At 64.8% G+C, this 49,723-nt stretch carries 46 protein-coding genes and 1 pseudogene (1 of these 47 cut by a window edge); 19 read left to right on the plus strand and 28 right to left on the minus strand.

The genetic code is table 11. The annotated features are described in order from the left end of the window. The 4 genes from ACIP21_RS07305 to ACIP21_RS07320 all read right to left on the minus strand — a co-directional run. Positions 1-365, minus strand: the 5' portion of a protein-coding gene (locus ACIP21_RS07305) for a PA5502 family lipoprotein (RefSeq protein ID WP_400685742.1). The gene continues 343 nt to the left of window position 1, outside the view; 365 of the gene's 708 nt are visible here — the first part of the coding sequence; the start codon lies at positions 363-365; its stop codon lies off the left edge, out of view. 129 nt (positions 366-494) lie between these two features. Beyond that, on the minus strand, positions 495-1,277 hold the full coding sequence (gene znuB / locus ACIP21_RS07310; protein ID WP_400685744.1) for a zinc ABC transporter permease subunit ZnuB: 783 nt from the start codon (positions 1,275-1,277) through the stop codon (positions 495-497). After that, complete coding sequence (znuC, locus tag ACIP21_RS07315) at positions 1,270-2,043, minus strand: zinc ABC transporter ATP-binding protein ZnuC (RefSeq protein ID WP_400685746.1); 774 nt, start codon at positions 2,041-2,043, stop codon at positions 1,270-1,272. The genes znuB and znuC overlap by 8 nt, the downstream gene beginning before the upstream one ends. Then, positions 2,040-2,525, minus strand: coding sequence for a Fur family transcriptional regulator (locus tag ACIP21_RS07320; protein ID WP_400685747.1), 486 nt, complete (start codon positions 2,523-2,525; stop codon positions 2,040-2,042). Before ACIP21_RS07320 ends, znuC begins: the two co-directional genes overlap by 4 nt. A gap of 67 nt (positions 2,526-2,592) precedes the next feature. On the opposite strand from ACIP21_RS07320, the gene ACIP21_RS07325 reads away from it, so the two are divergent. Then, positions 2,593-3,501 carry a zinc ABC transporter substrate-binding protein gene (locus tag ACIP21_RS07325; protein WP_400685749.1) on the plus strand — a complete coding sequence of 303 codons (909 nt, stop codon included), beginning with the start codon at positions 2,593-2,595 and terminating at the stop codon, positions 3,499-3,501. A gap of 112 nt (positions 3,502-3,613) precedes the next feature. Here ACIP21_RS07325 and ACIP21_RS07330 read toward each other — a convergent pair whose 3' ends face one another. Both ACIP21_RS07330 and ACIP21_RS07335 read right to left on the minus strand, forming a co-directional pair. After that, entirely contained in the window at positions 3,614-4,564 is a 951-nt protein-coding gene (locus tag ACIP21_RS07330) for a homoserine kinase (protein WP_400685752.1), read from the minus strand. 71 nt (positions 4,565-4,635) lie between these two features. Then, positions 4,636-4,923, minus strand: coding sequence for a DUF2782 domain-containing protein (locus ACIP21_RS07335; protein WP_013970316.1), 288 nt, complete (start codon positions 4,921-4,923; stop codon positions 4,636-4,638). Between the two features lie 74 nt (positions 4,924-4,997). Here ACIP21_RS07335 and polA point away from each other — a divergent pair, with 74 nt between their 5' ends. Next, positions 4,998-7,745, plus strand: coding sequence for a DNA polymerase I (gene polA / locus ACIP21_RS07340; RefSeq protein WP_400685755.1), 2,748 nt, complete (start codon positions 4,998-5,000; stop codon positions 7,743-7,745). 427 nt (positions 7,746-8,172) lie between these two features. Here polA and yihA read toward each other — a convergent pair whose 3' ends face one another. Next, positions 8,173-8,805, minus strand: coding sequence for a ribosome biogenesis GTP-binding protein YihA/YsxC (yihA, locus tag ACIP21_RS07345; RefSeq protein WP_400685757.1), 633 nt, complete (start codon positions 8,803-8,805; stop codon positions 8,173-8,175). 193 nt (positions 8,806-8,998) lie between these two features. Here yihA and ACIP21_RS07350 point away from each other — a divergent pair, with 193 nt between their 5' ends. The 8 genes and pseudogenes from ACIP21_RS07350 (at position 8,999) to ACIP21_RS07385 (ending at position 16,769) form a co-directional block, all read left to right on the plus strand. Further along, the gene (locus ACIP21_RS07350; RefSeq protein ID WP_400685759.1) at positions 8,999-9,301 is read left to right on the plus strand and encodes a c-type cytochrome; all 303 of its coding nucleotides are present in this window, start codon (positions 8,999-9,001) and stop codon (positions 9,299-9,301) included. Positions 9,302-9,332: 31 nt separating this feature from the next. Beyond that, complete coding sequence (locus ACIP21_RS07355; protein ID WP_400685761.1) at positions 9,333-9,950, plus strand: c-type cytochrome; 618 nt, start codon at positions 9,333-9,335, stop codon at positions 9,948-9,950. Positions 9,951-10,103: 153 nt separating this feature from the next. Beyond that, on the plus strand, positions 10,104-10,739 hold the full coding sequence (gene dsbA / locus ACIP21_RS07360) for a thiol:disulfide interchange protein DsbA (RefSeq protein WP_400685763.1): 636 nt from the start codon (positions 10,104-10,106) through the stop codon (positions 10,737-10,739). A 34-nt stretch (positions 10,740-10,773) separates the two neighbouring features. After that, a pseudogene (locus ACIP21_RS07365) lies at positions 10,774-11,606 on the plus strand (endonuclease/exonuclease/phosphatase family protein). 96 nt (positions 11,607-11,702) lie between these two features. Then, positions 11,703-13,712 carry a diguanylate cyclase gene (locus ACIP21_RS07370; protein ID WP_400685765.1) on the plus strand — a complete coding sequence of 670 codons (2,010 nt, stop codon included), beginning with the start codon at positions 11,703-11,705 and terminating at the stop codon, positions 13,710-13,712. 96 nt (positions 13,713-13,808) lie between these two features. Then, positions 13,809-14,204 (plus strand): hypothetical protein, encoded by a 396-nt coding sequence (locus tag ACIP21_RS07375; RefSeq protein WP_400685768.1) that lies wholly within the window; start codon positions 13,809-13,811, stop codon positions 14,202-14,204. Between the two features lie 87 nt (positions 14,205-14,291). After that, positions 14,292-15,068, plus strand: coding sequence for an N-acetylmuramoyl-L-alanine amidase (locus ACIP21_RS07380; protein WP_400685771.1), 777 nt, complete (start codon positions 14,292-14,294; stop codon positions 15,066-15,068). Positions 15,069-15,149: 81 nt separating this feature from the next. Next, a complete protein-coding gene (locus ACIP21_RS07385) occupies positions 15,150-16,769 on the plus strand; it encodes an EAL domain-containing protein (protein WP_400685773.1) in 1,620 nt (539 codons plus the stop codon). A 120-nt stretch (positions 16,770-16,889) separates the two neighbouring features. Here ACIP21_RS07385 and ACIP21_RS07390 read toward each other — a convergent pair whose 3' ends face one another. Together ACIP21_RS07390 and algB are read right to left on the minus strand one after the other, a co-directional pair. After that, a complete protein-coding gene (locus tag ACIP21_RS07390; RefSeq protein WP_400685775.1) occupies positions 16,890-18,668 on the minus strand; it encodes a KinB sensor domain-containing domain in 1,779 nt (592 codons plus the stop codon). Next, positions 18,665-20,011, minus strand: coding sequence for a sigma-54-dependent response regulator transcription factor AlgB (gene algB / locus ACIP21_RS07395; protein ID WP_400685777.1), 1,347 nt, complete (start codon positions 20,009-20,011; stop codon positions 18,665-18,667). The genes ACIP21_RS07390 and algB overlap by 4 nt, the downstream gene beginning before the upstream one ends. Before the next feature lie 210 nt (positions 20,012-20,221). Between algB and ACIP21_RS07400 the strand changes: the two genes are divergently transcribed. The 6 genes from ACIP21_RS07400 to ACIP21_RS07425 all read left to right on the plus strand — a co-directional run bounded on the left by ACIP21_RS07400 (position 20,222) and on the right by ACIP21_RS07425 (position 25,803). Then, complete coding sequence (locus ACIP21_RS07400) at positions 20,222-21,043, plus strand: BON domain-containing protein (RefSeq protein WP_400685780.1); 822 nt, start codon at positions 20,222-20,224, stop codon at positions 21,041-21,043. Positions 21,044-21,219: 176 nt separating this feature from the next. Next, the gene (locus ACIP21_RS07405) at positions 21,220-21,516 is read left to right on the plus strand and encodes a hypothetical protein (RefSeq protein WP_400685782.1); all 297 of its coding nucleotides are present in this window, start codon (positions 21,220-21,222) and stop codon (positions 21,514-21,516) included. Between the two features lie 46 nt (positions 21,517-21,562). Continuing rightward, on the plus strand, positions 21,563-21,724 hold the full coding sequence (locus ACIP21_RS07410; RefSeq protein WP_003252966.1) for a DUF1328 domain-containing protein: 162 nt from the start codon (positions 21,563-21,565) through the stop codon (positions 21,722-21,724). A 2-nt stretch (positions 21,725-21,726) separates the two neighbouring features. Further along, positions 21,727-22,197, plus strand: a complete 471-nt coding sequence (locus tag ACIP21_RS07415) for an inhibitor of vertebrate lysozyme family protein (protein WP_400685785.1) — start codon at positions 21,727-21,729, stop codon at positions 22,195-22,197. A gap of 729 nt (positions 22,198-22,926) precedes the next feature. Then, positions 22,927-24,255 carry a glutamate/aspartate:proton symporter GltP gene (gene gltP, locus ACIP21_RS07420; protein ID WP_400685788.1) on the plus strand — a complete coding sequence of 443 codons (1,329 nt, stop codon included), beginning with the start codon at positions 22,927-22,929 and terminating at the stop codon, positions 24,253-24,255. Between the two features lie 318 nt (positions 24,256-24,573). Further along, entirely contained in the window at positions 24,574-25,803 is a 1,230-nt protein-coding gene (locus ACIP21_RS07425) for a nucleoside recognition domain-containing protein (protein WP_400685791.1), read from the plus strand. Here ACIP21_RS07425 and ACIP21_RS07430 read toward each other — a convergent pair. The 9 genes from ACIP21_RS07430 to ACIP21_RS07470 form a co-directional block, all read right to left on the minus strand. After that, positions 25,785-26,426, minus strand: coding sequence for an ABC-type transport auxiliary lipoprotein family protein (locus ACIP21_RS07430; protein WP_400685794.1), 642 nt, complete (start codon positions 26,424-26,426; stop codon positions 25,785-25,787). The genes ACIP21_RS07425 and ACIP21_RS07430 overlap by 19 nt on opposite strands. After that, positions 26,423-27,361, minus strand: a complete 939-nt coding sequence (locus ACIP21_RS07435; RefSeq protein WP_400685797.1) for an MlaD family protein — start codon at positions 27,359-27,361, stop codon at positions 26,423-26,425. The genes ACIP21_RS07430 and ACIP21_RS07435 overlap by 4 nt, the downstream gene beginning before the upstream one ends. A 3-nt stretch (positions 27,362-27,364) precedes the next feature. Beyond that, positions 27,365-28,156: an ABC transporter ATP-binding protein gene (locus ACIP21_RS07440; RefSeq protein ID WP_400685799.1), complete on the minus strand. Its 792-nt coding sequence runs from the start codon at positions 28,154-28,156 to the stop codon at positions 27,365-27,367. Further along, on the minus strand, positions 28,153-29,286 hold the full coding sequence (locus ACIP21_RS07445) for an ABC transporter permease (protein ID WP_400685802.1): 1,134 nt from the start codon (positions 29,284-29,286) through the stop codon (positions 28,153-28,155). The genes ACIP21_RS07440 and ACIP21_RS07445 overlap by 4 nt, the downstream gene beginning before the upstream one ends. 198 nt (positions 29,287-29,484) lie before the next feature. Next, positions 29,485-30,507 (minus strand): DUF5924 family protein, encoded by a 1,023-nt coding sequence (locus ACIP21_RS07450; RefSeq protein WP_400685805.1) that lies wholly within the window; start codon positions 30,505-30,507, stop codon positions 29,485-29,487. Between the two features lie 153 nt (positions 30,508-30,660). Then, positions 30,661-32,067 (minus strand): M16 family metallopeptidase, encoded by a 1,407-nt coding sequence (locus ACIP21_RS07455; protein ID WP_400685808.1) that lies wholly within the window; start codon positions 32,065-32,067, stop codon positions 30,661-30,663. 30 nt (positions 32,068-32,097) lie between these two features. After that, entirely contained in the window at positions 32,098-33,756 is a 1,659-nt protein-coding gene (locus tag ACIP21_RS07460; RefSeq protein ID WP_400685811.1) for a Na/Pi cotransporter family protein, read from the minus strand. Between the two features lie 257 nt (positions 33,757-34,013). After that, on the minus strand, positions 34,014-34,784 hold the full coding sequence (locus tag ACIP21_RS07465) for a TerC family protein (protein ID WP_400685814.1): 771 nt from the start codon (positions 34,782-34,784) through the stop codon (positions 34,014-34,016). Between the two features lie 70 nt (positions 34,785-34,854). After that, positions 34,855-36,162, minus strand: a complete 1,308-nt coding sequence (locus ACIP21_RS07470) for a CitMHS family transporter (RefSeq protein ID WP_400685817.1) — start codon at positions 36,160-36,162, stop codon at positions 34,855-34,857. A gap of 268 nt (positions 36,163-36,430) precedes the next feature. On the opposite strand from ACIP21_RS07470, the gene ACIP21_RS07475 reads away from it, so the two are divergent. Next, a complete protein-coding gene (locus ACIP21_RS07475) occupies positions 36,431-36,832 on the plus strand; it encodes a GFA family protein (protein ID WP_400685892.1) in 402 nt (133 codons plus the stop codon). A gap of 105 nt (positions 36,833-36,937) precedes the next feature. On the opposite strand, the gene ACIP21_RS07480 is transcribed toward ACIP21_RS07475, so the two are convergent. The 10 genes from ACIP21_RS07480 to ACIP21_RS07525 all read right to left on the minus strand — a co-directional run bounded on the left by ACIP21_RS07480 (position 36,938) and on the right by ACIP21_RS07525 (position 46,808). Next, a complete protein-coding gene (locus ACIP21_RS07480; RefSeq protein ID WP_400685820.1) occupies positions 36,938-38,896 on the minus strand; it encodes a DUF4105 domain-containing protein in 1,959 nt (652 codons plus the stop codon). Next, on the minus strand, positions 38,893-39,213 hold the full coding sequence (locus ACIP21_RS07485) for a DUF2388 domain-containing protein (RefSeq protein WP_400685823.1): 321 nt from the start codon (positions 39,211-39,213) through the stop codon (positions 38,893-38,895). The genes ACIP21_RS07480 and ACIP21_RS07485 overlap by 4 nt, the downstream gene beginning before the upstream one ends. Before the next feature lie 36 nt (positions 39,214-39,249). Further along, positions 39,250-39,543, minus strand: a complete 294-nt coding sequence (locus ACIP21_RS07490; RefSeq protein ID WP_400685826.1) for a DUF2388 domain-containing protein — start codon at positions 39,541-39,543, stop codon at positions 39,250-39,252. 84 nt (positions 39,544-39,627) lie between these two features. Further along, positions 39,628-39,945: a DUF2388 domain-containing protein gene (locus ACIP21_RS07495; RefSeq protein ID WP_400685829.1), complete on the minus strand. Its 318-nt coding sequence runs from the start codon at positions 39,943-39,945 to the stop codon at positions 39,628-39,630. 308 nt (positions 39,946-40,253) lie between these two features. Continuing rightward, positions 40,254-40,406, minus strand: coding sequence for a DUF1127 domain-containing protein (locus ACIP21_RS07500; protein WP_371260231.1), 153 nt, complete (start codon positions 40,404-40,406; stop codon positions 40,254-40,256). A gap of 495 nt (positions 40,407-40,901) precedes the next feature. Continuing rightward, the gene (locus ACIP21_RS07505; RefSeq protein ID WP_400685832.1) at positions 40,902-42,395 is read right to left on the minus strand and encodes an acetyl-CoA hydrolase/transferase family protein; all 1,494 of its coding nucleotides are present in this window, start codon (positions 42,393-42,395) and stop codon (positions 40,902-40,904) included. A 189-nt stretch (positions 42,396-42,584) separates the two neighbouring features. Beyond that, a complete protein-coding gene (locus ACIP21_RS07510) occupies positions 42,585-44,021 on the minus strand; it encodes an NAD(P)(+) transhydrogenase (Re/Si-specific) subunit beta (protein ID WP_400685835.1) in 1,437 nt (478 codons plus the stop codon). 2 nt (positions 44,022-44,023) lie between these two features. Continuing rightward, the gene (locus ACIP21_RS07515) at positions 44,024-44,338 is read right to left on the minus strand and encodes an NAD(P) transhydrogenase subunit alpha (RefSeq protein WP_003256966.1); all 315 of its coding nucleotides are present in this window, start codon (positions 44,336-44,338) and stop codon (positions 44,024-44,026) included. An 11-nt stretch (positions 44,339-44,349) separates the two neighbouring features. Next, positions 44,350-45,471 carry a Re/Si-specific NAD(P)(+) transhydrogenase subunit alpha gene (locus ACIP21_RS07520; RefSeq protein ID WP_400685838.1) on the minus strand — a complete coding sequence of 374 codons (1,122 nt, stop codon included), beginning with the start codon at positions 45,469-45,471 and terminating at the stop codon, positions 44,350-44,352. Between the two features lie 410 nt (positions 45,472-45,881). After that, positions 45,882-46,808: a LysR family transcriptional regulator gene (locus ACIP21_RS07525; protein WP_400685841.1), complete on the minus strand. Its 927-nt coding sequence runs from the start codon at positions 46,806-46,808 to the stop codon at positions 45,882-45,884. 162 nt (positions 46,809-46,970) lie between these two features. Here ACIP21_RS07525 and ACIP21_RS07530 point away from each other — a divergent pair, with 162 nt between their 5' ends. Together ACIP21_RS07530 and ACIP21_RS07535 are read left to right on the plus strand one after the other, a co-directional pair. Continuing rightward, positions 46,971-48,152, plus strand: a complete 1,182-nt coding sequence (locus ACIP21_RS07530; RefSeq protein WP_400685844.1) for an acyl-CoA dehydrogenase — start codon at positions 46,971-46,973, stop codon at positions 48,150-48,152. A gap of 14 nt (positions 48,153-48,166) precedes the next feature. Further along, positions 48,167-49,387: a CaiB/BaiF CoA transferase family protein gene (locus ACIP21_RS07535; RefSeq protein ID WP_400685847.1), complete on the plus strand. Its 1,221-nt coding sequence runs from the start codon at positions 48,167-48,169 to the stop codon at positions 49,385-49,387. Positions 49,388-49,723 lie beyond the last annotated feature (336 nt).

Here is a 49,723-nt window from a genome sequence, read left to right on the forward strand (position 1 = left end):
TGGGACACGGCATCGCCGCCGGTCACCGCCGGCGCCCGGGGCATCAACGCCCGGGCGCGGGCCAGCGCGGTGGCGGCCGCGTTCACATCGCCTTTCTGCAGGACGATCTGGCTGCGTTGCAGGTAGGCCTCGGCCAGCTGGCGCTGGTACTGCTCCAGGCGGGCGTCGTCGGGCGACTGCGCCTGCAGGGTGGACAGCTGGTCTTCGGCGGTGGCCAGCTCGTTGCTGGCGATACTCTGTTGCAGCTGCTGCCAGGCATCGGCTTGGGCAGAGGCATCGGCCTGTTCGACCGGCGCACTGGAACAGGCGGCCAGGAACAGGGAAAACGCGGCAACAAGCAGATAACGGGATGCGAACGGCTTCATTCCTGCGGCTCTCTAAATTTGCGCAAAAAGCGAGCAAGTCTACACCCAGGTGCGCACGCTCGAAAACAGGTCTTACAGACCCTTTACCCGTGAAAAGGTTGCAGGGTGTGCCTGCGCACACCCCGGTTTTCAGCGTTTTGGCAGGGCCAGGCTCAGCAAGAATAGCACCGCGGCACAGACCACGATCGATGGGCCGGCCGGGGTGTCCTTGAACCAGGACATGGCCAGGCCGCCGCACACCGAGCTGATGCCGATCAACGTGGCGGCCAGCGCCATCTGTTCCGGCGAGCGGGCGTGACGCTGTGCCGCAGCAGCCGGGATGATCAGCAGCGAGGTGATCAGCAGCACGCCGACGATCTTCATCGCCACGGCGATGACCACCGCAATCAGCAGCATCAGCGCCATGCGCAGGCCGGCCACCGGCAGCCCTTCGACCATGGCCAGCTCCTCGTGCACGGTGATTGCCAGCAGTGGTCGCCACAGCGTCGCCAGCAACAGCAGCACCAGGGCGCTGCCGCCGAGGATCCAGGCCAGGTCGGTGGTGCTGATGGCCAGCAGGTCACCGAACAGGTAGGCCATCAGGTCGATGCGCACGTCGTGCATGAAGCTCAGCACCACCAGGCCCAGCGACAGGGTACTGGGGGCGAGGATGCCGAGCAGGGTGTCGGAGGCCAGCGGCTGGCGCTGTTGCAGGGTCACCAGCAGGATCGCCAGCAGCAGGCAGCCGACGGTTACCGCCAGCGCCGGGCTGACATCCAGCACGAAGCCCATGGCCACGCCCAGCAGCGCGGCGTGCGACAGGGTATCGCCGAAATAGGCCATGCGCCGCCACACCACGAAGGAGCCGAGCGGGCCGGCGACCACTGCCAGGGACAAGCCCGCAAGCAAGGCGTAAAGAAGAAAATCAGCCATGCTTGCAGTGCTCTCCGTGAACATGGGTGCCAGGGGCGACCACCGAACCGTGCAGGTCGTGGCTGTGGTCGTGATGGTGGTGGTAGACCGCCAGGCTTGGCGCGTTCTGGCCGAACAGCTCGACGAACGCCGGGTCGTTGCTGACCTGCTCGGGGTGGCCGGAGCAGCACACGTGGCGGTTCAGGCAGACCACCTGGTCGGTGGCGCTCATCACCAGGTGCAGGTCGTGGGAGACCATCAGCACGCCGCAGCCATGGCGGTCGCGCAGACGGGTAATCAGGTTGTACAGCTCGGTCTGGCCGACCACGTCGACGCCTTGCACGGGCTCGTCGAGCACCAGCAGCTCAGGCTCGCGCAGCAGCGCCCGGGCCAGCAGCACGCGTTGCATCTCGCCGCCGGAGATTGTCTGGATCGGGCTGTCGATGACCTGCTCGGCGCCCACTTCCTGCAACGCCGACAAGGCTGCCGCGCGGTCTACCCCGGGCACCAGGCGCAGGAAACGCAGCACCGACAGTGGCAGCGTGGCATCCACCTGGATCTTCTGCGGCATGTAGCCGATGCGCAGCCTGGGCTTGCGCCAGACCTTGCCGCGGTGCGGCTTGAGCAGGCCGAGCACGGCGCGCACCAGGGTGGTCTTGCCGGCGCCGTTGGGGCCGATCAGGGTGACGATCTGGCCGGGCGCCACCGCCAGGTCGATGCTGTCGAGCACGGCTTCGCCGGCGAAGCTGACACCGACCTGCTCGAGGCGGATCAGGGCGTCGCTCATGCCGCGCTCCGGCAGTTGGCGCACAGGCCGACGATTTCCACGGTCTGGGTCTCGACGCTGAAGCCCACGCCCTTGGCGCTGGCGATGATGGCGTCGCTGATGCTGTCCTGCTCCAGCTCGATGGCCACGTGGCATTCACGGCAGATCAGGAACTGGCCCTGGTGTGCGTGCTCCGGGTGGCTGCAGCCGATGAAGGCGTTGAGCGAGGCGATGCGGTGCACCAGGCCGTTTTCCAGGAGGAAATCCAGGGCGCGGTACACGGTCGGCGGCGCAGCGCGGCGGCCGTCCTGCTCGCTGAGCACGGCGAGGATGTCGTAGGCACCCAGCGGCTTGTGGCTTTGCCAGACAAGCTCCAGCACACGCTTGCGCAGTGCGGTCAGGCGCAGGCCTTGGCGGGTGCAGAGCACCTCGGCTTCGGACAGGGCGCTATGTACGCAATGGGAATGATCGTGGGGACGGTGAGCCAGCGGCGTGATGGACATATGGCAGCGACGGTTCTGGACGGAGACGTTATTATGTTACCTGTTTCTGACGAGTCGAGTATTAACCGTGTCCCGATTCCTAGTGCTGTTTGTCGCTTTCATCGCCTGTTCGGCCCAGGCTGACGTGCGTGTGCTGACCAGTATCAAACCCCTGCAACAGATTGCCGCCGCCGTTCAGGACGGCGTCGGCAGCCCGGACGTGCTGCTGCCGCCGGGTGCTTCGCCGCACCACTACGCCCTGCGCCCCTCCGACGTGCGCAAGGTCGGCGATGCCGACCTGCTGTACTGGATCGGCCCGGACATGGAGAACTTCCTGCCGCGCGTGCTGGGCAGCCGCAGCAAGGCCACGGTGGCGGTACAGTCGCTGCCGGGCATGAAGCTGCGCCACTTCGGTGAGGACAGCCATTCCCATGAGGAAGCCGGCGAGGACGATCACGATCACGACCACCGTCCGGGGAGCCTGGATGCGCACCTGTGGTTGTCGTCGTTCAACGCGCGGGTGATTGCGGCGAAGATGGCGGCGGACCTGGCGGCGGCAGACCCGGCCAATGCGGCGCGCTACCAGAGCAACCTGAAGGCTTTCGGCGAGCGCATGGATGGCCTGGATGCGCGGATCAAGGCGCGGGTGACGGGCATCGCCGGCAAGCCGTACTTCGTGTTCCACGAAGCGTTCGACTACTTCGAGTCGAGCTATGGCCTGCAGCATACCGGGGTGTTCAGCGTGGCGTCGGAGGTGCAGCCGGGTGCGCAGCATGTGGCGGCGATGCGCAAGCGCCTGCAGGAAGTGGGCAAGACCTGTGTGTTCAGCGAGCCGCCATTGCGCCCTCGCCTGGCCGAGACGCTGACCGCCGGGTTGCCGGTGCGCCTGGCCGAGCTGGATGCCCTGGGTGGCACCGACCCGGTGGATGCCAAGGGTTATGAGCGGCTCCTGGAGAAACTGGGTGGCGACCTGGCAGGTTGCCTGGAGCAACTGTAAGCCTGTTCCGGCCCTTTCGCGGGTAAACCCGCTCCCACAGGGATAGCGTCAGCCTCCAGGCTTGTGCAATACCCTGTGGGAGCGGGTTTACCCGCGAAGAAGCAGACGCGGTCTAGAGGGCGAACGGCAGGTGCAAGGCCACCTGCTGGCGCTGCGCCAGGCGCACCTCGAACTCGCTCGGGTCGTGAATCATCACGTCCATCCCGGCAAAGGATTCCGCCGCAATCAGGCGCGACAGCCAGAAGCGCACGCAACCCACGCGCAACATCTCCGGCCACAGCTCGGCTTCCGCCGCCGTGAACGGCCGCAGCGCCGCATAGGCCGCCAGCAGCGCCTGGGCCCGTGGCACGTCGATCGCGCCCTTGGCGTCCAGGCACCAGTCGTTCACGGTGATGGCGATGTCATACAGCATCGGGCCCGAGCAGGCGTTGTAGAAGTCGATCACCCCGGTCAGGTGGGTGCCTTCGAACATCACGTTGTCGCGGAACAGGTCGGCATGCAGGTTGGCCCGTGGCAGGGCGAGGATCTGCGCCTTGTGCGCGGTGATCTCGGCCAGCGCCGGCTGCAGCAGCGCCGCCTGTTCGGCGCTCAGCCGCGGCAGCAGCTCGGCGCCGCACGCCAGCATCCAGTCCAGGCCACGGTCGGTGCGGCGCTCGATGATGTGCTCGCGGGTGGCCAGGTGGATGTGCGCCAGCAGCTCGCCAACCTGGGCGCAGTGCTGGGCGTTGGGCGCCTTGATGTGCTTGCCCGACAGCCGTGGCTGCAGCAGCGCCGGCTTGCCGCACAGTTCGCGCAGGGCGTTGCCGTCGCGGTCGCGCAGGGCGTAGGGCACCGGCATGTCGGCGCCGTGCAGCACGTCCAGCAGCTCGATGAAGAACGGCATGTCCTCGACCGGGCCGCGCTCGACCAGCGTCAGGACGAACTCACCCTTTTCCAGGCTGACGAAGAAGTTGCTGTTCTCGGTACCGGCGGCAATGCCCTGGAAGTCGAGCAGACGGCCCAGCTCGTACGGCGCCAGAAAGGTTTCCAGCTCAGGCCGGGTCACGGGGGTGAAGACTGACATGATGAAAAAAAGCCCATACGGGCACTTCCGCCGGGAAGTGCCGGGTTGATGTGAACGGTGCGCGCGTCAGCTTACCACTCGAAGATCTTCCAGGACGGAATCAGCATGTCCGGCTGGTCGGAACGAATGAAATTGCCATCGGAGCCATCGGCGCGTACCAGAAAATACGGCTTGCCGTTTTTCGGCGTGATCTTGATCGCATACAGGAAGCCGTTCTGCCGGTATTCCTGGATGGTTTTGTCGCCTTCCGTGCGAATGGTCACCTCGGGATCGGCCGAGGGGGCGTCGTCCGCCGCCAGGGTGACGACCGGCATGGTTGCCAGCAGGCCCAGCAGTAACAGGCGATTGAGTGTACGCATGATAACCTAGTCCCTTTGTCGTCATTGATCCGGCTATTCTAGCTCCGGACCCGCCGAAAAGGTTGATTCTGCTCATGAGCCAAGCGCCTCTCGTCCTGGTGGACGGTTCCTCCTACCTCTACCGCGCCTTTCACGCGCTACCGCCGCTGACCACCTCCAAGGGCATGCCCACCGGCGCGGTCAAAGGGGTGTTGAACATGCTCAAGAGCCTGCGCCGGCAATACCCCGACAGCCTCTTCGCCGTCGTGTTCGACGCCAAGGGCGGGACCTTCCGCGATGCCATGTTCGCCGAGTACAAGGCCAACCGCCCGAGCATGCCCGACGACCTGCGGGTGCAGGTCGAGCCGCTGCACGCCAGCGTCAAGGCACTGGGCTACCCCCTGCTGTGCGTCGAAGGCGTCGAAGCCGATGACGTGATCGGTACCCTCGCGCGCAGCAGCGCGACCCAGGGCCGGCCGGTGATCATCTCGACCGGCGACAAGGACATGGCGCAGCTGGTGGATGGCCACGTGACCCTGGTCAACACCATGACCGGCAGCGTGCTGGACGTGGCTGGCGTGCATGAGAAGTTCGGCGTCGGCCCGGAGCACATCATCGACTTCCTGGCGCTGATGGGTGACAAGGTCGACAACATCCCCGGCGTGCCGGGCGTGGGCGAAAAGACCGCGGTCGGCCTGCTGACCGGTATCGGCGGTGGCCTCAGCGAGCTGTACGCCAACCTCGACAAGGTCCCGACCCTGGCCATCCGTGGCGCCAAGACCCTGCCGGCCAAGCTCGAGGAACACCGTGACTCGGCGTTCCTTTCCTATGAGCTGGCCACCATCAAGTGCGATGTGCCGCTGGACGTCGAGGTCGAGGCGCTGGTCTGCGGCGAACCTGACCACGAGGCGCTGCTGGCGTTGTACACCGAGATGGAGTTCAAGAGCTGGGTCGCGGACGTGCAGCGTGATGCGGCCAGGGCCGGCAGCGAGGTCGCGCCGCTGGAGGCCCCGGCCGCGAAGGTCGAGCCAAGCTACGAGATCATCTACGAGCAGGCCCGGTTCGAGGCCTGGCTGGAGAAGCTGCGCCAGGCGCCGTTGTTTGCCTTCGACACCGAAACCACCAGCCTGGACGCCCAGCAGGCGCAGCTGGTAGGCCTGTCGTTCGCGGTCGAGCCGCACAAGGCCGCCTACCTGCCGCTGGCCCACGACTACGAAGGCGCCCCGGCGCAGCTGGACCGCGAGGCGGTGCTGCTGGCGCTGAAGCCGCTGCTGGAAGACCCGGCCAAGGCCAAGGTCGGGCAGAACGCCAAGTACGACATCAACATCCTCGCCAACGGTTCGCCGGCCATCGACATGCGTGGGGTGGCCTACGACACCATGCTCGAGTCGTACGTGTACAACTCCACCGCCACCCGTCACGACATGGACAGCCTGGCGCAGAAGTACCTCGATCACGCCACCATCACCTTCGAGGAGATCGCCGGCAAGGGCGCCAAGCAGCTGACCTTCAACCAGATCCACCTGGACAAGGCCGGGCCTTACGCCGCCGAGGACGCCGACATCACCCTGCGCCTGCACCATGCCTTGCAGGCGCGCCTGGCGCAGACGCCGAGCGTGCAGCCGGTGCTGATGGATATCGAGATGCCGCTGGTGCCGGTGCTGGCGCGCATCGAGCGCCAGGGCGCGCTGGTCGACGCCGAGTTGCTGCAACTGCAGAGCGGCGAGCTGGGCACGAAGATGGCCGAACTGGAGCAACATGCCTATGAGCTGGCCGGCGAGGAGTTCAACCTCGGCTCGCCCAAGCAGCTGGGCGCGATCCTCTACGACAAGCTGGGCATGCCGGTGCTGAGCAAGACCACCAAGGGGCAGCCGTCCACCGCCGAAGCGGTGCTGGACGAACTGGCCGAGCAAGGCTACCCGCTGCCGAAGGTGCTGATGCAGTACCGCAGCCTGAGCAAGCTCAAGAGTACCTACACCGACAAGCTGCCGGGCCAGATCAACCCGCGCACCGGGCGCATCCACACCTCCTACCAGCAGGCCGTGGCGGCCACCGGGCGCCTGTCGTCCAGCGACCCGAACCTGCAGAACATCCCGATCCGCACCGCCGAGGGCCGGCGCATCCGCCAGGCCTTCATCGCCAGCCCGGGCTACAAGCTGCTGGCGGCGGACTACTCGCAGATCGAATTGCGCATCATGGCCCACCTGGCCAAGGACGAAGGCCTGCTGCACGCCTTCCGCAATGACCTCGACGTGCACCGCGCCACGGCTGCCGAAGTGTTCGGCGTGGCCCTGGAAAGCGTCACCACCGACCAGCGCCGCAGCGCCAAGGCGATCAACTTCGGCCTGATCTATGGCATGAGTGCGTTTGGCCTGGCCAAGCAGATCGGTGTCGACCGCAAGCAGTCGCAGGACTACATCGACCGCTACTTCGCCCGCTACCCGGGCGTGCTCGCCTACATGGAGCGCACCCGCGCCCAGGCTGCCGAGCAAGGCTTCGTCGAGACCCTGTTCGGCCGCCGCCTGTACCTGCCGGACATCAACGCCAAGAACCCGGCCCTGCGCAAGGGCGCCGAACGCACGGCGATCAACGCGCCGATGCAGGGCACCGCCGCCGATATCATCAAGCGTGCCATGGTCAACGTGGACAACTGGTTGAGCGCCAGCGGGCTGGACGCCCGGGTGATCCTGCAGGTGCACGACGAACTGGTGCTGGAAGTGCGCGAAGACCTGATCGAGCAGGTGAAAGATGAAATTCGCCTGCACATGAGCAACGCCGCACAACTGGACGTGCCGCTGCTGGTCGAAGTAGGTGTTGGCGCGAATTGGGACGAAGCTCACTGATTGAGCCGGGAAAGCTGTGTAGGATCTGCGGCGTGGTGATGCGGATCCTGGCATGGCTCCATGCCATTAGATCCGGAGTTTCATGAAACTATCGCAAATAGTTTCCAGGGCTCCGGAACTAAACCGGTGAAGCGGAACTCAGAGTAACTGAATGGCTGGTGAAGCCTTTCGATGCTCCTATGTTGTGTTAAGTGTTGGCAGATACCTGGACCCCGCCCTAGCGGTCCAGACTTGAACCCCGAACTTCCCCCTCCCCATACGAAGTCCGGGGTTTTTTTTGCCCAGAATTTGACCAGCGCCCTGCAAGCCCCGGCGGGAGAAGAACCTTGTGGGAGCGGGTTCACCCGCGAAGAAGGCGACGCGGTGCATGGCACCGGCTTCGCCGGTGTTCGCGGGTAAACCCGCTCCCACAGGATGTGTGTTGCCCTCAGGCGACAGGCTTGTCTTCCAGCTCCATCCAGTCCGCCAGTACCCGGTAGGCCTCTTCCAGGCCCTGGCGCTTGGGCGCCGAGAACAGCTGGATGGTCGCGGCATCGCCCCAACCCTTGCGGATCTCCGACTGCACCTTGAGCAGGGTGTTCTTGCCCGCGCCGTGGGTCAGCTTGTCGGCCTTGGTCAGCAGGATGTGCATCGGCATGCCGCTGGCCTTGGCCCAGTCGAGCATCATCTTGTCGAAGTCGGTCATCGGGTGGCGCACGTCCATCATCAGGATCACCCCGCGCAGGCACTCGCGGCCGCCCAGGTAGGCCTCCAGGTGCTTCTGCCAGTGCTGCTTGAGCGGAATCGGGACTTTTGCATATCCGTAGCCCGGCAGGTCGACCAAACGCCGTTCATCGTCCAGACTGAAGAAATTCAACAGCTGGGTGCGCCCCGGGGTCTTCGAGGTACGCGCCAGGCTGGCATGAGTCAGGGTGTTGAGGGCGCTGGACTTGCCGGCGTTGGAACGGCCGGCGAAAGCCACCTCGTAACCCTGGTCGTCCGGGCATTGTTCGACCTTGGCAGCGCTGAGGGCGAATGTGGCTTTCTGGCAGAGGCCGAGGATGGGGTTCTTGACTTGCATGGGATATCCGATGTGGGTGTTGCCAACGCCAAGGCCGGCAAGCAGTGTCGTTTCCGTTTGGTTGGCGGAAGTATATAATGCCCCAGTTTTTGTGTGCCCATTCTCCCAGCGAAGGGGAACGGGCATGGGGTGTCGAACAATAGCTCGCGCATCAGAACGCAGCGCGTCCCCCAACCCTGTCAGGTCGTTTCGCATGGCGAAATGGCTGCTAGCTGTCGGTATGTTCCTGCCGTTTTCCGGCGCACAGGCTACACAGGATCCCGAGGCGTTGTACAACCGCACGTGTGCGGCCTGTCACGCCGGGCAGTTGCCACAGGCGCCCCAACGGGGTGACCGGGGCGCATGGGAGCCAAGGCTGGCGCAAGGCATGGAGCAGCTGGTGGTGCATGTTACCCAGGGTTTCAAGGCTATGCCGCCGCGTGGATTGTGCATGGACTGCAGTGCCGAGGACTACCGTTTGGTCATCCTTTGGATGAGCGGCAGTCCCGATACATAACATTTCACCCTTAGCCGTGTTGGATTAGCTGATGAACAAACTAGTCGTGAGTCTGCTGTTGACCCTGGGTGTCGCAGGTGCGGCCACTGCTGCCGAACCCATCAAAGGCGATGCCGCCGCTGGCCAGGCCAAGACGGCCGTCTGTGGCGCCTGCCACAATCCCGACGGCAACAGCCTGGCGCCCAACTTCCCGAAACTGGCCGGCCAGGGCCAGCGCTACCTGGAAAAACAACTGCACGACATCAAGTCGGGCAAGCGCACCGTGCTGGAAATGACCGGCATGCTGACCAACTTCAATGACCAGGACCTGGCCGACATCGCCGCCTGGTTCTCCAGCCAGAAGGGCAGCGTCGGCGCCGCCGATCCCAAGCTGGTCGCCCATGGCGAGGCGCTGTACCGGGGCGGCGACATCGAGCGCAAGGTGCCGGCCTGCCTGGGCTGTCACTCACCCAACGGCGCCGGCATCGCCCTGGCCGGTTTCCCGCACCTGGGGGGCCAGCATTCGCAGTACATCACCAAGCAGCTCAACGACTTCGGCGAGGGCACCCGCACCAACGATGGCGATGCCATGCCCATGCGCACCATCGCCGGCCGGCTGAGCAAGCACGACGTCGAAGCCCTGGCCAGCTACATCCAGGGCCTGCATTAACATTCGGTTAATGCGGCGACGCTAAAGATGAAAGGGCGGCGCGGGCCGCCCTTTTTTCTGCCCGCAGCCGTTACACTACCGAACTCGGGCCCTTCGCCACCGGTCACAACACAGGTGGCGTCGAGGCGACCCATGAATGCTCAGGAGTAAAGCATGCGTAAACTGATTCTCAGCGCCGCGCTGGTCGCTGCCAGCGTTATCGGTATGACTGCCGTGCAGGCCGCAGAGCCTGCCACCGCCGGCAAGCAATACATCGAGCTGAGCAACCCTGTTCCGGTGTCCCAGCCAGGCAAGATCGAGGTGATCGAGCTGTTCTGGTACGGCTGCCCACACTGCTACCACTTCGAGCCGACCATCAACCCGTGGGTCGAAAAACTGCCGAAAGACGTCAACTTCAAGCGCGTGCCGGCCATGTTCGGCGGCCCTTGGGACGCCCACGGCCAGATGTTCCTGACCCTCGAAGCCATGGGCGTCGAGCACAAGGTTCACGCCGCGGTGTTCGATGCGATCCAGAACCAGCACAAGCGCCTGACCGACCCGAAAGACATGGCTGACTTCCTCGCCACCCAGGGCGTGGACAAGGACAAGTTCCTCGCCACCTTCAACTCGTTCGCCATCAAGGGCCAGGTCAACCAGGCCAAGGAACTGGCGAAGAAGTACGAAATCACCGGTGTGCCAAGCATGGTGGTCAACGGCAAGTACCGCTTCGACCTGGGCACCGCCGGCGGGCCGGATGGCGTGCTGAACGTCGCCGACCAGCTGATCGCCAAGGAGCGCGCCGCTAAGTAAGCGGCGAACCCCATGCGCCGCTTCAGAACCGCGCGTGGCATTGGCTTGCACCAGCCGCAGGTCAACGAGCATCACTTGCAGGCCCCTGGCCTGCCCGAGGATGGTCGCCTGCGGCTGCTCAGTTTCAATATCCAGGTCGGCATCAGCACCGAACGCTACCGCCACTACCTGACCCGCAGCTGGCAGCACCTGCTGCCGCACACCGGGCGGGCCGGCAACCTGCAGAAAATCGGCCAGCTGCTCAACGATTTCGACCTGGTGGCCTTGCAGGAGGCCGATGGCGGCAGCCTGCGTTCGGGCTACGTCAACCAGGTGGAGCATCTGGCCCAGCTGGGCGCCTTTCCCTACTGGTACCAGCAGCTCAACCGCAACCTCGGGCGCTTCGCCCAGCACAGCAACGGCGTGCTCAGCCGCCTCAAGCCGCAGTGCCTGGAAGACCATCCACTGCCCGGCCCCGCCGGCCGCGGTGCGATCCTGGTGCGTTTCGGCGAGGGCGAGGATGCGCTGATCGTGGTCATGATGCACCTGGCCCTCGGTGCCAAGACCCGCGCCCTGCAGCTGGCCTACATCCGCGAGCTGATCGGCGGCTACCGCCACCAGATCCTTATGGGCGACATGAACACCCACGCCACCGACCTGATCGAGCACTCGCCGCTGCGTGATCTGGGCCTGATCGCCCCGCAGGTCGAGGCCACCTTCCCCAGCTGGCGCCCGCAACGCTGCCTGGACCATATCCTGCTCAGCCCGAGCCTGACCCTGGAACGGGTCGAGGTGCTGGCGCAGCCGATTTCCGACCATCTTCCGGTTGCCGTGGAGATCCGATTGCCTGATGCGTTGACTGTGGCTACGCTGCCGGTCTTGAGTTAGATCAGCAAAACGGTGCGGCCCCCTCAAGTGTTGGCCAAATGCGCCGAAAGCGTGTAGTTAAAGCCCATAGTTGTGTCATTCGTCGCGGATCCAGGCATGACCGAAGAAGCCGAGCGCTGGAAAGAAAAGTACCTTAAAAGCATCGAACGGCAAGAAAAGCTCGAGCGCCGCTGGGAAGCGCGTCTCGACCTGCTGCGCCGTGGCCTGGTGCGCAGCACCCTGGCGGCCGAAGGCAGCGACAAGGTGGTGGACGAGTGCATGAAGGAAATGCGCGACGTCATCCGCAGCGACAACATGGACGCCGGCCTGGCCGGCTTGATCCCGCGCCTGGAAAAGGCCGTGCTCGATTCCGAGCAACGGCGCGAAACCCGCATGAACCAGGTCAGCGATGCGCTCAATGCGCTGGTGACCCAGCTTCAGGGCCTGCCGCTGCCGGGCGACGTGTCGCGGCCGCTGAAGAAACTGGCCAAGAAGCTCGACGGCGGGGTTGCCCAGTCGCGCGATCTGCCGCCGCTGCTGGGCGAACTCAGCGGGTTGCAAGGGCGCGCGCTGTCAGCCCTGGACAAACCGGAAGGCGAAGCTCGGCCAGGGTTGCTGCAACGCCTGTTCGGCAACCGCGAAAACGAGCCCCAGGCCGATGAGGCACCAGCCGAGCAGGCGCAGCCCGCAAGGCCCAAGGACGAAGAGCTGCCGCAACCCGATGGCCCGGTGCTGGTCGACCTGCCACCGCGCGACGCCGACGAGCTGCGCCCACTGACGACCGCCGAGCCGGTAGCCCAGGCGCAACCGGCAGCGGAGCCTGAGGCGCCTGTCTCGCCTGAGCTGCCGCAACCTGTCGCCGAGATCGTCAGCGAGCCCGCGGCCATGCCTGCGCCAGAGTCGTCCGCCATCGAGCCGGCAGCCGCAGCCCAGGCGGTCGAGCTGCAGGCGCCGCCTGGCGAGGCCGAAACCCAGGTCGAATCGCCCGCTGAAGCACTCGACGAAAACCCGGCAGCGCCAACGCTGGAAGCGGCCTTCGGCGAAGACGGCCCCTACTCGCTGCCTGACGCGGTCGAGCCGCCCTACAGCCAAGTCGCCGCGCACATCGAGCAGACCCTGATCGGCCTGCTCGACGACCTCAGCCTGCCGGAGCGGCACAAGGCCCAGGCCCTGGAGATGCGCGAGCGGGTGGCTCGCGGCCTGAACTGGTACGAACTGATCCCGGTGCTCGATGACCTGGCCGTGCTGATGCTGGCGATCACCGACAGCGGCCAGCACGAATTCGAGACTTACCTGCAGCAGCTCAACGAGCGCCTGGAAAGCTTCCAGAGCCACCTGCACGAAGCCAGCGCCGGGCATGCCGACAACAGCAGCGCCGCCCGCGAGCTGGACAGCCAGCTGCGCGAACAGGTCGACGGCTTGCAGAACAGCGTGCAAGGCGCCGCCGATGTGGTCAGCCTCAAGCACATCCTGGAAAACCGCCTGGAAGGTTTGCTGGGCACCATGGACGAGCACCAGCACGAGCGCGACCGCCGCGAGCAGGAACTGGCCGGGCGCCTGCAAGGCCTGGCCGAGCGGGTGGCGAGCATGGAGCAGGAGGCCCTCGGCTATCGCGAGCACCTGGAAGAACAGCGGCAGAAGGCGCTGATCGACCCGCTCACCGGCCTGCCCAACCGCGCGGCCTGGAGCGAGCAGGTCGAGCGCGAAATGCTCGACTGGCAGGAAAACGGCGGCCATCTGACCATGGCGATCCTCGACCTCGACCACTTCAAGCGCATCAACGACAGCTACGGGCACCTGGCCGGTGACAAGGTACTGAAGATCGTCGCCGACCAGCTGCGCAAGCGCCTGCGCGCCCGGGATTTCATCGCCCGCTTCGGCGGTGAGGAATTCGTGCTGCTGTTGCCGCAGACCTCGCCTGCGGCGGCGGCCCAGGTCGGTGAAGTGCTGCGCGCGGCGATCGAGGCGTGCCCGTTCCACTTCAAGGGCGAGCGGGTGGTGATCACGGCATCGATCGGCTTGAGTGCTTTCCGGGCCGGCGAACGCAGCGACGTGGTGCTCAAGCGGGCCGACGATGCGCTCTATCGTGCCAAGGACCAAGGCCGCAATCGGGTGATGCTGGCATAAATAGTTACCCCATCCTGCCCCTGTCGGTTTCTGACAATGGCCCCTCGCCTGCCTGGTTTTCAGGCAGGCATGGGTCGATCAGACAGGAGTGACAGCATGAGGATGAACAAATGGCTCGCGGCGCTTGCGCTCGGTGCGGCTTTCCAGGGCGCGGCGTTCGCCGATGATGGGCTGCTGACAGCCCATGTGTCGGCGGATGGCAAGGTGCTCAGGCAGTGGCCGCAGTGGATCGTCAGTGTCGATCACCAGCCGCAGGACAACTACTTCAGCCTGTACAAACTGACGTTGAACAAGCGCATCGTGCATAAGGACCCCGGTTTCTGCAGCGTTTCGCCAATTGATGCCAGCACCTACGAGCGCCAGCTGTACGGCCAGGCGAAAGTGACCGGCAAGCCGCAGGCCGAGAAGGTCCATGTGATGACCCAACTGGTCGACAAAAAAGGGCCGAGCGGCGACAACTCGCTCGAGTTCCTGGTGATGTGCAGCCGCTGACATTCCAGCGCCTGAAACACCTGGGACGGAGGAGCACGTTATACTGTAGCGCTGTTGCCCATTCCCCTACCGACGTGCTCTTCTGCCATGAAAACCTTAATTGCCGGGCTGTTGCTTCTGATTCTCGCCGGTTGCTCGACCGGCCTGCGCATCGACCGCAGTCATGTTTCGGCCAACCAGGACAACCGCGTCCAGTTCGTCGTCCTGCACTACACCAATGCCTCGCTGGAACGCTCCCTGGCGCTGCTTACCCATGGCGAGGTCAGCAGCCATTACCTGATCGGCGACGGCCCGGGTACGGTCTACCAACTGGTCGATGAAAACCGTCGCGCCTGGCATGCCGGCGACAGCCAATGGGATGGGAGGACCTGGCTCAACTCCAGCTCGATCGGCATCGAGATCGTCAACCCAGGCTTCGACGAGACGCCCAACGGCCGCGTCTGGTACCCCTACAGCGAAGCGCAGATCCAGTCGTTGATCGCCCTGCTCAAGGACATCGTCAAGCGCAACAACATCGAACCCCGCCACATCATCGGCCACAGCGACATCGCCCCGCTGCGCAAGCTCGACCCGGGGCCGCTGTTCCCGTGGAAGCGCCTGGCCGACGAAGGCCTGGGCATCTGGCCGGACGCCAATGCGGTGGCACGCCAGCAGCAGTACTTCGCCGTCAACCCGCCGACCATCGGCTGGTACCAGCAGGAGCTGGCGCGTTTCGGCTATGCCATCGAGCAGACCGGGCAGCTCGACGTTGCCACCCGCCATGTCATCGCCGCGTTCCAGATGCGTTTCCGTCCCCAGCGCTTCGACGGCATGCCGGATGCCCAGACTGCGGCCATGCTGCAGGTGCTCAATCGCATGCGCTGAACCCACCTCGGCTCCCGCCCAACGGCAGGGGCCGATTGTCATTCCAGTTGCTATACCTTGTTAATCAACTGGATGCTGCCCATGTCTGCCCCGATTTCTGCGCTGCGCCAATTTTTTTACCGCCCCTGGATGCTGGCCTCCCTGGCAGCGTTGGCCAGCGGCGCTCTGCTGCTCACCGCCAGCATCGGCATCGCCCTGCAGCAGATGAAGGAAAGCGAAATCGCGCAGATGAACGCCCAGGGCGAGCGCTTTCTCGACCGCCTCGAGCAGGTGTTCGGGCAGTTGCGCGAAGGGGTCGATGAGCTGCAGGGGCAGACCTTGCGGGGTTGCAGCCCGGCGATGATCGCCACCTTGCAGCGGGTCGGCCTGGGTTCGCGGTTCATCTATGAGGCGGCCTATGTCGACGCCAATGTCGCGTGCTCCAACCGCGGCGGCGACCGCGCGTTCGTGCCCACCCGGCTGCCTGACATCCAGGGGCCGACCTACAGCTACTGGCTCAACACCACCACCGAGCCCAATGAGAACCTCGCTGCACTGATGCTGGCGCGGGGCAACTTCCTGGTGTCCACCTCCCGTGGGCACCTGACCGATGTGGTCGACCTGCCGCCGGGTGGCAGCCTGCTGGTGGTGCTCGACAATGGCACCCGGGCGATCCCGGTGCTCGGCCCGCCGCAAGCCTGGCCGCCCACCAGTGGCTGGCCGCCGCCCAACCACAAGGCGTTGTTCGAACTGCGCGATCGGCTGGTCTACCGCATGCCGACCAAGTCTCCGGACTACCAGCTGGTGCTGATGGCGCCACGGGCCAGCCTGCCCTTGCGCATGAATGGCATGCTCTGGCTGCTGTTCCCCGGCAGCGTGCTGGCGGCCTGCTGCATCGGCTGGCTGGTGTTGCAACTGATCCAGCAGCGGCGCTCGATGAGTTCGGAGCTGCAGAATGCCCTGCGCCGTGGCGAGTTGCAGGTGCTCTACCAGCCGATCATCGAACTCGACAGCCGCCGCTGCGTCGGCGCCGAAGCCCTGGTGCGCTGGCGCCGCCCGGACGGCACGCTGACCAGCCCGGACCTGTTCATCCCATTGGCGGAAAACACCGGGCAGATTCGCCAGATCACCGACTTCGTGCTGCAGCGCGTGCTGGAGCAGCTCGGCCAGCTGCTGCGCTCGCACCGCAACCTGTACATCTCGGTGAACCTCGCCGCCTGCGATGTGATGGCCCCGCGCATCGGCCGGGTCGCGGCGCGCCTGCTGGCGTTGCACCGGGTCGCGGCCAGCCAGATCGCCTTCGAGGTGACCGAGCGCGGGTTGATCGACGTGGTGGTGGCGCGGGACAACCTGCAGGCGCTGCGTGCGGTGGGCCACCAGGTACTGATCGATGACTTCGGCACTGGATATTGCAGCCTGGCCTACCTGCAGACCTTGCCGGTGGATTGCCTGAAGATCGACAAGGCGTTCATCGACGCCCTGGGGCATGACGCGGCCAGCAGCGGGGTGGCACCGCATATCATCCGCATGGCCCACGACCTGCACCTGCGGGTGATTGCCGAGGGCATCGAATGCGAGGCGCAGGCGGTGTTGCTCAACAGCGAGGGGGTCAATTACGGGCAGGGCTGGTTGTTTGCCCATCCGCTCAATGCCCGGCAGTTTGCCGAGCTGGTGACCCGCGGGCGGCAGCCCAGGCGGGTGCGGATCGATGATGAGCCCTGAGTATTCCTGTGCTGGCCTCTTCGCGGGTGAACCCGCTCCCACAGGTACTGTGCTGCCGTTGCGAGAAGTGATTCCCTTGTGGGAGCGGGTTCACCCGCGAAGAGGCCGGCACAGGCGACATCAAACTGGCAGGGCCATGTAGAACTGGGTGCCCTGCCCCGGCCGGGAAAACACGCCCATGCGCCCGCCATGCAGCTGCACGATTTCCTTGCACAAGGCCAGCCCCAGCCCGGCCCCGCCTTTCTTGCGCCCCACCTGCACGAACGGCTCGAAGATCCGCCCCTGCTGCCCATAGGCAATCCCTTCGCCATTGTCCTCGACGCTGACGATCACCCGCTCGGCATGCCGCCGCGCGTGCAGGCGGATGCGCCCGCCATGGGCGGTATGGCGGATGGCATTGTGCAGCAGGTTGTCGAGCACCCGGTCGAGCTGCGCGACGTCGGCCTGGATGCGGGGCAGCGGCGGCTCCAGGGCCTTGATCAGCTCGATCTGCTTGGCTGCTGCCTGGTCGTTGAAACGCGCCTGGGCGCGTTCGAGCAGCTCGTCGAGGGCGCACGGGGCCAGTTCGAGCTTCTGCAGCCCGCTCTGGTAGCGCGAGAAGTTGAGCAGGTCGTTGATCAGCTGGGTCAGGCGCTGCATTTCTTCGCCAATGGTTTCCAGCAGGTCGTTCTCACGTGCCTCGGGCGGGAACTTCAGCCGTTCGCGCAGCAGCCCGAAGGCCATGTGCATGCCGGTGACCGGGGTGCGCAGTTCGTGGGAGGCGCGCAGCACGAATTCGCTGCGTACGCGCTCGAAGGCGCGCTGCTCGGTCACGTCGTGCAGCACCATCACCGCGCCGAGGATCGGCCCCTGCGGGTGGCTGACCGGGGTCAGGCTGTAGGTCAGCAGGCGTGATTCATCATCGACTTCGATGCTCAGGTCGTCGGGTGGCCGGTCCAGGCTGCCACCGCGCAATACCTGGCGCAGTTGCTGCTTGAGCTCCGGCCGCTGCAGGGCTTCGGCCAGGCCGCTGCCGACGCGGCTGTCGCTCCAGCCCAGCTGACGCTGGGCCACCGGGTTGAGGTGTTCCAGGTGCCCTTGGCGGTCAATGATCAGCAGGCCGTCGTCGATACTGTCGAGCACCGCCTGCAGGCGCTGCTGGCCGGCCAGCAGTTCATCGACATTGGTCGCCTGGTGTTTGCGCAGCGCATCGGCCATCAGCCCGAAACGACGGGTCAGCTGGTTGAGCTCGATGGCCTGGGTCACCGGCAGGGTGACATCGAAGTTGCCTTGGCCCAACTGGTCGGCCGCCTTGGCCAGCGCTTCGATAGGCTGGCCGAAGCGGCGGGCGATGTTGTGCGCGGTGATGAACCCCAGCACCAGCACCCCCAGGCCCATCAGGCCCAGCACGCCGCTGACCAGCAAGGCGCGGTCGCGGGTGCGTTCCTCGCTGTGGGTGATCTGCTCGAGTGCCAGCTTGTGCGAGTCGATCAGGTCGCTGCGGATCTGGTTGAAGGCCGCGCCCAGCGGCTGTTCCACGCCCATGCTGCGGGCCGGGGCCGGGCTCTCGCGGTAGGCCTGAAGGAAGGCCTGGTAATTGCTGCTGGCCTTGCTGAAGCCAGCACGATCGCCGGCTTGTGCCAGGCCCTGGTCGAGCAACTGCTGGAAGTTGTCTTGCAGGGCGCGCAGGTTTTCCGGCGCGGTGTCTTCGTCCAGCAGCAAGGTCAGCTGCTCGCCGAGGTTCTGCCGCAGTCGCAGCCCCACTTCCAGGGCCTGGGTGGTGTCGCGTACCGACTGCTGCTGCACGGTTGCCATCTGCAACACGCTGATCAGCCCCAGCAGCAGGCCCAGCAGGGCCACCGTCACCAGGGCCGAGATGCTGAGGAAAAGCCGCGTGCGCAGCTTCATCTGCCATTTCATAGGTTGTACTGCTTGCGCTTGCGGTACAGGGTGGAGGCGTCGATCCCCAGGGTCTTGGCGGCCTGGTCGAGGGTATCGCTGGTGGCCAGCACCGCGCCGATGTGCGCGCGCTCCAGTTCATCCAGGCTCAGCGCCGCACCGACCCGGGGCGCATTGCCGGTGGGCTGCTCGCCCATGCCCAGGTGGCTGATCTCCACCCGCTCCTGGGGGCAGATGATGCTGGCCCGTTCCACCACGTTGCGCAGCTCGCGGATGTTGCCCGGCCAGCGGTAATTGAGCAGCGCGGCGCGCGCCTCGTCACTGAAGCCACGGGCCGGGCGCGAGTATTCCTTGACGAAGCGGGCCAGGAAGCGGTCGGCCAGGGTCAGGATGTCCTCGCTGCGTTCGCGCAGCGGCGGCAGGTGCAGGGTAATGACGTTGAGGCGGTACAGCAGGTCTTCGCGGAAGCGGCTTTCGCGCACCATCTCTTCGAGGTTGAGGTTGGTCGCGGCGAGGATGCGCACGTCGGCGCGGCGTGTCACCGGGTCGCCGACCCGCTCGTACTCCTTGTCCTGGATGAAACGCAGCAGCTTGGGCTGCAAGGTCAGCGGGAAGTCACCGATTTCGTCGAGGAACAGCGTGCCGCCATCGGCCTGGCTGACCCGCCCGAGGGTGCTTTCGCTGGCCCCGGTAAAGGCGCCGCGGGTGTGGCCGAACAGTTCGCTTTCCATCAGCTCGGCGTTCAGCGAGGGGCAGTTGATGGTCACGCAGGCCTTGCGTGCGCGTTTGCTCCAGCCGTGGATGGCGCGGGCCAGTTCGCCCTTGCCGGTGCCCGATTCACCAAGGATGAGGATGTTGGCGTCGGTGGTGGCGACCTGGCGGGCGGTCTCCAGCACGGCCATCATCGCCGGGCTGTGCGAGTCGAGGCCGTCCTTGGGTTTGCGCACTTCGCCTTCGAGGGCTTCCAGGCGCGCTGACAGCTGACGCACTTCCAGCTGCTTGGCGGTGGCCAGGCGCAGCTGGTCGGGGCTGCACGGCTTGACCAGGTAATCGGCGGCGCCGGCCTGGATCGCATCGACGGCGGTATCGATCGCCGAGTGGGCGGTGACGATCACCACGCGCATCCACGGCGCCTGGATACGCATCTGGGCCAGCACATCGAGGCCATTGTCCTCACCCAGGCGCAGGTCGAGAAAGCACAGATCGAACACCTGGCGTTGCAGCAGCGCTTCGGCCTGGGCCGCGCTGTTGGCCGTGGCCACGCTGTAGCCCTCGTCTTCGAGGCAGTAGCGGAAGGTGCGCAGGATCGCGGACTCGTCATCCACCAGCAGAATGCGGCCTTGGTTGTCCTGGGCTGATTCCATGTGCTGCGCTCCTTTGGGCTGGGTCTTCAATTAGTGTGGGAAAAATCGGGCAAGTTGCATGGTCAATTCTGAAGGATTGTGTCCTTTGCATGCTAGCCAATCGCCAATTCGCACAGGGAACCCTGCTATCCCGATGATTTTCTTAGAGGTACGCGCTGGCACATTGGTTGCGAGGATTTTCAGCTTTTGCCAATAAAAGGAGGCACTGCCATGCCCTTTACCCCTCGAATGGCCGTGTTGGCGGCCGCATTGCTGTCCGTTTGCGTGCCGGCATTGGCCGACCCGGTGCAGGACGCACGCCTGCAAGGCTCATTGCAAACCGCGCTGTCGCTCAACCGGATCCTCAACCCGTTCCGTATCCAGGTCGAGGTCGAGGGTGCTCGGGCACGTCTGACCGGCGAGGTGGAGAATGCCGTCGAGCGTGACCTGGCCGAGCATGTGGCCCTGGCCACCCGGGGCATCGAGCAGGTCGACAACCAGTTGCAGGTCAACCCCCGGCTGGTCGAGCGCCCGCTGGAGCTGCGCGCCTACGCGCAACGCCTGGAAGACGCCACCCTGGCGGCGATCATTCGCGCCCGCCTGCTGTGGAGCCGTCTCACGGAAAAGGCCGCCATCGACGTGCAGAGCAGCGATGGCGTGGTGACCCTGCGCGGCAAGGTCGACAGCGCCGAAGCCAAGGAACTGGCTGGCCTGCTGGCGCGCACCAGCGATGGCGTGCACCTGGTCAACAACCTGGTCAGCCTGGACACCGCGGCCATGGCCAAGGCCCGGGAAAACCCGGTCGATGCACCGAGCGGGCCGCCGCCGAGCGACAGCTGGGTGGTGGACAAGATCCAGACCAGCTACCGCTTCAGCCGCAACCTCGATGGCCTGAACATCAAGGTGGCCAGCGAGCAGGGCATGGTGCGGCTCTCCGGCGAGGTGGTCAGTAGCGAGCAGAAGACCATTGCCGTGGACATCGCGCGGCAGATAGTCGGGGTACGGGGCGTGGACGCCGATTTGCTGAGGGTGGCCAGCAAGGTCGAGGGTTGATCGTGCATTTCGCACGACGCCAGGGAGGGCATCGTGCAGGATACGTCCCCGACGAATCCTTAATAGTTGATTAAGTAATTGATTTGTAAGGATTTTATTTCAAGCAAAAGACTGGCACGCCAGCTGCAATTACCTGTTCAGGTTTGAATAGAAAAATTACAGCAGGAGTAGCCGGCATGAACCGCCCAACCGTCAATCGCTCGAGCAACGCTGCACTCCCCGTGCGCCAGTTCCTGTTCGTCGGCATGACGCTGCTCCTGACCTTGGCCGCCGCTCTCTTCCATTACAGCTGGCAGACCGCGCGCCTGGCTGATCAGGTGGCGGCACAGACTGCCCTGCTGGCACAGATTCAGGCGAGCCGCACCAGCACCCTGGTGCGGGCTGCCGACCCGCTGTCTGCGGTCAAGGCCGAGGACAAGGCTGCACCGGCAACCGTGGAAACGGTCGTGCCCCAGGACCGCTGGGTGTTCTGAGCTGCCGGGCCTGTTCGATTTCGTACAAGAAAGAAGGAGAACCATCATGCTGAGCTGGGCCATCACTTTCCTCATCATCGCCATCGTCGCGGCCGTTCTGGGCTTCGGTGGTATCGCAGGCGCCGCTACCGGGATCGCGAAGATTCTGTTCATCGTCTTCCTGGTGCTGTTCGTGGCTTCTTTCTTCTTTGGACGTGGACGAGGTTGAAGATGAGCAGGACGCTAACCACAGCCCTCGCTGCCGCCCTGCTGCTGGGTGGCAGTGCGCTGGCGATGGCGGCCAATGACGGCCAGGTCCGGGCCGACCAGGTGCTCGGCTCGGACCCTGAATACCGGGAGGCCTGGCAGGATGCCCTCAAAGGCGAGGAGCGCCTGCCCGACTGGGTGATCAACCTGACCGGTAGTGCCCAGCAGCAGATGTCGGCGGTGACCGAGGACGGCGACCAGTACCTTGTGGGCCCGTTGTGCGAATCCGCCGACAACTGCACCTACAAACGACTGATCGTGGCCTTCAGTTGGGACAAGGACGATGCCTACGGGATGCTCGTGGAGGTACCCGAAGGCCTGCCGAGCGACAAGTCGCCCACCCGTCATGCCCAATATCGCTGGCTGGGCAAACCGGACGACGGAATGAAGGCGATGTTGCAGGAGCAGCTCAAGCGTGATCCCAAGTGGTACTGACCAGCGGTCACGCACTGTCACGTAATAGAAGCGGAACCTTTCTATCTTTCTCGCTTCTATGATGCGCCGCCCCGAGGAGGGGTGGCACATGACCAAGGGGCCGGGCTGTTCTGATTGTTGCAGGATCGGAGTGGCCTAGGGGTACAGGGAGTACCTCCAGCAAATGGGCCGGGTCAGGAAAAGGCAGAATCGGAAGTTTCAGGTCAGGCGTGTCTGACAAACACCTGAACCAGGCCTGACTTCCGAGGCGCCATTTCAGGTTTTGCTGATTCCTTTCAGGAATTGACCTTCGAGACACATTTTGTAGTGACCGTACATCAACTTTTTTTCGGTCGCCCAAGGTGTCTTGCAAGTGGCATTTCAGCCATTCGGATTGTCGAACAAGCCGTTTCTCTCCCCGCCCCGACACCGTCAAAACTGCCGAAATATGGCGGTTTGGTCTTGTTCGGATTTCCGAACGTTATAAATCAATGACTTACGTGCGGCGCATTTTGACCTGACTGCCTATGCCGGATCGGCATGGGGTATGCGTTTCCGGCATTAGATTTCAGCCTTCCCCATCGCAATAGTTGCCGCCTTTTTCGCTGGCCCGAGCGCCCTGTCGCTCGCTCGCGGTGTCCTTACACGAGGTCTCCGGACGGAAGCATCTAGCTCCCCGTGACGTTGCCAACGGCTCTGTTACGCGCTTTCCGGTCGGCCCCCGTGATCACTAGAACAAAGGGTAAAGACATGAAGAAGGCAAAACTGAGCCTCGCCTGGCAGATCGTCATCGGTCTGGTCCTGGGCGTTGCAGTCGGCGCGCTGCTGAACCACTTCAGCGCGGAAAAGGCCTGGTGGATCAGCAACGTCCTCCAGCCCGCCGGTGACATCTTCATTCGCCTGATCAAGATGATCGTCGTCCCGATCGTGATTTCGTCGCTGGTCGTGGGTATCGCCGGGGTTGGCGATGCGAAGAAACTGGGCAGCATCGGCCTGAAGACCATCCTCTATTTCGAGGTGGTGACCACCATCGCCATCGTTGTCGGCCTGGTGTTGGCCAACCTGTTCCACCCGGGCGCCGGCATCGACATGAGCACCCTGGGTACAGTCGACATTTCCAAGTACCAGGCCACCGCGGCCGAGGTGCAGCATGAGCACGCGTTCATCGAGACCCTGCTCAACCTGATCCCGTCGAACATCTTCGCAGCGCTGATGCGTGGCGAAATGCTGCCGATCATCTTCTTCTCGGTGATGTTCGGCCTGGGCCTGTCGAGCCTGCAGGCCGACCTGCGCGAGCCGCTGGTGCGTACCTTCCAGGCCGTGTCGGAAACCATGTTCAAGGTCACCCACATGATCATGAACTACGCGCCGATCGGCGTGTTCGCCCTGATCGCCGTGACTGTCGCCAACTTCGGCTTCAGCTCGCTGCTGCCGCTGGCCAAGCTGGTGCTGCTGGTGTACTTCGCCATCGCCTTCTTCGCCTTCATGGTGCTGGGCCTGGTGGCACGCCTGTTCGGCTTCTCGGTGATCAAGATCATGCGCATCATGAAAGATGAGCTGATCCTCGCCTACTCCACCTCCAGCTCCGAGACCGTGCTGCCGCGGGTGATCGAGAAGATGGAGAAGTACGGTGCGCCGAAGTCGATCTGCTCGTTCGTGGTGCCGACCGGCTACTCGTTCAACCTCGACGGCTCGACCCTGTACCAGAGCATCGCGGCCATCTTCATCGCCCAGCTGTACGGCATCGACCTGTCGTGGAGCCAGCAGCTGCTGCTGGTGCTGACCCTGATGGTCACCTCCAAGGGCATCGCCGGTGTGCCGGGCGTCTCCTTCGTGGTGCTGCTGGCGACCCTGGGCAGCGTGGGTATCCCGCTCGAAGGCCTGGCCTTCATCGCCGGTGTCGACCGCATCATGGACATGGCCCGCACCGCCCTGAACGTGATCGGCAACGCCCTGGCCGCCCTGGTGGTCGCCCGTTGGGAAGGCATGTACGACTCGGCCAAGGGCGAGCAGTACTACGCCTCGCTGATCGCCGAAAAGTCGCAAGCTGCGGTGGTTGGCGAAGCCGCCAAGCGCTGAGCCTGAACGGCTGAACCAGAAAGCCCCGACTTGTCGGGGCTTTTTGTTGTCTGTGGGTTCGCGACCCCTTGGGGGCTGCCACGGTCCCTGTAGGAGCGGCTTTAGCCGCGAAGAAGACACTGCGGTGGATGGCACGGGCTTCGCCCGTGTTCGCGGCGGTTCGACGCCTCGACAAGCCCGCTCCCACAGAGATTCGCGCCAGCTTTCAGACATTGAGCAAGACAGTTGTTCCCACAGGGTCATGTGATCGCCGCCAGGTCGCCAGCGACGGGCCCCGATACGCTATCATTCGGGCAATTTTCAGGGGGGTACTCACGGATGCTCAACGGCCTTTGGCTCGGCTTTTTCCTGGTGGCGGCCGTCTCCGCCCTGGCCCAATGGCTGGTCGGTGGCAACGCCGGCATCTTCGCCGCGATGGTCGAAAGCATCTTCGCCATGGCCAAGCTGTCGGTGGAGGTCATGGTCCTGCTGTTCGGCACCCTGACCCTGTGGCTGGGCTTTCTCAAGATCGCCGAGAAGGCTGGCATCGTCGAATGGCTGGCCAAGGTCCTCGGCCCCCTCTTCGCCCGGCTGATGCCGGAAGTGCCGCCCGGTCACCCGGCGCTGGGCCTGATCACCATGAACTTCGCCGCCAACGGCCTGGGCCTGGACAACGCCGCCACGCCGATCGGCCTCAAGGCCATGCGCGCGCTGCAGGAGCTCAACCCCAGCAGCACCACGGCAAGCAACGCGCAGATCCTGTTCCTGGTGCTCAACGCCTCGTCGCTGACCCTGCTGCCGGTGACCATCTTCATGTACCGCGCCCAGCAAGGCGCCACCGACCCGACCCTGGTGTTCCTGCCGATCCTGCTGGCCACCAGTGTCTCGACCCTGGTCGGCCTGCTGTCGGTGGCGGTGATGCAGCGCCTGCGCCTGTGGGACCCGGTGGTGCTCGCCTACCTGATCCCCGGGGCACTGCTGCTGGGCGGCTTCATGGCCTTCCTGGGTACCCTCTCGGTCGCCGCGCTGGCCAGCCTGTCGTCGATCCTCGGCAACCTCACGCTGTTCGGGGTGATCATCCTGTTCCTGGTGATCGGCGCGTTGAAACGGGTGCAGGTGTACGAAGCCTTCGTCGAAGGCGCCAAGGAGGGCTTCGACGTGGCCAAGAGCCTGCTGCCGTACCTGGTGGCGATGCTGGTGGCGGTCGGCGTGCTGCGCGCCTCAGGGGCGCTGGAGCTGGCCCTGGACGGCATTCGCCATGCAGTGAGCTGGATGGGCCTGGACACCCGCTTCGTCGAAGGCCTGCCGACCGCACTGGTCAAGCCGTTCTCCGGCAGCGCGGCGCGGGCCATGCTGATCGAGACCATGCAGACCCACGGCGTGGACAGCTTCCCTGCCCTGGTGGCGGCGACCATCCAGGGCAGCACCGAAACCACCTTCTACGTGCTGGCGGTGTATTTCGGCGCGGTGGGCATCCAGCGTGTGCGTCACGCCGTCGGCTGCGCGCTGCTCGCCGAGCTGTCCGGGGTGATCGCGGCGATCTTCGTCTGCTACTGGTTCTTCGCCTGAGGCCGCACCTGGCGCTGGGCCTGGGCGCTTTGCGCCACGGTCCAGTCGACCACCTGCGCGGCCAGCTGGTCGCTCGCCGCGCCGAAACCGGCGACCACGGCTGACACGTCGCTGGCGGCCAGCGCCTGGCGCACTTCGAAGCGTCGGCTGGTGAGGATGCGCTGGCTGCGGCCCTGCACCAGGCGTGCGTCGTAGCGGATCATCACCTGCACCTTGCCCCCCGCCTGGTATTCGCTCTGGAACGCCTGCAGCTCGCCGGCCAGCTCGTAGTCGGCCTGCAGGTTGCTGTCGTCGGCGCTCAGGCGCTGCACCCGGCCGTCACGCTGGAAGCCATCGAGCAGGCGGTTGCGCACCAGCAACGGCACTGGATCGCTCCAGCGTGCGCCCTTGTAGCTGCTGAGCACATCGCCCTGGGGAATCACGGCGATGCGCGGCCCGGCCAGGGTTTCGCTGGCCAGCGGCTTGTTCAGGCGCAGCGACCAGTCCACCGGGGTGGCGCCGTGGCTGGCCTGGTTGACCGGCAGGCGGTAGATATCCAGCGGCTCGCTCTGCGGCAGGATCGAGCAGGCGCTGGCCAGGCTCAAGGTGGCCGCCAGGGCCAGCAGGCGCAGCGAAGGGGTCATGGCTGGAACTCCTTGTTGTTGTCGCGGCCCAGCAGATAGCCGCTCGGGTCGGCTTCCAGGCGCCGCGAGATGCCCTTGAGCGCGTTGAGCGTTTCGCGCAGTTCGCGGATGGCCGGGGTCAGCTGGTTGAGGCCCTGGGCGCCGTCATCGATCGACTCGCGGTTGTCCTGCAGCAGGTTGTTGAGGGTCGCGGCGCTTTCGGCCAGCGACTGCATGGCCTGTTCGGCGCTGCCGATGGCTTGCTTGCCCTGGGTGCCGAGCAGGCCATTGGCGTTGCGCATCAGGGTCTGGGTTTCGGCCAGGGTGGCGTTGGCCTGCTTGCCGACCTGGGCCAGCTGCGAAATCGCCTCGCTGATGCCGCCCTTCTGGTTGGCGAAGGCGCCGGTGGTCTGGTCGAGGTTGGCCAGGGTGTTGTTCAGGTGCTCGATGTTGCGGTCCGAGAACATCTGCGTGGCGTTGTGCAGCAGCAGGTTGATGTTGGTCACCAGGTCGCTGCTGTCATTGAGCAGGCGCGAGATCGGCGACGGCGAGGCGATGATCACCGGCAGCTTGCCGTCCCTGCCCTTGAGTTCGGGGCTCTGCGGCGTGCCGCCGCTGAGCTGGATGAACGAGTTGCCGGTGACCCCGGCCAGGGTCAGCTTGGCCTGGGTATCCTCCTTCACCGGCGTGTCGCCGCTCAGGCGCACCCGCGCCAGCACCCGACGCGGGTCTTTCGGGTCCAGGCGCAGGCTGGAGACATCGCCCACCTTGATGCCGTTGTACTGCACCGGGCTGCCGCGGGACAGGCCCGAGACCGCTTCGTTGAAGATCACTTCGTAGTCCTTGAAGGCGTCGTCGACGCTGGACTTGGTCAGCCACAGGCCGAACAGCATGGCGCCGGCGACCACCAGGACGGTGACCAGGCCGATGAGGACGTGATGAGCTCGGGTTTCCATGCTTCAGCGCTCCTGCCCGGCGCTGGCGGCAGCGTGTTCCGCCGCGCGCCCGCGTGGGCCGTGAAAGTATTCGTGGATCCAGGGGTCGTCGGTGTGCTCGACCTCGGTCAGGGGGGCGGCGACCAGCACCTTCTTCTGTGACAGCACGGCCACGCGATCGGTGATGGTGTAGAGCGTGTCCAGGTCGTGGGTGATCAGGAACACGCTCAGGCCCAGGGCATCGCGCAGGGTCAGGATCAGCTGGTCGAAGGCGGCGGCGCCGATCGGGTCGAGGCCGGCGGTGGGCTCGTCGAGAAACAGGATGTCCGGGTCCAGGGCCAGGGCGCGGGCCAGGGCCGCGCGCTTGACCATGCCGCCGGACAGCGACGCGGGGTACTTGTCGGCGGCGGAGATCGGCAGGCCGGCCAGGGCCAGCTTGACCCCGGCCAGGTGCTCGGCGTCGGCGCGCGACAGGCCGGCGTGCTCGATCAGCGGCAGGGCGACGTTCTCGGTCACGGTCAGCGAAGAGAACAGCGCGCCCTTCTGGAACAACACGCCGAAGCGCCGCTCGATCCGCGAACGCTCGGCCTCGCGCAGCCCGGCCAGGTCTTCGCCGAACACCTTGATCTGGCCCTCGTTGGGCCGGCGCAGGCCGATGATGCTGCGCAGCAGCACCGACTTGCCGCTGCCCGAGCCACCGACCACGGCGAGGATCTCGCCGCGGTACAGGTCGAGGTCGAGGCCCTGGTGCACCACCTGGCTGCCGAAGCGGTTGCAGATGCCCCGCGCTTCGATCACCGCTTCACGCTCGCTCACCAGCCCATCTCCATGCAGAACAGTGCCGCCAGCGCATCGAGCACGATGACCACGAAAATCGACTGGACCACGGCCGAGGTGGTGTGGGCGCCGACCGATTCGGCGCTGCCGCTGACCTTGAAGCCTTCCAGGCAGCCGATGGCGGCGATCAGGAAGGCGAACACCGGCGCCTTGGCCAGGCCCACCAGGAAGTGCTGCACGCCGATGTCGCTCTGCAGCAGCGACAGGAACATCGCCGGCGAGATGTCCAGGGACAGGGCGCAGACCACCGCGCCGCCGACGATGCCGCAGATCATCGCGACAAAGGTCAGCAGCGGCAGTGAAATCAGCAGTGCCAGCACCCGCGGCACCACCAGCAGCTCGATCGGGTTCAGGCCCAGGGTGCGGATGGCGTCGATTTCCTCGTTGGCCTTCATCGAGCCGATCTGCGCGGTGAAGGCACTGGCGGTGCGCCCGGCCATGAGGATGGCGGTCAGCAGCACGGCGAACTCGCGCAGGAACGAGAACGCCACCAGGTCGACGGTGAACACGGTGGCGCCGAATGCCGCCAGCACCGTGGCGCCGAGGAAGGCCACCACGGCGCCGACCAGGAAGGTCAGCAAGGCGACGATCGGGGCTGCGTCCAGGCCGGTCTGTTCGATGTGCGCGACCACCGGCGTGACCCGCCAGCGGTGCGGTTGCACCAGCCTGCGCAGGACGGTTTCGAGGATCAGCCCGACGAAGCCGAGCAGCTGCATGCTGTCCTGCCACAAGGTGCCGACGGCGCAACCGATGCGCGCCAGCAGCAGGAGCAGGATGTTGCGCTCGGGCTGCTTGACCGGGATGCAGTAGTCCTGCACCGAGTGGTAGACGTTCCTGAGCAGCGCGCGGCTGGCGTCGGGCAGGTCGTGGGTGCACTGGGAAAGGCGTTGCGCGCCGAGCAGCTCGGCCAGCAGCGAGGCCCCGGCGGTGTCGAGGCGCCCCAGCTGGCTGAGGTCGGCGACGGCATCGGCGCCGTACTGGCTGCGCAGGCGCTCGCTGTCGCGCTTGAGGCTGGCGTAGTGGGCCAGGGTCCAGTCGCCGGCGATACGCAGGCAGGCCGGCTGGCTGTTGGTGTCCAGGGTGGCGCTGGGGGTGGTCATGGGCTCCATGCATCCGGCTGGGCGTAGAGGCTGATCATAGCGCAGCGGGCATGGAGCAGTATGTTGAGAATGTGCTGTGAAGGTTGACTCCGTCCCTGTGGGAGCGGGGTTACCCGCGAAGTAGGTAACGTGGTGGATGGCACCGGCTTCGCCGGTGTTCGCGGGTAAACCCGCTCCCACAGGTGATTGCATTAGCCTCCAGGGGGCTCAACCCGCGGGCGCGTCGTCCACCACCTTGAAGCGCAGCACGCCGATCACCTGGCCATCCTCGGTCAGCACCCGCACCTGCCACTTGCCCACCGGGTTGGGCGGGAAGTTCTGCTTGTGGGTCCAGGCGCGGTAGCCTTCCTTGCGCCCGCCGTGGATATCCAGGGCGATGCGGTCGACTTCCTGGCCGTCCTTCTGCCACACGTGGTAGATGCGTTCGTTGAGGCCGCGTGGGGCGTTGATCGAGGTGTAGGCATACAGGCCGGCGCTGCGGATGCGGCTGGCGGCGATCTCGTCCAGCGATTCGCCCGGCTGGCGGTTGATCACCTCGGTGCTGACGGCCACCTGGGTCATCCACAGGGTCGCCGGGGGCACCCAGGAGCGCAGCAGCCAGCCGCCGCCACCGACCGCCAGGGTCACCAGCACCAGCGCCGCGCCACGGCGCCAGCTGTTGATCGGGAAGCTGCTGGCCAGGCTTGGGAACGACAGCACCATGGCGGCGATCAACGCCAGCTTGAAGCTTTGCGCGGTGGTCAGGTTGAGGATGATCGGTAGCGCGGTGAGCAGGGCGGCGAACAGCGTCAGGGTATGCATCGCCAGGAACAGCCAGCGCCGCGGCGCCACCCACTTGTAGTACAGCGGGTCGACGATGGACACCAGCCCGGCCGCGCCGAGCAGGCCGGTGAAGACCAGCTGGCCGCTGTTCCAGGTGGTGGTGATGAAGAAGAACGGCAGGACGAAGAACAGGCTTTCCTGGTGGATCATCTGCGTCGCATAGCGCAGCAGCGGTTGTGGGATCTCGCGGTTGAAGGTGCGGGTAAACAGGCCGGTCAGGGTGTTCTCGAACATCAGCCAGACCCAGCTGACCAGCATCAGGATGGCGATCCAGCTGGCCAGGCTGGCCTGGCGGTCGACCAGAATGAAACTGCCGATGCCGGACAGGAAACCACCGAGGGCGATCACGCCGGGGTAGCGTTTTAGCAGTTCGATGATGCGCAGGACGATGGAGGGTATTGGGGGCATGGGTCTACAACAGGCATTGGGGGTGGCTGTGCCGGCCTCTTCGCGGGTAAACCCGCTCCCACAGGGGCCGCACACAGCTTGAGGGCAGTGCATTACCTGTGGGAGCGGGTTTACCCGCGAAAGGGCCGGTACTGGCAAAAGGATACCGCTGATTCACCGCTGGCGTGTAGCACCACTGGGCCGGTCCGGCTTGTGCCGCCGCCAGCGCAGCAGCCCCAGCGCCAGGATCAACCCCAGCAACAACGCCACCCACCCATAGAGTTCGTCATACCCCAGGAACGGCGCCTCGACCCGCAGGTACCCCTCGCCCTTGAGCAGATCCTTCAGCGCCGCATTGGCCTGGGCCAGCGTCACCTGGCGCAGCTTGCGCGCCGGGTCGGCGAAGCGCCCGTTGTCGTAGTCGTTCAGCGCGCCCCAGTAATAGTCGGCCAGCGCACTGTTGCCCTGGGTGCCCCAGCTTTCCTTGGCCACCGCGGCATCCTTGATGCGGGCGAAGGTATCCGGGTCCAGGCCTTCCTTGCGCAAGTGATCGAACAGTTGCTGCATCACCTCCACGGCCTTGTCGACGTCGGCACGCTCGAGGTCGGCGTTGAGGCTGAGCAGGCCGGTGTCGCCAAAGCTTTCACGCTGTGCCGAAGGCCCGTAGGAAAGCCCTTCGCGCAGGCGCAGCTGGTCGTACAGGGCCCAGTCCAGGTAGCGCGAGAGCAGGTCGAGGGTTTCCTGGTGGTCGTTGTCCAGCACCGGCTCGACGAACAGCCAGTGCAGCTTGACGCTGTCGCCGAGCACGCCGCGGGTCAGCTCGCGGCGTTGCTCGGCCGGCTGGCTGATGCTTTCCAGGGTGCGTCGCTCTCCGGGTTCCACCGCCGGCAGCTCGCCGAAGGTACGCTCCAGGTAGGCCGGCAACAGGCGGTCGAGGCCGCCGACCACGATCAGGCTCATGTTGTTGGCGGCGTACCAGTGCTCGCGCAGGGCCTGCACCTGCTCCAGGGTCATGTCGTCGACGTTGGAGCGCTCGGGGCACTTCAGGCCCAGTTCGGTGGCCAGCTGGTCGCTGGCCGGGTGGCCGATGTCCTGGCGGTCGAGCCAGCGTTGCAGGTGACCGTAGTGGCCGCCGTCCTCGCGCTCGATGATGCGCTTGGCGGTGGCCAGCGACTTGGCGTCGATGCGCGTGTCGCGAATGATCGCCAGCAGCAGGTCGAGGACCTTGCGCTGGTTGCGCGCCGGGGCCTCGATGACGAAGGTGGTGTCGGCGCTGCTGGTGAAGGCGTTCCACTCCCCGCCCAGGCTTTGCAGGCGCTCTTCCAGGCCGCCCTCGCCGGTGTCGTCGATGCCGGTGAACAGCAGGTGCTCGAGCAGGTGCGGCAGCTCTTTCTGCGAGCAATCGAAGTCGTCCAGGCCAACGCCCACCACCAGGCGGATGGCCACGTGGTCGCGTTCATAGCCGGACTTGAGGACCACCTGCAGGCCGTTGGGCAACAGGTAACCCTCGACCCGCGTGCGGTCGAGGGCCAGTGAGGGCAGGCTGCAGATCAGCAGGCAAACGAACATCAGGCAACGCATGGGCGAGCGACGGTCTCCAGGTGTGCGAGATCAGGACAGGGGGTTTTCTTCCGGTACGTTGTCGAGCATCAGCCCGCCGGTGTCCGAGCCGCCCAGTACCACATAGGCACTGCTGCAGAACAAAGAGTTCAACCGTTTCATGTCGGCGATCAATTCCAGGTGCAGCGAACTGGTTTCAATGCTTTGCACCACTTTACGCTGTAAACGGCTGACATGGGCGTGGGCCAGACGCCGTTCCTGGGCGCGAAAACGGCGTTTTTCCCGCAGAAGAAGTTGCGCGCTGTGCGGATCGGCGCTGAGGAACACCGACAGCCCCAGGCGCAGATTGGCCAGCAGCTGTTCCTGCAGGCCGGCCAGTTCTTCCAGGCCGACCTGGGAAAACTCCCGGCGCTGGCTGGTCTTCTGCTGCTGAACCTTGCGCAGCATGCGCTCGATCAGGTCACAGGCAAGCTTGAGGTTGATCGCCAGCTCGATGATCTCGGCCCAGCGTTGGTTGTCCTGCTCGCTGAGGTCTTCACGGGGCATCTGCGCCAGGTACAGCTTGATCGCGCTGTACAGGCCCTCGGCATCCTCGCCCAGCGCCCGCACCTGTTGCGGCATGGCGGTGTGGGTACCGCGCAGGGCGCCGAGCATGGCCTCCAGCAGGCTGTCGACGATGTCGCCCAGGCGCAAGGTCTCGCGGGCGGCGTTGGCCAGGGCCAGGCTGGGTGTGGCCAGGGCGGAGGCGTCCAGGTGGCGCGGGCGGATCTGGCCGTTGTCGGCCTTGCGCTCGGGGAGCAGGCGATCGCACAGGCGGCCCATGGGTTTGACCGTGGGCAGCATGATCAGGCAGCGCAGGGTGTTGTAGAGCAGGTGGAAGCCGATCACCAGCTCCTGCGGGCTGAAGCTCAGGCTGTCCATCCACTCCACCAGCGGGTGCAGCACGGGGATGATCAGCAGCAGGCCGATCAGCTTGTACAGCAGGCTGCCCAGGGCTACGCGGCGACCGGCGGCGTTCTGCATGCTGGTGCTGATGAAGGCCAGCAGGCCGCTGCCGATGTTGGCGCCGACCACCAGGCCGATGGCCACCGGCAGGCTGATGACTTCGGCGCCGGCCAGGGTGGCGGTGAGCAGCACGGCCGCCAGGCTGGAGTACGACACCATGGCGAACAGCGCGCCGACCAGGGCATCGAGCAGGATGTCACCGGTCAGCGAGGCGAACAGTACTTTCACGCCCTGGGCGTGGGTGATGGGCGCGGCAGCCTGCACGATCAGCTGCAGGGCCAGGATGATCAGGCCCAGGCCGATGCCGACACGGCCCAGCTGGCCGACGCGGGTCTGCTTGCGCGAGAGGAAGAAGATCACTCCAAGGAAGAGCAGCAGCGGTGACAGCCACGACAGGTCGAAGGTCAGCACCCGCGCCATCAGCGCGGTACCTACATCGGCGCCGAGCATGATCGCCAGGGCCGGGGTCATGGCCATCAGGCCTTGGCCGACGAACGAGGTGACCAGCATGGCGGTGGCGTTGCTGCTCTGTACCACGGCGGTGACGACGATGCCGGCGACGAACGCCAGCGGCCGGCGGTCCATGTTCTGGCTGAGCACGCGGCGCAGGTCGGAACCGAATACCCGCAGGATGCCGGTGCGCACGATATGTGTGCCCCAGACCAGCAATGCCACGGCGGAAAGCAGGTTGAGCAAGGTCAGCATGGTCGAGCCCCCCTTTGTTCTCGTGCTCCAGTGGCGGAGCCAAAAATGGGTGAAGCGGCAAGCCTGGCCCGGGGGTGGGTGTTTTTATCCAGTGCTTACACTAGCTGTAGTTGTTTTACGTGAGAGATGCCAGCTTGGCATGGGGGGCGGGGGATTGAAACCTTTCTGTCATGAAGCTTTGCCAGCGTGGCCTGCATCGCGGGCAAGGCTCGCTCCTACCGTAGGAGCGAGCCTTGCCCGCGATGGGCCAGGTGCTGTTACTGCCCAGGAATGTCCTTGCGCAGTTTCACCGGGTCGTGCTCCTTGCCTTCCTTGCGCGCCAGGGCGGTGCGCATGCGGATGTTGATCGCTTCCACGGCCAGCGAGAAGGCCATGGCGAAGTAGACGTAGCCCTTGGGCACGTGCACCTCGAACGCTTCGGCGATCAGCACGGTACCGACGACGATCAGGAAGGAAAGCGCAAGCATCTTCAGCGATGGGTGCTTGTCGATGAAGTCGCTGATGGCGCCGGCGCAGGCCATCATCACCAGCACCGCGACGACGATCGCGGCGATCATCACCGGCACGTGCGAGACCATGCCCACGGCCGTGATCACCGAGTCCAGGGAGAACACGATGTCGATGATGGCAATCTGGATGATGGTGTAGAAGAACTTGCCGCCCGCGCCCTTGGGCTCGTCGCTGCTTTCGTCTTCGCCTTCCAGGCCGTGGTAGATCTCCTGGGAGCTTTTCCACAGCAGGAACAGGCCGCCGAAGAACAGGATCAGGTCACGCCCGGAAATGCCCTGGCCGAACACCACGAACAGGTCGGCGGTCAGGCGCATTACCCAGGTGATCGACAACAGCAGCATGATGCGGGTGACCATGGCCAGGGCCAGGCCGAAGATCCGCGTGCGCGGTTGCATGTGCTTGGGCATGCGGCTGACCAGGATCGAGATCATGATGATGTTGTCGATCCCGAGCACGATCTCGAGCGCGGTGAGGGTGAAAAAGGCAACCCAGATTTCCGGGCTGGTCAGCCATTCCATGTGTACGTCCTTCGAACGGTGAAGGCGACGCGCCCGGAGCAGGTGCGTCGCGATGGGTGATGCGTGTTTATTAAAGACTACTGAACAGCGGGAAAATGCCCATCAGCAGCGCGGCGAACATTATGCACAGGCAAACCAGCACTGCCCATTTCAAGGTGAAGCGTTGGTGGTCGCCGAATTCGATGCCGGCCAGGGCCACCAGCAAGTAGGTCGAAGGCACCAGTGGGCTGAGCAGGTGCACCGGCTGGCCGACGATCGAAGCACGGGCCATTTCCACCGGGCTGATGCCGTAGTGGCTGGCAGCTTCCGCCAACACCGGCAGCACGCCGTAGTAGAAGGCGTCGTTGGACATGAAGAAGGTGAAAGGCATGCTGACGATCGCCGTGATCACCGCCAGGTAAGGCCCCAGGGCCTCCGGGATGACTGCCAGCAGGCTCTTGGACATGGCCTCGACCATGCCGGTGCCGGACAGGATGCCGGTGAAGATGCCGGCGGCGAAGATCAGCCCGGTCACCGCCAGCACGCTGCCGGCGTGGGCGGCGATGCGGTCCTTCTGCTGCTGCAGGCACGGGTAGTTGACGATCATGGCGATGCTGAAGGCGATCATGAACAGCACCGGCAGCGGCAGCATGCCGGCGATCAGCGCGACCATCAGCGCGGCGGTCAGGGCACCGTTGAAGTAGATCAGCTTGGGCCGGCGCGCTTCGGGGAACTGCGACACGCTGATTTCGCTGTGGTCGATGTCGTCGGTCGGCAGGTGCAGTTCGCCCAGGCGGGCACGTTCGCGCTTGCCGTACAGATAGGCGATGGCGAGGATCGCCAGCACGCCGAAGACCATGGCCGGGATCATCGGCACGAAGATGTCCGACGGGTCCACGTGCAGGGCGCTGGCGGCGCGGGCGGTCGGGCCACCCCAGGGGGTTATGTTCATCACCCCGCCGGCGAGGATGATCAGCCCGGCCATGATCCGTGGGCTCATGCCCAGGCGGCTGTACAGCGGCAGCATGGCGGCGCAGCAGATCATGTAGGTGGTGGCGCCGTCACCGTCGAGCGACACCACCAGGGCCAGCACGGCGGTGCCGACCGAGACTTTCAGCGGGTCGCCCTTGACCAGCTTGAGGATCTTGCGCACGGCCGGGTCGAACAGGCCGGAGTCGATCATCAGGGCGAAGTAGAGGATGGCGAACATCAGCATCACGCCGGTGGGCGCGAGCTTGCTGATGCCTTCGAGCATCATCGGGCCGATCTTGGCGGAAAAACCACCGAACAGGGCGAACAGGATCGGTACCAGGATCAGCGCGATCAAGGCCGACAGGCGCTTGGTCATGATCAGGTACATGAAGGTGATGACCATGGCGAAGCCGAGGAAGGTCAGCATGGCAATACTCCAGGCGTGGCGCGGCGAACAGGAAAAGTCGATTCGGGCGGATCAGCGCACGGGGCGCTGCACGACGAGCATGCGGAGGGGGACTGCGGGAAGGCGGGCGGGGAAGGACATCAGAATCACCATTGTTGTTGTTGATGGGCCGGGCGCGGAATATTCCGGATGCCCTGGCTGACCGGTCTTGTGCCGGTAGTGGCGGCTATCCTAGGAGGACAAGCTTTCAGCCAGCTTTCGCTGGCAAATCGGCGACGGGAGGTAAGTGATGCAGGATGTGACCGAGGGTGGCTGCCATTGCGGCGCCCTGCGCTACCGGTTGACGGGCGAGCTGACGGATGTTGCCCATTGTCATTGTTCGATTTGCCGGCGGGTCAGCGGCGGGTTGGTGGTGACCTGGGTCACCCTGCCCCGTTCGGGGTTTCGCTGGATGGCGGGGCGTCCGCAGTGCTACGTGGCGCCGGCCAGCTGCAAGCGCTATTTCTGCGGGGAATGCGGGGCGCATGTGGCGTTGGTCACCGAGCATAGCCCGGGCAGCATCGATGTGACGGTGGCGACGCTGGATCATCCGGAGTTGGTGCCGGCCAGGCGGCATATCTGGGTGGGTAGCCGGTTGCCGTGGGTGCATCTGGATGAGCAGTTGCCTGGGGAGGCTGAGGAAGAGCTCTAGGCCTTGTGTTGGTTTTGCTGGCCTCTTCGCGGCTAAAGCCGCTCCCACAGGTATTGTGCAGTCCCTGTGGGAGCGGCTTTAGCCGCGAAGAGGCCGGTACAGGTGTTATGGCAACTGCAGGCCGCCAGCGGCTTTGTGCAGCGCCCGCAGATGCTCGCCGATCTGCTTCACATTGGCCTCGACCGCAGCAATCTCCCTGGCCCGCGCCGGCTCCAGCAGCGCCCTCACCTCTTTGTCCAGGCTGGTGCTCAGCCGCAACAACTGCGCCTGCCGTTCGCTGCTCTGCTGCTCCAGGTGCTTGCGCTCTTCCGCTTGCGGTAGCCCGTAGCCCTTGGCCTCCAGCAGCTCGGCCGGGCGGCTGAGGAAGCCGCTGTTGGCGAGCATCTCCTTGAGGGTGGCATCAGCCTGGCTGGTGCTCCCGTCCTTCAGCGCGGCAGCATTCAGGTAGCGTTGCTTCACCTCGTCCTGGGCCAGCAGCAGCTGGCGGCGCAGGCTGGCCTGCTCGAGCAGCAGCAAGGCCGCGCTGGTGCGCAGGTCGGCCTTGGCGAACCAGGGCTGGCGCTGGTCGGCATCCAGGGCCAGCCAGTCCTCCACCGCGGCCTGCCTGATCGGCAGCTGCTTGCGCAGCACGTCGAACATGACCTGGTAGCGTTCACGGTAAGAGTCGAAGCGGTAACCCAGGCGCAGGGCCTCGCGCGGGTCGTCGAGCACGCTGGTGTCGGCCAGCCCCCTGCCCTTGAGCACGGCCAGCAAGCCATTGGGCATGATGCTGTCGAGGTCATTCAGGCGTGGGTTGGCGGTGCCGCTGCGCAGCAGTTTCAACGACTCCACCGCGCAGTTGTTGGACAGGAACCAGTAATTGCCGTCGTAGCTCCAGTGCATCTCGGCGGCCTGGCGCACCAGGTTCTCGATTTCTTCGCGGTCGAGCTTCAGCGGCACCGAGGCCAGGCTGCGCAGTTCGGTCTTGGTGTATTCGTCGATCACCTGGGCCAGCGGCAGTACGAACAACCGCGAGGGATAGACGCCGACCAGGCCGTCCCAGCTGGACAACTGCACGTCGTTGACGAAGGCGCGGTACGACAGCACCAGGCTCTGGTCGAGGTCCAGGCGGCAATCCGGCCCGCGCGGGCGGCCCGGCTTGCAGATCACCAGGCGCAGCATGCTGTGGCCCCAGCGGCTGACCAGGTTCTGGTTGGCCTCGGCCAGCAGGTAATCCACTTCATAGACGCGCTCGGGGTCGATCTCGCCCAGCGGCTGGCGGGCGAAGTCATTGCCGGCATTGATGAAAGGCAGGCTCTTGGCGCAGGTGTTCTGCTGGGGTGCCCAGGCGAAGTGCTCGCGCAGGTACTGGTTGAGCGCCGGGCGGCGGCAGCCGTAGCTCGGGTCGAGGAGGAAGTACTCCATGTTGACCGCGATGTACTCCTTGGGGCTGCTCAGTTCGTAGCTGTCGGGGCTGCGCACGAACTGGCCGTTGCTCAACTCGCGCTCGCCGCGTCGGCCCACGTACTGCTGCCAGCCGGCGAGGTCGAGCAGGCGCGGGTCGTCGCTGAGGGTGAAACGGCGCTCGGCCTGGCCACGGCACGCCTCGGGCAGGCCGACTTTGCCCAGGGTGCCTTGCTGGCGCTTGCAGCGGGCGATCAGGGTCCGTTCGGTCGCTGGCCACAGGCGGGCGCGGTCATAGACGTGGGTCAGTTCGTGCAGCACGGTGGCCAGCAGTTCTTCACGCACGGTGCCATGGGGGCGTTGGGTGAGCTCGGTGGCGGCGCTGCCGTCGGTGAGGCTGGGCAGCAGACGTTTGTTGAGCTGCACCGTGGAAACCAGCGAGGCCTCGCCATAGGCGTCGGCAGGCATGGCGTCGCTCCAGCTGACTTGCACGCGGCGGTCCAGCTGTTGCTTGAAGCGTGGAGGCAGCTTGGCCAGGGCCTCGTCGAGCAGGGCCTGGGTGGCCTGGACCTGTTGCGGGTCGAGGCCAGGCGTCTGCAGCTCCAGCTGCAGGTCGGCCAGGGCGGGCGTGCCCAGCAGCGTCAGGACGCAGCCGAGCAGCCAGGCACGCACGCCGCTCACAGCGCGAGGATGGCTTCAGCCAGGACCTGGTCGCTGGCATCGCGCGCTTCGGGCAGGCGCTCGCGCAGGGTGGTGAAGGCGGCTTCGAGCTGGGCGCCGCGAATCTGGCCATTGCTGCCGACGTAGGTGGCGGCGTCGTCGTGGGCTTCACGCACCACTTTGGAGTCGCGGATCGAGGTGGTGGTGTCGGACGTGAAATCGATCGAGCGGCCAAAGGCACGGACGATGATGTTGCTGGTGGCCACCAGGGTGTGTGCCTGGGCCAGGTCGGCCAGCAGGAGCATGCCGAGGGCAGCGGCGATCAGCGGTTTACGCATGGAGCATCTCCGGAAAATGCAGGGAGTCAGGTGTGGTCATTGGACGAGAATTGCTTCAGCCAGTTCACGGTCGCCGACGGAATATTGGGCACAGCCGTGGCGCAGCGAGTCGAGCGCCGCTTCCAGGCGCGCACCGCGGATCAGGCCGTCGCTGGCCACGAAGGCCGCGGCATCGTCACGGGCCTGGCGGACCAGCTTGCGGTCGAAGGGCGCGGTGGTGACCTGGCTGGTGACGTAGCCGGTGATGACCAGTCCTTGGGTGGTGGTGTCCATGGCATGGGCGCTGCCCATGGCGACACTTGAAAACAGCAACGGCAACAAATAACGCATGGGCATTCTTAAGGCTGCAAGCGGGGTGAAAGCGGGCTCAGGTGCGCAGGCCTGCGCTTGCGCACCTGTTGTGCATCGCCGGGATCAGAGGGCCAGGATGGCCTGGGCCAGCTGGTCGTCGCTGGCCTGCAGGGCCGGCATGCTCGAGCGGATGTGCAGGAAGGCGCTTTCCAGTTTGGCGCCGCGGATGTCGCCCTGGCTGCCGACATAGGTCGCGGCGTCGTCGCGTGCGGCCTGGACGATCTTGTCGTCGCGCAGCGAGGAGGACAGGTCGGAGGTGGCGTCGGTGCTGGCGGCAACCGCACGCACGACGGCATCGGTGGTGACGACGAAGCTGCTGGCGTTGGCGGTGCCGGCCAGGCAGAGCAGCAGGGCGGCACCCATCAGGTGGTTACGGGACATGAGCGTGGACTCCTGGGAGCGGGTCGGGGTGGTTCTGCACCATCTGACGTTTTCACGGCGCGTCACGGTACGTTTTCAACATCCGGTTCTACCAGACTGTTGAGCGAAGCGTATCACGCGCTGCTGTATCGGGATGTTAACCGGCGTCGTGAAAGTTAACTGTTATGGTGCTTGATGTGGTTTTTATAAATTGTACTGTTCAGCGTGCCGGGCGCTCTGGCGCGGGCCCTGTAAACAAAAAACCCGTCGCAGTCACCTGCAACGGGTTAGGGGAATCGCGGTGCCGGCCTGGGCCAGCGAACCGGAGCTTAGCGCCAGAACGGCTTGCTCAGCTCTTCATAACGCTGCGACTCGCTGATACCAGCGTCGGCCAGCAGGCGGGCGTCCAGGCGAGCCAGTTGACGACGGCTGGCCATGCGGCGCTGCCACAGCAGCAGGGTGGAGATGGCGCGCAGTGGCATCGAAGCCTTGGACTGCTGGGCGTTGCTTTCAAAAACCAGACCGGAACTGAGGGTACGTTCCATGATGCTTCATCCTTCCGCTTATGGCGGGATTAGGTAGTGATTTAACTGATGCCAATGATCCTCCTCTGCTGTCCAGAACAGTAGATACAGTTCGGTGGCAATGCGATGGGCCAGTTAACTGTCTGAGCGGACTGTTGCACTCGAAATAGGCGGAACTGTACCGGTCTGCACTATCGCGGTGCATTTCTAGCGGATGCGAGGTTTGGGAAGGGCGTGAGATGCAGAAATAAACAGTACAGTAGTACAGTTTTATTCAATTCAGTGGGTGAGTATTAGGTACAGACTGTACTGGCACTGTTGTAGGAGCGGCCTTGTGTCGCGAAAGGGCCGCAACGCGGCCCCAGGGTTTCAAGGCTGTAGCTGAAATTGCTGGGGCCGCTACGCAGCCCTTTCGCGACGCAAGGCCGCTCCTACAGACCCGCGCGTAGCGAATCAGCTGGCGAGCATGCGCCCGGTTTCTTCCAGGTTCTCGTGCCAGCTCAGCGCTTCACGGAGGATGTGCGGGGTGTGCCCGCCGCGCTGGCAGGCGCGGTCGAAGTAGTCGTTCAGCGCGGCGCGGTAGTCCGGGTGCACGCAGTTGTCGATGATCGCCCGGGCCCGCTCGCGCGGCGCCAGGCCGCGCAGGTCGGCCAGGCCCTGTTCGGTGACCAGGATGTCGACGTCGTGCTCGGTGTGGTCGACGTGGCTGACCATCGGCACCACGCTGGAAATAGCACCACCCTTGGCAATCGACTTGGTGACGAATACGGCCAGGTGGGCGTTGCGGGCGAAGTCGCCGGAGCCGCCGATGCCGTTCATCATCCTGGTGCCGCAGACGTGGGTCGAGTTGACGTTGCCGTAGATGTCGAACTCCAGCGCGGTGTTGATGCCGATGATTCCCAGGCGACGCACCACTTCAGGGTGGTTGGAGATCTCCTGCGGGCGCAGCACCAGCTTGTCCTTGTAGCGCTCCAGATTGCCGAACACGTCGGCGTTGCGCCGGCTCGACAGGGTGATCGAGCTGCCCGAAGCGAAGCTCAGCTTGCCGGCGTCGATCAGGTCGAAGGTCGAGTCCTGCAGCACTTCGGAGTACATGGTCAGGTCTTCGAACGGCGACTCGATCAAGCCGCACATCACCGCGTTGGCGATGCTGCCGATGCCGGCCTGCAGCGGCCCGAGCTTGTTGGTCATGCGGCCGGCGTCCACTTCCTTCTTGAGGAAGTTGATCAGGTGGTCGGCGATGCCCTGGGTTTCGTCATCCGGCGGCAGTACGGTGGACGGCGAGTCCGGCTGGTCGCTGATGACGATGCCGACGATCTTGGCCGGGTCGATCGGGATGGCGGTGCTGCCGATACGGTCGTCGACTTTAACCAGCGGGATCGGCGTGCGGGTCGGGCGGTAGGTCGGGATATAGATGTCGTGCAGGCCTTCGAGGTTGGCGTTGTGCGACAGGTTGATCTCGACGATCACTTGCTTGGCGAAGATCGCGAAGCTGGCCGAGTTGCCCACCGAGGTGGTCGGCACGATGTGGCCTTGCTCGGTGATGGCCACGGCTTCGATGACCGCGATGTCCGGCAGCTTGAGCTGCTGGTTGCGCAGTTGCTCGACGGTTTCCGACAGGTGCTGGTCGATGAACATGACCTGGCCGTCGTTGATGGCCTTGCGCAGGGTGCTGTCGACCTGGAACGGCATGCGGCGAGCCAGCACGCCGGCTTCGGTCAGTTGCTTGTCGAGGTCGTTGCCCAGGCTGGCGCCGGTCATCAGGCTGATTTTCAGTGGCGACTGCTTGGCACGTTCGGCCAGGGCATGCGGCACGGCCTTGGCTTCGCCGGCGCGGGTGAAACCGCTCATGCCGACGGTCATGCCGTCCTCGATCAGGCCAGCGGCATCAGCCGCACTCATTACCTTGCTGTGCAGGGAGGACAAGCGGATACGATCACGGTACATGGATTGTTATCTCGGGCTACTGAAACTACTGCAGCGCAGTCTAGAGACTTCGCCCCTTGGCGTCCCACGACCATGGTCGTATGAGAAGCCTTGGAATAGAGCCGTTGATCTGGATCATTGAAAAGCAAAAGCCCCGGGAGAAATCTCGCCGGGGCCTTCTATATAACGCACTGTTTGCAGCGAAACGCCTTACTCGACTGCTTTGACCATATCCTCGATGACCTTTTTCGCGTCACCGAACACCATCATGGTCTTGTCCAGGTAGAACAGTTCGTTGTCCAGGCCCGCGTAGCCGCTGGCCATGGAGCGCTTGTTGACGATGATGGTCTTGGCCTTGAACGCTTCGAGGATCGGCATGCCGGCGATCGGCGACTTCGGATCGTTCTTCGCCGCCGGGTTGACCACGTCGTTGGCACCCAGCACCAGCACCACGTCGGCCTGGCCGAACTCGGCGTTGATGTCTTCCATCTCGAACACCTGGTCGTATGGCACCTCGGCCTCGGCCAGCAGCACGTTCATGTGCCCGGGCATGCGCCCTGCCACCGGGTGGATCGCATATTTGACGGTCACGCCGTTGTGGGTCAGCTTCTCGGTCAGTTCCTTCAGCGCGTGCTGGGCGCGGGCCACCGCCAGGCCGTAGCCCGGGACGATGATCACGCTGTCGGCGTTGCTCAGCAGGAAGGTGGCGTCGTCGGCCGAGCCGGACTTCACCGGGCGCTGCTCTTTCGAGCCCTGTGCCGCACCGGCATCGGAGTCGCCGCCGAAGCCGCCGAGGATGACGTTGAAGAACGAGCGGTTCATCGCCTTGCACATGATGTACGAGAGGATCGCACCGGACGAACCCACCAGGGAGCCGGCGATGATCAGCATCGAGTTGTTCAGCGAGAAGCCGATACCGGCCGCCGCCCAGCCCGAATAGCTGTTCAGCATCGACACCACCACCGGCATGTCGGCACCGCCGATCGGGATGATGATCAGCACACCCATGACGAAGGCCAGGGCCAGCATCAGGGTGAAGGCGCTGTAGTGGCCGGTGAAGGTGAACAGCAGGCCCAGGGCGATGGTGGCCAGGCCCAGGATCAGGTTCAGCTTGTGCTGGCCGGCGAACTGTACCGGTGCGCCCTGGAACAGGCGGAACTTGTACTTGCCCGACAGCTTGCCGAAGGCGATCACCGAACCGGAGAAGGTAATGGCGCCGATTGCCGCGCCCAGGAACAGCTCCAGGCGGTTGCCAGTCGGGATCGGGTCGCTGATGGCGGCGACGATGCCCATCGACTGCGGCTCGAGCACGGCGGCGATGGCAATGAACACCGCAGCCAGGCCGATCATGCTGTGCATGAAGGCGACCAGCTCGGGCATCTTGGTCATCTCGACGCGCTTGGCCATGATCGAGCCTGCGGTGCCGCCGACCAGCAGGCCAACGAGCACATAGCCGATGCCTGCGGTGGCGAGCTCGGATCCAAGCTTATAGATGAGGCCGACGGTAGTGAGGATGGCGATCCCCATGCCGATCATGCCGAACAGGTTGCCGCGCCGCGAGGTAGTCGGGTGCGACAGGCCCTTGAGCGCCTGGATGAAGCAGATCGAGGCGACCAGGTAGAGGAGCGTTACCAGATTCATGCTCATGCTTACTTCTGCGCCTCGTTCTTGGTTTTTTTCTTGAACATCTCGAGCATGCGGCGGGTGACCAGGAAGCCACCGAACACGTTGACCGCGGCCAGGGCCACCGCCAGGGTACCCATCAGCTTGCCGGCCGGGGTGACGGTCAGGGCCGCGGCCAGCATGGCGCCGACGATGACGATCGCCGAGATGGCGTTGGTGACCGCCATCAGCGGCGTGTGCAGTGCCGGGGTGACGTTCCACACCACGTGGTAGCCGACGTAGATGGCCAGCACGAAGATGATCAGGTTGTAGATGCCGTGGGAAATCAGCATGTCTTCCATTGTCGTGCTCCTTAGCCGTTCTTGCGCACGACCTGGCCGTCGCGGCACATCAGGCACGCGGCGACGATGTCGTCTTCGAGGTTGATCACCAGCGCGCCGTCCTTGTCGAACAGCAGCTTCATGAAGTCCAGCAGGTTGCGTGCGTACAGGGCCGAGGCATCGGCGCCCAGCTGCGCCGGCAGGTTGGTCGGGCCGACGATGGTCACGCCGTTCGCCTGCACCACCTGGTCGGCGACGGTCAGCGGGCAGTTGCCGCCTTGGGCCGCGGCGAGGTCGATGACCACCGAGCCAGGCTTCATCTGCGCGACGGTCTCGGCGCTGAGCAGGGTCGGAGCCTTGCGGCCGGGGATCAGCGCAGTGGTGATGACGATGTCTGCCTGCTTGGCGCGCTCGTGCACCGCCTGGGCCTGGCGCTGCATCCAGCTGGCCGGCATCGGCCGGGCATAGCCGCCGACGCCTTCGGCGCATTCGCGCTCTTCATCGGTCTCGTAGGGCACGTCGATGAACTTGGCGCCCAGCGACTCGATCTGCTCCTTCACCGCCGGGCGTACGTCGGATGCCTCGATCACCGCACCCAGGCGCTTGGCCGTGGCGATGGCCTGCAGGCCGGCAACGCCCGCCCCCAGAATCAGCACGCGCGCGGCTTTGACGGTACCGGCGGCGGTCATCAGCATGGGCATGAAGCGTGGGTAGTGATGGGCTGCCAGCAACACGGCCTTGTAACCGGCGATGTTGGCCTGCGACGACAGCACGTCCAGGCTCTGCGCCCGCGAGGTACGCGGCGCGGCTTCAAGGGCGAAGGCGGTGATGCCGCGCTCGGCGAGCTTGCCGATCAGTTCGCTGTTGAAGGGGTTGAGCATGCCCACCAGGAGGCTGCCACTGTTGATCAGGGCGATTTCCTGGTCGTTGGGTGCGACTACCTTGAGGACCAATTGGGCGCCGTAGGCATCGGCTGCGCTCCCCAGGGAAGCGCCCACGGCCTCATAGGCACTGTCCGGAATGCTGGCGTTGAGCCCTGCCCCCCGTTGGACGGTGACCTGATGGCCCTGGCCAATCAGTTTCTTGATGGTTTCCGGGGTCGCAGCGACCCTTGTCTCACCGGTCTGCGTCTCGAGAGGAACACCAATGTGCACGACTATTTCTCCTGCGGTGACCTTTTGTCTTTGTAAGAGCCAGCGTACTGCGGATGGTGCGCTGGGGCGGCTGTGGAGCGCCGGGCCCGCCAATTCCAGGGCGGGCGAGGCATTTTGCAGACGAACCCAAGGGCCATCAACCGGTTATGGAGCGAAACGAAGTCAAAACTACAAGTCACCCTGTGACCGTATGTCGCAAGCAGCCTGCTGCAGCCCGTCAACCATGGGCCATTGGCAGATTAGGGGAAAATTTGAAATTTTTTGCGATGATTTCGCAGATTGGCTCGCAAGTGTCGTAAAAGCCTCTGAAAGCCGCGTGTTTGGCGGCTTGAAAGGGGTTTTTCGATTCACCTGAACAGTTTTCGCTTATGCGACAAAAACGTATATCTGTAGGTGTTAAAAATAATTTACTACATAAGTCGGGCAGAAGCTTCGCCCTTGTGCGAAGCGATATAGAGCCGTGCCTGCTGGACCAGCCAGTCGCGAAAGGCGCGCAGCGAGGCGGACTCGACCTTGCGCTCGGGAATCATCAGATAGTAGGCCTTGTCGCTGCTCAGTGCGTGCCTGTTGGCGACCACCAGCCTGCCCTCCTCCAGCTCGCGCTGGATCAGGAACGGCGGGATCAGCGCCACGCCCATCTGGTGCATGGCGGCCTGTGCGAGCATGGAGAATAGTTCATAGCGCGGGCCTGTCATGTCGCCCGCGATATTCAGGCCCAGGCCATTGAACCACTGGCGCCAGGCATAGGGCCGGGTGGTCTGCTGCAGCAGGGGCAGGCTGGCGATGTGCTGGGCATCGAGCATGCCCTGCCCGTCCAGCAGCGCCGGGCTGCACACCGGCAGCGGGTTTTCGCCCATCAGGCGGTGCGATTGGGTGCCGGACCAGTCGGCATCGCCGAAATAGATGGCGGCGTCGAACGGCGTATCGGCGAACAGGAACGGGCGGGTGCGGTTGGTCAGGTTGACGGTGACCTCGGGGTGGCGCTGCTGGAAGTCCTTGAGCCGCGGCAGCAGCCACTGGGTGCCGAAGGTCGGTACCACGGCCAGTTCGATGACGTTGGCGCCCTGCTGCCTCATTACCGACAAGGTGTCGCGCTCCACGGCGTCCAGCTGCGTGGCCACCTGGCGGCTGTACGACAGCCCTGCCTCGGTCAGCTTCACCCCACGCCGTGAGCGCCGAAACAGTTCGACATTGAGAAATGCCTCCAGCGCGCCTATCTGTCGACACACGGCGCCCTGGGTCAGGGCCAGTTCCAGGGCGGCCTTGGTGAAGCTCTCGTGGCGTGCGGCCGCCTCGAAGCAGACCAGGGCGGTGGTGCTGGGAATCTTGCGGCGCATGTACGTCAACCTCACTCGTAGGCTTGGAAATATGGCTTTTTGGTGAGTCTCGAAGTGACAAATTATCACTAATACGTGCGCAATCCTCGTTTGTCGCCCTGCCCGATCAGGCCTAGGATCAATGGCACAAGAAACCGCTCCCCTATTTCGAGGATTTCGCTCATGGCCGGTAAAGCAAGCTTCAACTGGATCGACCCGCTGCTGCTGGATCAGCAGCTCACTGAAGAAGAGCGCATGGTGCGTGACAGCGCTTATCAGTTCGCCCAGGACAAGCTGGCACCGCGCGTACTGGAAGCCTTCCGCCACGAGCAGACCGACCCGGCGATCTTCCGCGAGATGGGCGACGTCGGCCTGCTGGGCGCGACCATTCCCGAGCAATACGGCGGCAGCGGCCTGAACTACGTGTGCTACGGGCTGATTGCCCGTGAAGTGGAGCGCATCGACTCTGGCTACCGCTCGATGATGAGCGTGCAGTCGTCGCTGGTCATGGTGCCGATCAACGAATTCGGCAGCGAAGCGCAGAAGCAGAAGTACCTGCCCAAGCTGGCCAGCGGTGAGTGGATCGGCTGCTTCGGTCTGACCGAGCCCAACCATGGCTCCGACCCGGGCTCGATGATTACCCGGGCCAGGAAGGTCGACGGCGGCTATCGCCTGAGCGGCAGCAAGATGTGGATCACCAACAGCCCGATCGCCGATGTGTTCGTGGTCTGGGCCAAGGACGATGCCGGCGATATCCGTGGCTTCGTGCTGGAGAAAGGCTGGCAGGGCCTGAGTGCCCCGGCGATTCACGGCAAGGTTGGCCTGCGTGCTTCGATCACCGGCGAGATCGTGATGGACAACGTGTTCGTCCCGGAGGAAAACATCTTCCCGGATGTGCGTGGCCTGAAGGGGCCATTCACCTGCCTGAACTCCGCACGCTATGGCATCTCCTGGGGCGCCCTCGGGGCGGCGGAAGCCTGCTGGCACACCGCGCGCCAGTACACCCTCGACCGTCAGCAGTTCGGTCGTCCCCTGGCGGCCAACCAGTTGATCCAGAAGAAGCTGGCCGACATGCAGACCGAGATCACCCTCGCCCTGCAAGGCTGCCTGCGCCTGGGGCGCATGAAGGACGAGGGTACTGCGGCCGTGGAAATCACCTCGATCATGAAGCGCAACTCCTGTGGCAAGGCCCTGGATATCGCCCGCATGGCGCGTGACATGCTCGGTGGCAACGGTATCTCCGACGAGTTCGGCGTGGCCCGTCACCTGGTCAACCTGGAGGTGGTCAACACCTACGAAGGTACCCACGACGTGCATGCGCTGATCCTCGGGCGCGCGCAGACCGGTATCCAGGCCTTCTATTGATAAGGAGCCAGCCCATGGGCGCGCTATCTCACCTGCGGGTGCTGGATCTCTCCAGAGTGTTGGCCGGGCCCTGGTCGGGCCAGATCCTGGCGGACCTGGGGGCGGACGTGATCAAGGTCGAGCGCCCGGGCAGTGGCGATGACACTCGTTCCTGGGGGCCGCCGTTCCTCAGGGACGCCGAGGGCGAGAACACCAGTGAGGCGGCCTACTACCTGTCGGCGAACCGTAACAAGCGCTCGGTGACCATCGATTTCACCCAGCCGGAGGGCCAGCGCCTGGTGCGCGAGCTGGCGGCGAAGTCGGATATCGTCATCGAGAACTTCAAGGTCGGTGGGCTGGCGGCGTATGGGCTGGACTATGCGAGCCTGAAGGCGATAAACCCCGCGCTGATCTATTGCTCGATCACCGGCTTCGGCCAGACCGGGCCGTATGCCAAGCGTGCGGGGTATGACTTCATGATCCAGGGGCTGGGTGGGCTGATGAGCCTGACCGGGCGGCCGGAGGGTGAGGAAGGCGCGGGGCCTGTGAAGGTGGGTGTCGCATTGACCGATATCCTTACCGGACTGTACTCGACGGTGGCGATCCTGGCTGCCCTCGCCCATCGTGATCAGCATGGGGTTGGCCAGCATGTCGACATGGCCCTGCTCGATGTGCAGGTGGCATGCCTGGCCAACCAGGCGATGAACTACCTGACCACGGGCAACCCGCCACGGCGGCTGGGCAATGCTCATCCCAATATAGTGCCCTACCAGGACTTCCCTACGGCGGATGGCGATTTCATTCTTACCGTGGGTAACGATGGACAGTTCCGCAAGTTTGCCGAGGTGGCCGGGCAGCCGCAGTGGGCGGATGACCCGCGCTTCATTACTAATAAGCAGCGAGTGGCGAATCGGGCGGAGCTGATTCCGCTGATTCGCCAGGCGACGGTGTTCAAGACTACCGCCGAGTGGGTAGGCCAGTTGGAAGCCGCGGGCGTGCCCTGTGGTCCGATCAATGACCTGGCGCAGATGTTCCAGGATCCGCAGGTGGTGGCTCGGGGGTTGGCAGTGACCATGCCCCATGTGCTGGCTGGGAGTGTGCCGCAGGTGGCCAGCCCGATTCGGTTGTCGGAGACGCCTGTGGAGTATCGGCGTGCGCCGCCGCTGCTGGGGGAGCATACAGAGATGGTGTTGAGGGAGGTGCTGGGTCTTGATGCCGGCGCGGTGGAGGGGTTGCGCAGCGCTGGTGTGCTTTGATGCTGTAGCTATATAGAGAAGAGCGGGGAGGCCGTCAGGCCTCCCCGCTTTGTTTTTGGCGGTGGGGCTGGCGGGTATCTGTCTTGAGGTTGGGTTGGGGTTTGGAGGTGTTCGCCACAACCCTTGCACCGCCTATGAGATCGAGCGCCGCCCGCGCGGCGCTCGATCTCACAGGCGCAGAAAGGGTTGTGGCGGGCACCTGGTAGCCCTGATGCGGTCTTTTCCCCTATATTTCAAATAGATGAAATTAACGGTTGACGCGCTTCCGAATCCCCTTATAATGCGCCCCACTTCCAGCGACAACGGAACGACAAACTCCTTGAAATTCAACGAGTT

The organism is Pseudomonas sp. NPDC089401 (assembly GCF_044749485.1).
GTDB lineage: Bacteria > Pseudomonadota > Gammaproteobacteria > Pseudomonadales > Pseudomonadaceae > Aquipseudomonas.

Coding starts and splice junctions, on each gene's coding strand:
- znuB (WP_400685744.1), bottom strand. CDS start 1,277: ATGGCTGATTTTCTTCTTTACGCCTTGCTTGCGGGCTTGTCCCTGGCA.
- znuC (WP_400685746.1), bottom strand. CDS start 2,043: ATGAGCGACGCCCTGATCCGCCTCGAGCAGGTCGGTGTCAGCTTCGCC.
- ACIP21_RS07320 (WP_400685747.1), bottom strand. CDS start 2,525: ATGTCCATCACGCCGCTGGCTCACCGTCCCCACGATCATTCCCATTGC.
- ACIP21_RS07330 (WP_400685752.1), bottom strand. CDS start 4,564: ATGTCAGTCTTCACCCCCGTGACCCGGCCTGAGCTGGAAACCTTTCTG.
- ACIP21_RS07335 (WP_013970316.1), bottom strand. CDS start 4,923: ATGCGTACACTCAATCGCCTGTTACTGCTGGGCCTGCTGGCAACCATG.
- polA (WP_400685755.1), top strand. CDS start 4,998: ATGAGCCAAGCGCCTCTCGTCCTGGTGGACGGTTCCTCCTACCTCTAC.
- yihA (WP_400685757.1), bottom strand. CDS start 8,805: ATGCAAGTCAAGAACCCCATCCTCGGCCTCTGCCAGAAAGCCACATTC.
- ACIP21_RS07350 (WP_400685759.1), top strand. CDS start 8,999: ATGGCGAAATGGCTGCTAGCTGTCGGTATGTTCCTGCCGTTTTCCGGC.
- ACIP21_RS07355 (WP_400685761.1), top strand. CDS start 9,333: ATGAACAAACTAGTCGTGAGTCTGCTGTTGACCCTGGGTGTCGCAGGT.
- dsbA (WP_400685763.1), top strand. CDS start 10,104: ATGCGTAAACTGATTCTCAGCGCCGCGCTGGTCGCTGCCAGCGTTATC.
- ACIP21_RS07370 (WP_400685765.1), top strand. CDS start 11,703: ATGACCGAAGAAGCCGAGCGCTGGAAAGAAAAGTACCTTAAAAGCATC.
- ACIP21_RS07375 (WP_400685768.1), top strand. CDS start 13,809: ATGAGGATGAACAAATGGCTCGCGGCGCTTGCGCTCGGTGCGGCTTTC.
- ACIP21_RS07380 (WP_400685771.1), top strand. CDS start 14,292: ATGAAAACCTTAATTGCCGGGCTGTTGCTTCTGATTCTCGCCGGTTGC.
- ACIP21_RS07385 (WP_400685773.1), top strand. CDS start 15,150: ATGTCTGCCCCGATTTCTGCGCTGCGCCAATTTTTTTACCGCCCCTGG.
- ACIP21_RS07390 (WP_400685775.1), bottom strand. CDS start 18,668: ATGAAATGGCAGATGAAGCTGCGCACGCGGCTTTTCCTCAGCATCTCG.
- algB (WP_400685777.1), bottom strand. CDS start 20,011: ATGGAATCAGCCCAGGACAACCAAGGCCGCATTCTGCTGGTGGATGAC.
- ACIP21_RS07400 (WP_400685780.1), top strand. CDS start 20,222: ATGCCCTTTACCCCTCGAATGGCCGTGTTGGCGGCCGCATTGCTGTCC.
- ACIP21_RS07405 (WP_400685782.1), top strand. CDS start 21,220: ATGAACCGCCCAACCGTCAATCGCTCGAGCAACGCTGCACTCCCCGTG.
- ACIP21_RS07410 (WP_003252966.1), top strand. CDS start 21,563: ATGCTGAGCTGGGCCATCACTTTCCTCATCATCGCCATCGTCGCGGCC.
- ACIP21_RS07415 (WP_400685785.1), top strand. CDS start 21,727: ATGAGCAGGACGCTAACCACAGCCCTCGCTGCCGCCCTGCTGCTGGGT.
- gltP (WP_400685788.1), top strand. CDS start 22,927: ATGAAGAAGGCAAAACTGAGCCTCGCCTGGCAGATCGTCATCGGTCTG.
- ACIP21_RS07425 (WP_400685791.1), top strand. CDS start 24,574: ATGCTCAACGGCCTTTGGCTCGGCTTTTTCCTGGTGGCGGCCGTCTCC.
- ACIP21_RS07430 (WP_400685794.1), bottom strand. CDS start 26,426: ATGACCCCTTCGCTGCGCCTGCTGGCCCTGGCGGCCACCTTGAGCCTG.
- ACIP21_RS07435 (WP_400685797.1), bottom strand. CDS start 27,361: ATGGAAACCCGAGCTCATCACGTCCTCATCGGCCTGGTCACCGTCCTG.
- ACIP21_RS07445 (WP_400685802.1), bottom strand. CDS start 29,286: ATGGAGCCCATGACCACCCCCAGCGCCACCCTGGACACCAACAGCCAG.
- ACIP21_RS07450 (WP_400685805.1), bottom strand. CDS start 30,507: ATGCCCCCAATACCCTCCATCGTCCTGCGCATCATCGAACTGCTAAAA.
- ACIP21_RS07455 (WP_400685808.1), bottom strand. CDS start 32,067: ATGCGTTGCCTGATGTTCGTTTGCCTGCTGATCTGCAGCCTGCCCTCA.
- ACIP21_RS07460 (WP_400685811.1), bottom strand. CDS start 33,756: ATGCTGACCTTGCTCAACCTGCTTTCCGCCGTGGCATTGCTGGTCTGG.
- ACIP21_RS07465 (WP_400685814.1), bottom strand. CDS start 34,784: ATGGAATGGCTGACCAGCCCGGAAATCTGGGTTGCCTTTTTCACCCTC.
- ACIP21_RS07470 (WP_400685817.1), bottom strand. CDS start 36,162: ATGCTGACCTTCCTCGGCTTCGCCATGGTCATCACCTTCATGTACCTG.
- ACIP21_RS07475 (WP_400685892.1), top strand. CDS start 36,431: ATGCAGGATGTGACCGAGGGTGGCTGCCATTGCGGCGCCCTGCGCTAC.
- ACIP21_RS07485 (WP_400685823.1), bottom strand. CDS start 39,213: ATGCGTAAACCGCTGATCGCCGCTGCCCTCGGCATGCTCCTGCTGGCC.
- ACIP21_RS07490 (WP_400685826.1), bottom strand. CDS start 39,543: ATGCGTTATTTGTTGCCGTTGCTGTTTTCAAGTGTCGCCATGGGCAGC.
- ACIP21_RS07495 (WP_400685829.1), bottom strand. CDS start 39,945: ATGTCCCGTAACCACCTGATGGGTGCCGCCCTGCTGCTCTGCCTGGCC.
- ACIP21_RS07500 (WP_371260231.1), bottom strand. CDS start 40,406: ATGCCACTGCGCGCCATCTCCACCCTGCTGCTGTGGCAGCGCCGCATG.
- ACIP21_RS07505 (WP_400685832.1), bottom strand. CDS start 42,395: ATGTACCGTGATCGTATCCGCTTGTCCTCCCTGCACAGCAAGGTAATG.
- ACIP21_RS07510 (WP_400685835.1), bottom strand. CDS start 44,021: ATGAGCATGAATCTGGTAACGCTCCTCTACCTGGTCGCCTCGATCTGC.
- ACIP21_RS07515 (WP_003256966.1), bottom strand. CDS start 44,338: ATGGAAGACATGCTGATTTCCCACGGCATCTACAACCTGATCATCTTC.
- ACIP21_RS07525 (WP_400685841.1), bottom strand. CDS start 46,808: ATGCGCCGCAAGATTCCCAGCACCACCGCCCTGGTCTGCTTCGAGGCG.
- ACIP21_RS07530 (WP_400685844.1), top strand. CDS start 46,971: ATGGCCGGTAAAGCAAGCTTCAACTGGATCGACCCGCTGCTGCTGGAT.
- ACIP21_RS07535 (WP_400685847.1), top strand. CDS start 48,167: ATGGGCGCGCTATCTCACCTGCGGGTGCTGGATCTCTCCAGAGTGTTG.